The organism is Mycobacterium sp. ENV421, assembly GCF_002887815.1.
Classification (GTDB): domain Bacteria; phylum Actinomycetota; class Actinomycetes; order Mycobacteriales; family Mycobacteriaceae; genus Mycobacterium.
The window spans coordinates 168,051-211,653 of the sequence record NZ_PDHO01000008.1; the positions used below are offsets into that span (position 1 = coordinate 168,051).

The window sequence follows — 43,603 nt, forward strand, 5'->3', positions numbered from 1 at the left end:
GGGCGGACTCGACGGCGGCGTCGATGCGCACCGCACCGGGGCGGGTGGACTCACCGCCGACGTCGATGATGGATGCACCCTGGGCGACCAGGGCCAGTCCGTGTTCGACGGCGCGGGCCGGGTCGAGATAGCATCCGCCGTCGGAGAAGGAGTCGTCGGTGACGTTGACAACTCCCATCACCAGGGTGCGCGGTCCGTGTGATTGCGTCATTTACGCAAGATGAGATCCAGCGCCTCGGATCGCGATGCATGGTCGGACTTGAACTGTCCGCGGACCGCCGATGTCGTCGTACTCGCACCCGGCTTGCGCACCCCGCGCATCGCCATGCACAAATGCTCGGCCTCGATCACGACGATCACCCCGCGCGGCTTGAGCTTGCGCATCACGGCGTCGGCGATCTGGGTGGTCAGCCGTTCCTGCACCTGGGGGCGCTTGGCATACAGATCGACCACCCGGGCCAGCTTCGACAGTCCGGTCACCCGGCCGTCCTCGCCCGGGATGTAGCCGACGTGCGCGACACCGTGGAACGCCACCAGGTGGTGCTCGCAGGTGGAGTACATCGGGATGTCCTTGACGAGCACGAGTTCGTCGTGTTGCTCGTCGAAGGTGGTGTCCAGCACCGCGTCCGGATCGGTGTACAGCCCGGAGAACATCTCCTGGAAGGCCCGCGCGACCCGCGCCGGTGTGTCCTGCAGACCGTGCCGGTCGGGGTCCTCGCCGACCGCCAGCAGCAGTTCACGAACAGCGGCCTCGGCCCGGGTCTGATCGAACACAGGGGTCTCCAACGTGCTCGCGTTGGGCTGCGCCATCGAAGCTCCGTTCGTCATCAGCCGTGGGACTCATGATTCGACCGGCCCCCGTCGTCACCCGAATCGTCCTGCGGCTTCGCATGCTGACCCGTGTGGCTGGGGGAAGGATACGGCTGATAGGGCGGATATTGCTGGCCCTGCTGCGGATGCGGCTGGCCCCAACCGGGCTGCGGCGGATACCAATATCCGCCCTGCTGACCATGCGGCTGGCCTTGCTGGCCCTGCTGCGGGCCACCCTGCGGCGGCCAGCCGGGGGCATGCCAGCCGGCCGGTGCGCCGTAGTCGGGCTGCGTCGAGCCCGGTTGCGGCTGCTGGCCGGCGTGCGCGCCGTTGCCGTTTCCGCCGCGCGGCGCCTGCGCCTGCGCCTGCGCACTGGCCTGCGCGATCGCCTTCTTGAAGGCAGGCTCGGGCATCGGCTTGGGCCACGGCTCGCCACGTTCGATGGCCAGCTCACCCGGGGTCTTGATCGGCGGCTTGTCGGACGGGATGCGTCCGCCGAAGTCGTCGAACACCGTCAGGCGGGGCCGCTTCTTCACGTCACCGAAGATGGCTTCCAGCTCCTTGCGGTGCAGCGTCTCCTTCTCCAGGAGCTCACCGGCCAGGGTGTCGAGCACGTCGCGGTATTCGGTGAGGATCGCCCACGCCTCGGTGTGCGCGGCCTCGATCAGCTTGCGGACCTCGTCGTCGATGTCGCGGGCGACCTCATGGCTGTAGTCCGACTGGGTGCCCATCGTGCGGCCCAGGAACGGATCGCCGTGCTCGGTACCGTACTTGACCGCGCCCAGCTTGGCGCTCATGCCGTACTCGGTGACCATCGCGCGGGCGATCTTGGTGGCCTGATCGATGTCGGACACCGCGCCGGTGGTCGGCTCGCGGAACACCAGCTCCTCGGCCGCGCGACCGCCCATCGCGAACACCAGCCGGGCGATCATCTCCGAGCGGGTCATCAGACCCTTGTCGTCCTCGGGTACCGACACGGCGTGGCCGCCGGTACGGCCGCGGGCCAGGATCGTCACCTTGTAGATCGGCTCGATGTCGGGCATCGCCCAGGCCGCCAGGGTGTGCCCACCCTCGTGGTAGGCGGTGATCTTCTTCTCCAGCTCGCTGATCACGCGACCCTTGCGGCGGGGTCCGCCGATCACCCGGTCGACGGCTTCCTCCAGCGCGGCCGCGGTGATGATGGTGCCGTTCTCGCGGGCGGTGAGCAGGGCGGCCTCGTTGATGACGTTGGCAAGGTCGGCGCCCGACATGCCGACCGTGCGCTTGGCCAGTCCGTCCAGGTCGGCGTCGGGGGACATCGGCTTGCCCTGCGAGTGCACCCGCAGCACAGCCTTGCGGCCGGCGAGGTCGGGGCTGGTGACCGGGATCTGGCGGTCGAAACGGCCCGGGCGCAGCAGCGCGGGGTCGAGAATGTCGGGCCGGTTGGTGGCCGCGATCAGGATGACGCCTTGCCGGTCGCCGAATCCGTCCATCTCGACGAGCAACTGGTTCAGCGTCTGCTCGCGCTCGTCGTGGCCGCCGCCCATACCGGCGCCACGCTGGCGACCCACAGCGTCGATCTCGTCGACGAAGATGATGCACGGGCTGTTCTGTTTGGCCTGCTCGAACATGTCGCGCACCCGGGAGGCGCCGACGCCGACGAACATCTCGACGAAGTCCGAACCCGAAATGGTGAAGAACGGAACTCCGGCCTCGCCGGCGACCGCGCGGGCCAGCAGGGTCTTACCGGTTCCGGGCGGACCGTAGAGCAGCACGCCGCGCGGGATCTTGGCGCCGAGCGCCTGATACCGCGACGGGTTCTGCAGGAAGTCTTTGATCTCGTACAGCTCCTCGACCGCTTCGTCCACGCCGGCGACGTCGGCGAAGGTCGTCTTGGGCATGTCCTTGCCCAGCTGTTTGGCCTTCGACTTGCCGAAGCCGAAGCCCATCCGGCCGCCGGTCTGCATGCGGGAGAACAGCACGAACAGGCCGACCAGCAGGAGCAACGGAAGCATGTAGACCAGCAGCGAACCCAGGATGCTGCCCTGGTTCACGACGGTGTTGGTCTTGATGTTCTTGGCGCTCAGCGCGTTGAACAGGTCCACCCCGTACCCGGTCGGGTACTTGGTGATCACCTTGTTGGAGTTCTCGGTGTCGCCGTTGCCGTTCTTCAGCTCGAGGCGGAGCTGTTGCTCGCGGTCGTCGATCTGCGCGCTCTTGACGTTGTCCCCGGTGATCTGCGACATCGCCACCGACGTGTCGATGGGTTTGTAACCCCGGGTGTCGTCACTGAAATAGAAGAACGACCAGCCGAGCAACAGCACGACGGCAATCACCGTGAGTGTGCGGATCACGTTTTTGCGGTTCATCAAGCATCGGCCGTTACGGCCCGGTCCTTCCGATATGCGCAGCTGGGATAGTTCAGGCTACCGCTAGGACAACGTGGGCAAGTGCCCACAGGGTTTCCGTCAGGCTTTGGTAGCTGTTCGCTGTGCGCCGAACGGACACTTCCGGCCCGCCCGAAGCTGTGCTTGGCTGGCACCGTGCTCGCTCCGACCGAACGGTTAGTCGACGTCGCCGAGGTTCGGTTGCGGGTGCTCGAAGCCGGTGACCCGGGGGCGCCCCTGGTGGTGCTGGCGCACGGCTTCCCCGAGCTGGCGTACTCGTGGCGACACCAGATTCCCGTCCTCGCCGACGCCGGCTACCACGTACTGGCACCCGACCAGCGCGGCTACGGCGGATCGTCGGCACCCGAGGCGATCGAGGCCTACGACATCCACCGCCTCACCGGCGACCTGGTGGCCCTGCTGGACTCCGAAGTTGGCGGCGGCGCGGCGCAGGCCGTGTTCATCGGCCACGACTGGGGCGCAATGGTGGTGTGGCATACCGCGCTGCTGCATCCGGACCGGGTCCGGGCGGTCGCCGGCCTGAGCGTGCCGCCGATCCCGCGGGCGCGGAGCCGGCCCACCGAGCGGTGGCGGGAGAAGTTCGGCGACGACTTCTATATGTTGCGGTTCCAGGAACCCGGCAGGGCCGACGCCGAGATGGCCGCCGATGTGGCCGCCACCATGCGTGGGATGTTCGCCGACCTCTCCCCGTCGGCGCCGCCCGGGTGGATCAGCGACGCCGAGTTCGACCACTACGTCGCCGAGTTCGGCAGGACCGGATTCACCGGCGCGCTGAACTGGTATCGCAACTACGACCGCAACTGGGAGTCGACGCCTCAGCTCGCCGGCGCGCACATCACCGTGCCCGCGCTGTTCGTCGGCGGTACCGCAGACCCGATCGCGCCGACGATGAATCCGGCCCGCGCCCGTGAGGTGGTGGCCGGGCCGTACACCGAGCGGTGGATCGACGGCGCCGGGCACTGGGTGCAGCAGGAGCGCCCCGAGGACGTGAATCGGATCCTGTTGGAGTTCCTACGCGAAGTGGAGTCGTCGTGACGCAAAAGCCGCTGAACTTCGGAGTGTTCATCACGCCGTTTCATCCAGTAGGCCAATCCCCAACCGTCGCACTGGAATACGACCTGGAGCGGACGGTCGCCCTGGATCGGCTCGGGTTCGATGAGGCGTGGTTCGGCGAACACCACTCCGGCGGGTACGAATTGATCGCCTGCCCGGAGGTGTTCATCGCCGCCGCCGCCGAGCGCACCAAGCACATCCGGCTGGGTACCGGCGTGGTGTCGCTGCCCTACCACCACCCGCTGATGGTCGCCGACCGCTGGGTGCTGCTCGACCACCTGACCCGGGGCCGGGTGATCTTCGGCACCGGGCCCGGCGCATTGCCGTCGGACGCGTACATGATGGGCATCGATCCGGTGGAGCAGCGGCGGATGATGCAGGAGTCGCTCGACGCGATCCTGGCGTTGTTCCGCGCCGGGCCCGACGAGCGGGTCGACCGGCACTCAGATTGGTTCACCCTGCGCGACGCGCAGCTGCATATCCGGCCCTACACCTGGCCGTACCCGGAAATCTCCACGGCTGCAATGGTTTCCCCATCGGGTCCGCGACTGGCCGGACAGCTGGGCACCTCGTTGCTGTCGTTGTCGATGTCGGTGCCCGGCGGGTACGCGGCGCTGGAGGACGCCTGGGGTGTAGTGGTCGATCAGGCCGCCAAGGCCGGGCGGCCCGAGCCCGATCGCTCGACGTGGCGGGTGCTGGGGATCATGCACCTGGCCGACACCCGCGAGCAGGCGATCGAGGACTGCACCTACGGACTGCAGGATTTCGCAAACTATTTCGGCGCCGCCGGGTTCGTACCGCTGTCCAATGACGTGGAGGCCGCAGAGCAATCCCCACGGCAGTTCGTCGCCGATTATGCGGCCGGGGGCAACTGCTGTATCGGCACACCCGATGATGCCATCGCCTACATCACCGATCTGCTGGACCGCTCGGGCGGCTTCGGCACGTTCCTGATGCTCGGCCACGACTGGGCCGACCCCCAGGCCACCTATCACTCGTATGAGTTGTTCGCGCGAAAAGTCATGCCGCACTTCAAGGGACAGCTTCAGGCCCCGCGGGCGTCGCACGACTGGGCGCAGCGCAAACGCAACGATCTGTTCGGTCGCGCCGGTGAGGCGATCATGAAGGCGATCGGCGAGCACGCCGGCGAGCAGGCTTAGCTGACGTCCGGGGACATTGACGCCGCACACAGCTGCTCGACGTAACTCAGGTGGCCAAGGTCGGCCAGGATGCGACGGGCGACCGAGCCCTCGGCCCGGCTGACCGCCAGCCACAGATGGTTGAGGCCGGTCATCGGGGATCGGGTGTCGCGAGCAAGATCGGCAGCACCGATGAGTACCGCCTTGGCATGAGAGCTGAAGGTCAGGTGGATATACCGCGGCGACTCCCGGCGCTGCGCGCCGGTGATCTGCTCGAACTGCCGTTGAATCGTCTCGACGATCACCGCGCGTTCGTGAAGTGCCGAACTGACCGCATTCGAGGTGTCGGCCACCAACCCGATCAGTACGTGCGCGGACCCAACCAGGTCGCTCGCGTATCCGTAGGCCTCGCTGTAGGCCCGATTCACCGCGGCGCGACCGTCAGGACTCAGGCCGGAGAGGGCAGCCGCAACCCGGGCCGCGACGAGATCCCCGCCCGGAAATGCGCTCCCAGCAACCATACTTACGTATTGTACAATATTCACATATGGTACTGGACGCGGCCCGCTCCCGCAGCCGGATCGGCATCTCTTGCGACCGGTGCGACCGACTCAGCCTCTGAACTGGCCGTAGCGGAGCAGCGTGTTCACCGACTCTTCCCAGCGACTCAGCTGCTCGGGGGTCCACAGCGGTTCCGGCAGGTGGCGCTCGATATGCCGACGAAGAATGATGGCGCCGAACACCAGTATCGTCGGGTTCAGCGCCGCCCAGACCACATCGAGGTTTTCTCGCGTGGCCCCGATCTCCGCCAACTGCTGCCAGTGGCTCACCACGATCGCCACCGTCGCGTCAAAGAACGCGACGCCCGAGTCGGTGCCGTCTACCAGCAAACGAGCGAGATAGTCGACGACGGCTCGGTGGTCGGACAGGAGCGAGCCCACTCTGCTACCCATCTCCAGCACAGCCTCGGTGGGCGAGTCGGGTAACGGCTGTGTCATCGCGGCGCCGATGACCGCCATCACATGCGCGTCGACGGCCGCGATCAGGCCGTCCTTCGAGCCGAAATGGTGCTGTACCAACCCGACCGACACACCCGCGGAGTCCGCAATCATCTGCAGTGTCGCCTCAGCGGCGCTTTGCTGGGAAAACACCTCCATCGCAGCGTCGAGGATCCGGTCCTGTCTCGACCGGTCTGAGCGACTCCCCGAGTTCACATGTCCCCTTTCACCTTGCCGACCCGACTCATCCGTCAATAACGACCATAGGTCTGCGTGATTCGCGCCGTGGACACGCATCGAGGGCAGAGCAAGACCATCAACGCCCCGTGGTTACCCGCTCAGCTGCGCCGGCAAGCAGGCCTAGACCGCGGTGCGCTCCCCCGGCGTGAGCCAGTGGACGTTCGTCAGATCCGACAGGTTCTGGCGCGCAACAGCTTCCGGCTCACGGAAATGCGTCCAGCCTTCATAGTGCACCGGCACCACCACCCGTGGCCGCATCAGGCGGGTCAACTCGCGGCCCTCGCGGGCGGTCATCGTGAAGCGCACCGGCCCGGTGAACCCGAACCGCACACCGCCGAGATGCAGCAGCGCCACGTCGACCGGTATCCGCTCGGCGACCTGACGCAGACCCTGGTAGAGCACGGTGTCCCCGGACATCCACAGCGCGGCGGTGTCCTGGCGGTCGCGGTGTAGCGCGAAGCCGTTGACCTTCCCTGTGATCGGGCCGCTGAACCTGGGGCCGTGCCGGGCCGGGGTGGCGGTCACCGTCAGCGACGGACGGTCCTCAGCCTGCAGCGTCGTCGACTCCCAGTCCGCCAGGCCACGGACATTCGGCGCGGCCAGCCGGCGCGCGGCGGGCACTGTGGTGACGACGGTGCCGGCCCGGGCGAGCAGGGCACGGCCGGCGTCGTCGAGATTGTCGGCGTGCTGATCGTGGCTGAGCAGCACCACGTCGACGGGTGCCACGACGTCAAGCGGCCGGGCCGGGCCGGCGACCTTGCGCGAGGACGTGCCCCAGCCGAACGTGTACCGGCGGCCGGGTGAGTCGAAGGTCGGGTCGGTCAGGATCCGCCAGCCGTCGACCTCGATCAGCGTGGTGGGGCCGCCGAGGTGAGTGAGCTGCAGCTTGGCCATCCCAAAAACCTAGTGCGCCACGCTACGGTGTCTCCCATGCCCATCGCCGGACGTCGTGTCGTTATTGCGCTGGCCTCGGCGGCTACCGCCGCCGCCGTCCTCACCGGCTGCGACTCGGCGCCCGCGGTGCCCGCCAACCCGCGGCAGGTCACCGTCGTCGGCTCCGGCGATGTGAAGGGCGTGCCCGACACACTGACCGCCGACGTGAGCGTCGAGGCGGCCGCAGCCGACGTCACCACGGCGATGAACCAGGCCAACGACCGCCAGAACGCGGTCCTCAACGCGCTCAACGCCAGCGGCGTCGACACCAAGGACATCAGCACCACCGGCGTCAGCCTGCAGCCCCAGTACGGCGACAACTCGGTGATCACCGGCTACCGGGCGAGCAATTCGATCCAGATCAAGATCCGCAAACTCGACACGGCCTCGCAGGTGTTGGCCAATATCGTCAGCGCCGGCGGTGACGCCACCCGGATCAATTCGGTGAGCTACTCCATCGAGGACGACGCCAAGTTGGTCGGCGACGCCAGGGCCCGGGCGTTCAACGACGCCAAGCAGCGCGCACAGCAGTACGCCGACCTGTCCGGGCTGTCGCTGGGCAAGATCATCTCGATCTCCGAGGCCCCCGGCGGCACACCCCCGACTCCGCCGGTGCCGATGCCCGCACCCCGCGGCGCGATGGCCAGTTCAGTGCCGCTGGCGCCCGGCCAGCAGACCGTGAGCTTCTCGGTGACCGCGGTCTGGGAGCTCGGCTAGCGATTGCCGAGATCGACGAATTGGCGCGCTCCACTGGGACTTTCGCAGCCAAACGTCGGTGTGGGCGGAGCGGAACCGACTAGCCCTGATACACCTTCGGTTCGAGCGTGCCGATGAACGGCAGATCGCGATAACGCTCCGCGTAGTCCAAGCCGTAGCCGACCACGAACTCGTTAGGGATGTCGAAGCCGACGTATTCGATGTCGACGTCGGCGCGTACCGCGTCCGGCTTGCGCAGCAGGGTGCACACCCGCAGCGATTTGGGATGGCGGGTCGCCAGGTTGCGCAGCAGCCAGGACAGCGTCAGCCCGGAGTCCACGATGTCCTCGACGATCAGCACATCGCGGTCGTGGATGTCGCGGTCGAGATCCTTGAGGATCCGGACCACCCCGGACGACGACGTCGACGATCCGTACGAGCTGACCGCCATGAACTCCAACTGCGTGGGCAGCGGGATCGCACGAGCGAGATCCGTGACGAACATCACCGCACCCTTGAGCACGGTGAGCAGCAGCAGATCCTGACCGTTCAGCGAATCGGCGTAGTCGCGGGCGACTGACGCCGCCAGCTCAGCGGTCCGGGTGTGAATCTGCTCTTGGGACAACAGGACCGATTTGATGTCCCCGGGGTACAGCTCGTGCGCCGACACGTCCACACTGTGCCACGAGCAAGGCCCGACAACCAATCTCACACCGGTTGTGTGTACATCATCAGCCTGCCGTCGCGGCGGGCGGCGAACAATCTTTGCTGCCGAAGCCCGGAGCCGACCGCCACTCCGCCCTGCCCGTGCCAGGCGGTGACCAGCGCGTCCACCGCGCGGATCTGCTTGTCGGTGAGGTTGGTCGCGCCGCCGCCGAGCAGCCAGCCCCGGATCACCCGGCGCCGCACCGCGGTGGGCAGCGCGGTCAGCGCGGTGACCGCGACGCTGTCGCCGGTGTCGCCGAGGGCGTCGGCCGCCAAGGCGGCCCAGTCATCCAAAGCGTCGGTGTCCTCCCGCAGCGCGGCCGCGGTGCGGGCCAGCGCCTCGGCAACACCACCGCCGAGCACGTCTTCGAGCAGCGGCAGCACCTCGGTGCGCAGCCGAACCCGGGTGAACCGGGCGTCGTGATTGTGCGGGTCGTCCCACGGGGTGAACCCGAGCTCGGAGCATGCGGCATGGGTGACAGCGCGGCGCACCCCCAGCAGCGGCCGGTGCCAGGGCGGGTCGCAGGCCCGCATGCCGGCGATCGACCGCGCCCCCGAGCCGCGGCCCAGTCCCAGCAACACGGTCTCGGCCTGGTCGTCGAGGGTGTGCGCCAGCAGTACCGGCGCACCGGCGCGTGCGGCGTCCAGTGCGGTGTAGCGCGCGGTGCGTGCGGCGGCCTCCGGACCGCCGTCGGCGCCGACCTGTACCCGCAGCACCCGGGCGTCCACGCAGCCGAGGTCGTGGGCCTGCCTGCGTGCGGTCTCGGCGACCCGCTCGGAGCCGGGCTGCAGACCGTGGTCGACGATCAGGGCGGTGGTCGGCAGGGCCGCGGCGGCCGCCGCTGTCAGCGCCAGGGAGTCCGGTCCACCGGACAGCGCGACGCACCAGGACGTCGCGCCCGGCAGGTGCTCGGTCGCGAAGCCGGCCACGCCGGCCCGCAGCGCGGCTACAGCACCCGGTCGATCCACCGCTGCGGATCTTCGATCTCGTCGGGCAGCGGCAGGGTGTCCGCACTCGTCCACACCGTGTTGAACCGGTCCATCCCGACCCGGTCCACCACGTGGTCGACGAACGCCTTGCCGCGGGTGTACTGGCTGAGCTTGGCGTCCACCCCGAGCAGCGCCCGCAACAGCCGCTGCAGCGGCGGCTGCTTGCGTTGGCGGCGTTGATCGAACCGGTTGCGGATGGTCTGCACCGACGGCACGACGGCCGGGCCGACCGCATCCATGACATGGTCGGCGTGACCTTCGAGCAGCGTGCCGAGCACCAGCAGCTGATCGAGCGCCACCTGCTGCGGCTCGGACTGCACCGCGCGCATGAACCCCAGGATGCCCGCGTCATTGGCACCCAACTCACCCCCGCGCCGCTTCTTGACGAAGTCCGCCAGCCGTCCCACCACCTGCGTCACATCGTCGGCCGTATCGGAGGTCAGCACCCCGAGTGCCTGCGACATATGTTGTGCCAGCCACGGATTGGCGGAGAACTGCACCCGGTGGGTGACCTCGTGCAGGCACACCCACAGCCGGAAGTCGGCCGGCGACACCCGCAGTTGGCGCTCGACGGCGATCACATTCGGGTAGACCAGCAGAAGCAGGCCGTCCTCGGTGCCGGTGTCGGCGAACGGGTCGTACTGGCCGAGAATCCCCGAGGAGATGAACGCCAGCACCGCACCGGTCTGCGCGCCGGTCACCCGTCCGGTGACCGGGTTGCTCGGTGTTTCCGTGCCACCGGTCATCACCCGCATGGAATCCGACGCCGCCCGGATCCAGCCGGGGCGGTCGACGATGCGCGCTTCGGCGACGGGGGCGTCGCCGCCCATCCGGGTGACCTCGCGGACCGGGCCTTCGGCTTTGCGCGCCGCGACAGACAGTTCGTCGACGGCCTGGCTGCGGGTGTAGTCCGTGGCGGCCGGCCCGGGCCGGGCCAGCCAGGCGCCGACATTCCCGGCGAAGGCCCAGTCCACGGCGCGGCCCACCGTCACCTGCGAGCTCATGAGCCGCACCCGCAGGTCCGCAGGACGCTGGCCAGTGCGTCGAGCGCCACCCGGCCCATCGGCCCGGCATCGTTGGAGATGAACGCGAACGTCAACACCCGGCCGTCGGCGTCGGTGACCACCCCGGCCAGGGTGTTGACCGCCGTCAGCGACCCGGTCTTGGCCCGCAGCCAGCCCGCCGACGCCCCCTTGGAGTCACCGCCGAGGAAGCGGTCCGACAGCGTCCCGCTGCCGCCGGCGATCGGCAGCACATCCAGGAGCGGGCGCATGGTCGGCTGATCGGGCCCCGCGGCGGCCTGGATCACCTCGTCGAGCGTTTTTGCCGTGAGTCGATCCAGCACCGACAACCCGCTGGAGTCGAACAGCGTGGCACCGGTCATGTCGACGCCGGCAGAGGAGAGCTTGGTGGTGATCGCGTCGACCGCGCCGGCGAAGCTCATCGGCCGTCCGCCGGCCTTGGCGACTTCCCGGGCGATCGACTCGGCCATCACGTTGTCGGAGGCGTTCATCATCTGCCGCAGCCGCTCCATCAGCGGTGCGCCCTGCACCGCCGCCAGCTGCCTGCCGGTCGGCGGCCTGGCCGCCATCGTGACCTTGGCCGGGTCGACGCCCAGCGCGCTGGCCAGAGCGCGGCCGGCGTCCAGGGCGGGGGTTCGGGACCGCGCCGAATCGACCGTGGTCGGCTGGATGCGACCGGCGTCGATCATCACCGACTGCATCGGGGCGATGTCGCCGCCGTCGATGTCGGCGGGATCCCAGCCGGGCGCGAAATCCGGTCCGCTGTAGAGGGAATCGTCCACCTGAACTGCCGTCGCGGTGACTCCGCTCTTGCGCACCTGATCGGCGAGATCGCTGATCCGGGCGGCGCCGCGATACCAGGTCTCCTGGCCGGCCGGGGCGGCCGACAGGATCGGATCGCCGCCGCCGACAAGCACCACCACGCCGGGCTGGGTGGTCTGATCGGCCGCGACGACGGTCGTGGTGACCCGCTCGTCGCGGTTCAGCGCCAGCAGCGCAGCGCCGGTGGTGAGCGTCTTGTTGGTCGAGGCAGGCAGCAGCGGCACGTCCGCACGATGCTCCCAAAGCTGGGTGCCGGTCCGCGCGTCGGTGACCCGGCCGCTGACGTTGCCGAGATTGGGATCGGCGACGGGCAGGGCCAGCGTGGCGTTCAGACCGGCAGCGGTGGGCACCGGCGCGGCATCGGACACCGGGACCACACCGGGACTGGCGGTCACCAGTGCGTGGCCCGGCGGGGCCTGCGCGCTGCTGGTGTCACCGTGCGTCAGGACGGCGGCCACCGCGACGACGGCCGCAACCAGCGCGATCACCGCCACGGCGAGCACCACGTGAGTGGAGCGCCGCCATTGAGTCGGCCTCATCGCTCTCCTGACTTTCGTTTCGTCTCATTGTGCCGAACCACCGTGCGGTGCAGGCCAGCGCGGGCGTTAGGGTAGGCCGCGTCGCCGGGTTCGGCGGGCAGAGCGAAGCGACCGGGGATAATCCCGGCGGGCAGGTGTCAGCGGAAATAAGGAGTCGCACGGTGGAGTTCGACGTCACCATCGAGATCCCCAAGGGCCAGCGCAACAAGTACGAGGTCGACCACGAAACCGGACGTGTGCGCCTCGACCGCTACCTCTACACGCCGATGGCGTACCCGGCCGATTACGGCTTCATCGAGGACACCCTCGGCGAGGACGGCGACCCGCTGGATGCGCTGGTGCTGCTGCCGCTGTCGGTGTTTCCGGGGGTGTTGATCGAGGTGCGCCCGGTCGGCATGTTCAAGATGGTCGACGAGGCCGGCGGCGACGACAAGGTGCTGTGTGTGCCTGCCGGGGACAACCGCTGGGATCACATCCAGGACATCGGCGACGTGCCCAAGGACGAACTCGATTCGATCCAGCACTTCTTCACCCACTACAAGGACCTCGAGCCGGGCAAGTTCGTCAAGGGCTCCGACTGGGTCGGACGCGCCGAGGCCGAGGCCGAGGTGGAGCGCTCCCGCGAACGGTTCGCCAAAGCGGATCACTGAGGGCTGACCGCCCTGGTGAGAAAGTTTGCCTGGCTGTAACAATCGGTAACGCGGTTGTCCTATGGCTTTTCGATCATGAACTGGTGTTGATGCACCAGGGCATCGGTCTCGAGGCCTTCAACGAGCTGCCGGACAGTAAGGCTGTCCACGCGCTCTACGAGTGCTGCAACAGTGTCACCCTCGCGCGGGACCTGACCAGGGGCCGCCCGTACGCCGACCGGGCCGAGCTGTTCCGCCGGGCCGACGACTTGCTGTTCTCGCTGTCGGAGTCCTCGATCGACGACATCCTCCAGGCCTACCCGCATGTCGGGCGTCGCCCTGGCAGCACCAAGTCGCAGGCCGAGCAGTGCTCGGTGTGGGATTCCTCGCCCGAAGTGATGGCCGAACTCACCGCGGCGGTCACCGAGTACAACGAGCATTTCGGCTTCGGCTTCGTCATGCACATCGGCGGTTTGCCCCGCGAGGTGTGCGCCAAGTCGGTGATCGCGGCGGTCCGCGACCGGATGCACCACGACCCCGAAACCGAACGCAAGGTCGTGTGCAACGAGCTGGCCCGGATCAATCGCAGCCGGCTCGAACGGATGCTCGGCCCCGAGGGCGGCTACGACAACTGGGGCTAGGGTGCAACCGTGGCCCTGCCGATGGATCCCGAAGTACTGACCCTGCTGCAACCGTTGATGGAGGCTGCCGCCGCTCTCGAGCCGCCCGCGATCGGGGATGTGGCGACCCGCCGAGAGCGGGCGGTCCCGTTGTTCCAGACGCTGGGCGCGTCCCGCGATCCGGTCGACGGCGTCGAGGTGTCGCGGCACACGCTGGCGACCGCCGACGGCGCGGAGCTTGATCTGGCGTGGTACTTCCCCACCTCGGGGCTGCCCGGCAGTGCCGTGCTCTACCTGCACGGCGGCGGCATGATCTACAGCCTGGCCGAGACCGCTCCGGCCTATGACACGGCGATGCGCGGCTACGTCGCGGCCACCGGTGCCCCGATGCTGCTGGTGGATTACCGTGTGGCGCCGGAGTTTCCGGATCCGACGCCGGTCGAGGACTGTTATGCCGCGCTGTGCTGGCTGGCCGAGAACGCCGCCGAGCTGGGCGTCGACCCGGCTCGTATCGCGGTGGCCGGTGACAGCGCGGGTGGCGGCCTGGCTGCCGGGGTGAGCCTGCTGGCCCGCGACCGCGGCGGCCCGGCGCTGGCCGCGCAGGTTCTGATCTATCCGATGCTCGACGACCGCACCACCACCCCGGATCCTGAGCTGGCACCGGAATTGCTGACGTGGAACTACGACGACAACATCACCGGGTGGGGCGCGCTCCTCGGCGAGCGCGCCGGCGGCGATGACGTGTCGATCTACGCCGCACCGGCCCGCGCGCAGGTCCTGACCGGACTGCCGCCGACCTACCTCGACGTCGGCGATCTGGACATCTTCCGCGACGAGAACATCGCTTATGCCGCAAGGCTTTCCACCGCCGGCGTGCCCACCGAACTGCACGTGCATCCCGGCTGCCCGCATGCCTGGGAGGCCTTGGCCCCCGCCGCGGCGGTGTCCGAGCGCGCGGTCGCCGACCGGATCCGCCGGCTGCGCGCCGTCTAGCGTCCGACAGTGCTTGTGGCCGTGGCGAACTCGGCGATCAGATCGGCCAGCACATCAGGCGCGTCGAGCATCGAGAACGTCCGCGCACCCTCGATGACCTCCAACCGGGAGTTCGGCAGGGCCTCGGCAAGCCTGCGTCCGTCGGCTTGCGGGAAGAACGCGTCATCGGCCGACCAGGCGATCAATGCCGGCTCGGCGAACCGCGGCAGCTTGGCGGCGGCGTCGAGAGTGGTCTGCCGGGTGAGCGATCCGGTGAACCGGCGCAGGTTTTCGGCGATCGCGCGGTCGCGGACGGCCGAGCGGGTCCATTCGGCGGTCAGCGCGTCGAGGTCCGCGTGCGCCAGCGCCCCGTATGCGCGGCGGCGGACCGTACGAGACCGCATGCCCTGCACTGCGATACGCCACAGCAGCGGAACTTTCGCCGCGGAGATTAACGGCGCCAGGATCGGCGGCGGGAAGTGTTCGAACGCATCGCAACTGGTGAGCACGAGCGCGCCGAGCCGGTCGGGGAACTCGGTGGCGACCACCTGGGCGACGGCTCCCCCGGTGTCGTTTCCGACCAGGACGACGTCGTCGAGCCCGGCCTTGTCGAGGAACTCGGCGACCATCGCGGCGACGCCGCGCATCGTCATATCGGCCGATGGCCGCATCGCCGTCTGGTGTGCGCCCAACGGCCAGGTGGGGATGACGCACCGCAGGCCGTGCCGCGCCAGCCTGGTGCTCAACGGGCGCCACAGCGACCCGCCCATCGCGTACCCGTGGATGAAGACGAGCGGTCTGCCCGTGGCCGGTCCGGCCGTTTCGTAATGGATGGTTCCGCTGCTGAGCTCTACGGTGTGCATGACGATCTCCCTCGATGGCAACTAACAAACAGACAGTCTGCATGTAAGATACCGACAGGATGTACGGAAATACAAGACATGACCACCAGACGCACTCAGGCGCAGCGCTCCGCGGCCACCCGGGACGCGCTGCGCGCGGCCGCGCGCGAGCTCTGGGGTGAACGCGGTTATGCCGACGTCGGGACGCCGGAGATCGCCCAGCGCGCCGGCGTCACCCGGGGGGCGATGTATCACCAGTACGCCGACAAATCGGCGTTGTTCCTCGACGTCGTAGAGGCGGTCGAGGCCGACGTGATGAATCGGTTGGCCGCGGCCGTGTTCGCCAAGCAGCCACCGACTCCCGCCGCCACGCTGCACGCCGCGGTGGACGCCTGGCTCGACATCAGCTCGGAGCGCGAGATTCGTCAGCTGATCCTGCTGGACGCTCCGAATATTCTGGGCTGGAACGGTTTCCGCGATATCGCCGAGCGCTACAGCCTGGGCATGACCGAGCAGTTGCTGCAAGCCGCGATGGACTCCGGTGAACTGGCTTCCGCGCCGGTGCGTCCGCTGGCGCACATCCTGATCGGGGCGCTGGACGCCGCGGCACTGACGATCGCTCATGCCGAGGACCCCCCACGCGCAGGCACCGAGGTGCGCAACGCCCTGCACCGCATCGTCGACGGCATGTTGGCCGGCCGGCCCTGACGTCCTGCCCGGCCGAAATCGGCACGGTCCCTTAGGCTCGTGAAGTGATCGGCGGCCCGCAGAAGTCCTCGCAGACGCATCTCCACTTCACCTCGTTGCCTGATCTGGCGGCACGGCCCGCCGGCGGTGCGGTGGTGTGGGCCAACGACGATCTCTTCGCCGAGCGGGAGAACCTGATCACCGCGAAGCCGGCCGAGTTCCGTCCCGCGACGTTCGGGCACAAAGGGCAGATCTACGACGGCTGGGAAACACGCCGCCGCCGTGATGCGGGGCCCGACGACCACGACAGCGCGATCGTCCGACTCGGGGCGCCTGCCATCATCGCCGGCGTCGTGGTGGACACCGCATGGTTCACCGGCAATTACCCACCACAGATCTCGGTCGAGGCCGCCTTCGTGCAGGGATATCCGAGCGCCGAAGACCTCGCGCACCGGACGCAGTGGACCACGATCGTCGAACGCGCCAACGTCAACGGCGATACCCGCAACCCCTTCGAGGCCAGGTCGTCTCGCCGGTGGACACATGTACGACTGTCCATCTACCCCGACGGCGGAGTGGCCCGGCTGCGGGTCCACGGCCAGGGTCTGCTCGACCCGCGGCTCGTCGACGGTATCCCCCTCGACCTCGCCGCCCTGGACAACGGCGCCCGAGTCACGGCCTGCTCCAACATGTTCTATTCATCCCCGAACAACCTGCTGCTGCCCGGCACCGCGCACACCATGGGCGAGGGGTGGGAGACCTCACGTCGGCGCGACAACGGAAACGACTGGGTGCAGGTGCAGTTGGCGGGTCAGGGCGTGCTCACCGTGGCCGAACTGGACACGTCCTACTTCCTCGGCAACGCCCCCGGCAGCGCCCGCCTGGTGGGCCGCGACGACGGTGGCGACTGGTTCGAGCTGCTGCCCCGTACCGATCTGCAGCCCGACACCCGGCATCGTTTCCTGCTGTCCAGCCAACGCCCTGTCACCGACGCCCGCCTCGAGGTGTTTCCCGACGGCGGTATGGCACGGCTGCGATTGTTCGGCCGGCTCACCGAGACGGGACTGCTTCGGGTCGCCGACAAGTGGGCCGCGGCGGCCTGAGATGAACCATCCGAGGGATATGGTCGGCTACGGCCGCACACCCCCGCACGCACACTGGCCGGGCGACGCCGCCATCGCGGTGCAATTCGTGCTCAATTACGAAGAGGGCGCGGAAAACAGTGTGCTCGACGGAGATCCCACCTCGGAGACCTTCCTGTCCGAGATGACACCGGCCGAGGCCTTCCCCAACCGTCACATGAGTATGGAGTCGCTGTATGAGTACGGCTCACGCGCAGGGCTGTGGCGGCTGCTCCGACTCTTCGAGCGCCGCGGCATCCCGCTGACCGTCTTCGCGGTCGCGATGGCCATGCAGCGAAACACCGAGGCGGTGGCGGCTTTCGGTGAGCTCGGCCACGAGATCGCCTGCCATGGCCTGCGATGGAAGTCCTACCAGTCGATCGATCGGGACACCGAGCGGGCGCACATGGTGCAGGCCGTCGAGATCCTGCGGAACCTCACCGGCTCAGCACCGCTGGGCTGGTACACCGGCCGCGATTCGCCGCACACACGCGAACTCGTCGTCGACCACGGCGGCTTCGTCTACGACTCCGACTCCTACGCCGACGACCTGCCGTACTGGGTGGAGGTTCACGGCCGTCACCATCTGGTCGTCCCCTACACGCTGGACACCAACGACATGCGGTTCGCCTCTGCCGCAGGCTTTTCCAACGGTGAAGAATTCTTCGCGCATCTGCGCGACGCGTTCGATGTGCTCTACGCCGAGGGTCTGGCGGGCGCCCCGAAAATGCTGTCCATCGGACTGCATTGCCGCCTCGCCGGTCGGCCGGCACGTACTGCGGCGCTCGAAAGGTTCTGCGACCACATCCAATCCCACGATCGGGTCTGGATCGCACGCCGTATCGAGATCGCCGAACACTGGCGCAGGGCTCACCCCGCCGGCGATTCAGCGGTCCGGTAACGCTTGTCCGGCGGTGCCGCGTACTCGCCTCGCTTCGACGTGCGCAAACCCATCGTCACCAACGACTGCACCGTCAGCGTTGCGGCGGTGACCCCGTCGATGACGGGCACACCCAATTCGGCGGAGATCTCGGCACACATCTCGGCCATACCGGCGCACCCCAGCACCACGACATCGGACCCGTCGGCCTCCAGAGCGTCACGGCAGGCCTCGGTGACCACCTTGCACGCGTTCGGGTCGGCGTCCAGATCGAGTACCGGAATCTCGCAGGCATGGATACCGCGGCAGAACCGTTGCATGCCATAGCGTTCGGCGAGGCGCGCCGACTGGCCGATGGTTCGCGCCAGCGTGGTGACGATGCTGAACCCACTGCCGAGGTGGCTGGCCGTCTGCATCGCGGCCTCCGCGATACCGATGACCGGTCCGGCCGCCACCTCCCGGGCGGCGTCGAGGCCAGGATCGCCGAAACAGGCGATCACGTAGCCGTCGACACCCTCCCGTTCGCCTCGCCGCACCGCTCGCAGCACGCCCGGAACCGACAGCGCCTCGTCGTAATGGCTCTCGATCGACTCCGGCCCGATCTCGGAGGTTATTCCGGTGATGGCCACGCCGGATCCGGCCACCGACTCGGCGCAGTGGGCGATTGTGTCGGTCATCGCCGCGGTGGTGTTGGGATTGATCACCCAGATCCGGGTCACGGAAGCGGGGCGACCGCGAGTTTGGTGCGCGTCGCGAGCACGTAGTAGATGGCCAGCCCCAACCCGCATCCGATGAACCAGCTGTACTGCGCGGCGGTATGCATGCCCGGCACTCCGACAGCCAGCACCGGGACCACCGCGACCAGAGCCGAGACCGCCGTGGCTATCACCGCCGCTGGGTTGTAACCCTTCTTGTACCAATATGTTCCGTCCTCCGCGAGGGTGAACAGAGCATCGACGTTCACCCTCTGCTTGTGGATCAGGTAATAGTGGCCGATCAACACGCCGAACAGGGGGCCGATGAACGCACCGAGCGTCTCCAGGGTGTAGTGGATGACTTCGGGATTGTTGTAGAGGTTCCATGGCGTGATGAGCACCGAGCCGACGGCGGCGATCATTCCGCCCGCACGCCAGCTGATCCGCTGCGGGCTGACGTTGGAGAAGTCGAAAGCCGGCGAGATGAAGTTCGCGACGATGTTGATACCGATGGTGGCGATGGTGAAAGTCAACGCTCCCAGCACGATTGCGAAGGTGGAGTCGATCTTGGCCACGGTCGCGACCGGGTCGGTGATCAGCTCTCCGAAGACCGGCACCGTGAGCGAGGCGGTGACGACCACCAGGATGGAGAACACCAGAAAGTTCACCGGCAGTCCGAGGAAGTTGCCACGCTTGACGGCCGCGAACGACCTGCCGTAGCGCGCGAAGTCTCCGAAGTTCAGCATCGGGCCCGAGAAGTAGGACACCACCAGGGCGATGGCGCCGAGCATGACCGGCACGGCATCCAGGCCCGTGTACTTGACGTCACCGAGGTTGAGATCGATTGCGCCCCAGCCGGCTTTGTAGATCAGATAGCCGCACAGCATGAACATCACCACGTACACGGCGGGACCACAGAAGTCGATGAACTTGCGGATGGATTCCATCCCACGCCAGAAGACGCAGGCCTGCAGGACCCAGAGCAGCAGGAAGCTGCCCCAGCCGAGGAACGGTAGCCCCAGAAATCCGTGCTGGTTGACGTCGGCGTACGGCGCAAGTCCGGGAAAGAGTTTGAGCAGAACGACATCCAGCGCGGCGGAGGCAAGATAGGTCTGAATGCCATACCAGGCCACCGCGATCAGACCGCGAATGATGGCGGGGATGTTCGCACCGAGCACGCCGAAGACGCTGCGGCAGATCACCGGATACGGCACGCCGGTGGCCTGGCTGGGCTTGGCCACCAGGTTGCAGAAGATGTTGACGATCACGATGCCGACGAGCAGTGCGATCAGGACCTGCCAACTGGCGAGGCCGAGGGCGAACAGGCTGCCTGCCGTGACATATCCCCCGACGCTGTGCACGTCGGACATCCAGAAAGCGAAGATGTTGTAGGAACTCCAGTGCTGCTTGCGCAGCGGGGCCAAATCCTCGTTGGTCAGGCGCGGGTCGTAGCCCGGCTTGATCAGTCCCCCGCCAACCGGGTGACCGGCGGCTTCAACGATGTCGCCGGCGCCGACAACGGCGCCGGGCGGCAGGTCTTTCACGCTCTGCGGTGTGTCGATGTCGGTCATGGCCGGACGCTATCGACGGCGCGTTTCCCCGGTATTTCCGGTGAACTACCCGGCTATTGCGCCGAAGATATATCCGCCGGCAGGAACAGCCCGGTGTCTGTCGGCAATGCGGCGATGACGGAGTTGAGCCGTTGGGCGTGCAACTCGGCGACAGTGAGCAGCTGTTCCACGTCACCGGCCAGGAATGCGAGCACCATCTCGCGGTGGTCGCCGTGCAGTGCGGCCCGGGCCGACGGCGCGACATGAACCATGGACTGCACGGGTTCGGTCATGTTCCATGCCGATTCGAGCATGTGCAGCAGACGGAACATGCGCGACGGCCGGCTCAACGAGAGATGGAACTGCCTGCTCTGCCGGTGATAGGTGAGCGGATCGTCGTCGTCGATGGCCTGCTGCAGGGCGTCGTTCGCCGCGATGATCGCCGCCCGGTCGGCGTCGGTGGCGTGGGCGACTGCCGACGCCAGCGCCGCTGCCTCCAACGTCTCACGCACGATGTACATTTCGCGCAGTTCCTGAACCGTGAGCTGTGCGACGGTGTACCCGGAGTTGGATCGGTGCGCGACCAGCCCCTCTCCGATCAGTGTCTTGAGCGACTCCCGGACCGGGATCTGGCTCACCCCGAACAGATCCGCCACTTCGGCCAACGGGATGGGTGTCCCGGGCGCGACGGCGCCGTCGAGGATCACCCGCCTCAACTCGTCGAGGATGGCCTGTTGCGGGCTGCCGGGGTGGTCGACCACCAGCCGATCGAGCAGCGCCGACCGTCGTCGCAGCATCGGGTCACGGTAGGCCCACTATGTTTCGGCGGTGCTACGGCTACGGCCTAGCCGGCCGCCCACTGCTTGGCCTGCTCGAGCTCGCCGAGGCCGAACACCGCGACGTCACCGGGCATCAGCCAGCCCACCGCGTGAATGGTGTGGATCACCCACTCCTTGTCGCTGACCACCGCGACGCGCTTGAAGGCGCCGTGCCGGGTGAACAGCGTGCCCAAGCCGAGTTTGAGATCCTCGACCAGACCGCCGGGCCCGAACCCCTCGTAGTCGGAGTCGATGACTTCGACGATCCGGATGTCGCCACCCTTCATCAGGTCGTCCATGGCGGGCTTGAACGCCTTGAGGTCTTCGCCGCTCACCCGGCCTGACACCCGAATGCCCGTCACACCCTCGGGCAGGTCGGAAAGGACTTCGATCATCTCTTCAGCGTAGAACCGTGCCCGCTCCGGCGGCCCGGCTTTTTCAGCGTTTGTCGACCACCTGGGTCTTGATCAGGCTGGCGACCATGGTCAGGAACAGCGTCAGGATGATCACCGCCAGACTCAGCAGCGTCGGGATCTCCGGGACGTGCAAGCCCTCACCGCCGTTGATGAACGGCAGCTCGTTCTCATGCAGGGCGTGCAGCACCAGCTTGACGCCGATGAAGAACAGGATGAAGGCCAGGCCCTGCGACAGGTACACCAGGCGGTTGAGCAGATCACCCAGCAGGAAGTAGAGCTGGCGCAGCCCCATCAGCGCGAACAGATTTGCGGTGAACACGATGTAGGGCTCGCGGGTCAGGCCGTAGATCGCCGGGATGGAGTCCAGCGCGAACAGCAGATCGGTGGTGCCCAGGGCGACGATGACCATGAACATCGGCGTCATCAGCCGCTTGCCGCCCTCCTTGACGTACAGCTTCAGCCCGTCCCATTTGTCGGTCGACGGAACATATTTGCGGGCCAGCCGAACCACGGTGTTCTCGGCGTCGTCGTCGTGCTCGGTGTCGCGGGCCAGCCGGATCGCGGTGTACACCAGGAACGCGCCGAAAATATAGAAGATCCACGAAAACTGTTCGATGGCAACGGCGCCCAGCGCGATGAAGATACCGCGGAAGATCAGCGCCAGGACGATGCCGATCAGAAGTGCCTCTTGCTGATAGATCTTGGGCACTTTGAAGCTGGCCATGATGATGATGAAGATGAACAGGTTGTCCACCGACAGGCTGTACTCGGTGAGCCAGCCCGCGTAGAACTCCAGGCCGAACTGGCCGCCGTGGAAGTTCCACACCCACACGCCGAATGCGATGGCCAGGCCGATGTAGAACGACAGATAGATGCCGCACTCACGCATCGTGGGTTCGTGCGGGCGACGCGCGATGAAGATCACGTCGAACAGGAGCACTGCGACCGTCACGCCGATGGTGATGAACCATTCGAGCGGTGTCACATTCATAGAGGACCTCCGGGCGTCACAAAACGTCCGAGGTCTCTTCCGCCGAGCAAAGCTCGGCCCGCGGCACCGGACGACCAACGTTGGCCGCCGTGGTGACGACACCGCGACGAAGGAATACTCCCCTCTGGCAGCAGTGTGTCAGGTCGGCGCACCCAGCAGCAAACCGAACGAGGGATCGCCTCGGCCACCGGCCGCGTCCGGCACCGCGATGTCGACGAGGCGGCCTAGGATCCTCGTCGTGGCGACGCCGGAAATTCCCCCGCAATACCTGTTGTCGGAGCAGGCACCGGCCCCGCGCACCCTTATCGACATCCTCTACGACACCGCCAATCGGTACCCCGAGGCCGCCGCCATCGACGACGGCACGGTGCAGCTGACCTACGCCGAGCTGATCGCCGACATCGAGGAGAGCGTCGACTGGCTGGCCGCCCGCGGCATCGGCCGCGGCGACCGGATCGGCATCCGGATGCCGTCCGGCAGTTACGCCCTCTACGTCGCGATCCTCTCCACGCTGGCCGCCGGTGCGGCCTACGTCCCGGTCGACGCCGATGACCCCGACGAGCGCGCCGAGCTGGTGTTCAATGAGGCCGGCGTGGTCGCCGTCATCACCGAGGCCGGCCTGACCCGCGGGCCGGGTTCGTCGCGCGGATGGCGGGCGACGGCCCCACTGGGTCGCGACGACGCGTGGATCATCTTCACCTCGGGATCCACCGGAACCCCCAAGGGTGTCGCGGTCACCCACCGCAACGCGGCGGCGTTCGTCGACGCCGAGGCGCGAATGTTCCTGCAGAGCAACCCGATCGGACCCGCCGACCGGGTGCTGGCCGGTTTGTCGGTGGCGTTCGACGCCTCGTGCGAAGAGATGTGGCTGGCCTGGCGGTACGGCGCATGTCTGGTGCCTGCGCCTCGCGCCCTGGTGCGCAGCGGCATGGACCTCGGGCCGTGGCTGGTGGCGCGGGACATCACCGTGGTGTCCACGGTGCCGACGCTGGCGTCGCTCTGGCCGGCCGAGGCGCTGGAAGCGGTGCGGCTGCTGATCTTCGGCGGCGAAGCCTGCCCGCCCGAGTTGGCCGAACGGCTCGCGGTCGAAGGCCGCGAGGTGTGGAACACCTACGGCCCGACCGAGGCAACCGTGGTGGCCAGCGCCGCCCGCCTCGACGGCCGCAGCCCGGTCAGCATCGGGCGCCCGCTGCCGGGCTGGGACCTGGCGGTGGTCGACTCCACCGGTGCCCCGGTCGCTCTCGGCGAGGTGGGCGAGCTGGTGATCGGCGGCGTCGGCCTGGCCCGCTACCTGGACCCGGAGAAAGACGCCGAGAAGTACGCGCCGATGCCGTCACTGGAGTGGGCACGGGCCTACCGCAGCGGCGACCTCGTCCGGCTGGAGGCCGACGGACTGTATTTCCAGGGTCGCGCCGACGACCAGGTCAAGGTCGGCGGACGCCGCATCGAACTCGGTGAGGTCGACTCGGCGCTGGTGAACCTGCCCGGCGTCAGCGGCGCAGCGGCAGCGGTGCGGCGCACCGCCAGCGGCACTCCGATGCTCGTCGGCTACATCTCCAGCGCCAACCCCGATTTCGACCTCGCCGCGGCCCGGACCCACCTGGCCGAGGCCCTGCCCGCCGCGCTGGTGCCGCGCCTGGTGCTGCTCGACGAGCTGCCGACCCGGACCTCGGGCAAGGTCGATCGCAACGCGCTGCCGTGGCCGCCGCCGGGCTATCAGGACTCCGAACCCGACCTGGGCGGCACCATGGGCTGGCTGGCCGGGTTGTGGCGGGACGTCCTCGGCGCCGTGGTGGACGGCCCGGAGGCGGACTTCTTCGCGCTCGGCGGCGGCTCGCTGTCGGCGGCTCAGCTGGTGGCCGCGCTGCGTGAGCGCTATCCACAGCTGACCGTCGCCCAGCTCTACGACCACCCCCGGCTGGGGTCGCTGGCCGAATTCCTCGACGAACAGAAGCCGGCGGCCGCGGTCACCCCACGCCACGTCACGCCGACGCCGGTGTCGACGCAGGCGGCCCAGGTGTTGCTGTCGGTGCCGCTTGCCACGCTGACCGGGCTGCAATGGGTGACGTGGCTGGCGCTGATCAACAACGTGGCCGCCGCTGTGCATCCGCTGCCGTGGCTGGCACCGCTCAACTGGTGGCTGGTGGCGGTGGCCTTCGTCCTGTTCATCACCCCGATCGGCCGGATGGGCATCGCTGTGCTGGGCGCGCGGACCCTGCTGTCCGGGCTGGAGCCTGGCACCTATCGGCGGGGCGGATCCGAACACCTGCGGGTGTGGCTGGCCGAACGGCTGGCCGACGCCAGCGGCGCCGAGAACCTCGCGGGTGCGCCCTGGCTGGTGTACTACGCACGAGCGCTGGGTAACAGGATCGGCAAAGGCGTGGATCTGCATTCGGCGCCCCCGGTGACCGGCATGCTCACGCTCGGCCACCGGGTTTCCATCGAACCGGAGGTCGACCTGACCGGGCATTGGATCGACGGCGACCTCTTCCACGTCGGCCCGATCAGCGTCGGCAACGACGCCAGCATCGGGGCACGCACCACGCTGTTCCCGGGTGCCGTCGTCGGAAAAGACGCCGACGTTGCGCCCGGCTCGGGCGTGGTCGGCAAGGTGAAAAACGGGCAGTACTGGAAGGGTTCGCCGGCGGTGAAGTCCGGCAAGGCCCGCCATCCCTGGCCGGAGCACCGGCCGCCGCGTGCCGCCCTGTGGGTGGCCGTCTACGGTGTGACGTCCATGCTCCTCGGCGCGGTGCCGCTGCTGGCGCTGGCGATCGGGTTGGGTGTGCTGGTCTGGCCGGCTCGGCACAGTGCGACGCTGGGTTCGGCCCTGGCCGCGGCGGCGCCGTGGATTCCGGTGGCCGCGCTGGTCGCCCTGGTGGTGTACGCGGCGTCCACGGTCGTGGCGGTGCGGATTCTCGCGATCGGGCTGCGCGAGGGCTATCACCCGGTACGCAGCCGGGTGGGCTGGCAGCTGTGGACCACCGAACGGCTGATGGATGCCGCCCGCAACTACCTGTTCCCCGTCTACGCCAGCCTGCTCACCCCGTGGTGGCTGCGGGCGCTCGGCGCGAAAGTGGGCCGCAACACCGAGATTTCGACCGCGCTGCTGACCCCGAAGTTCACCGTCGTAGAAGACGGCGCATTTCTGGCCGACGACACCATGGTGGCCTCCTACGAACTGGGCGGCGGCTGGATCCACGTCGCCAAGGCCACCGTCGGCAAGCGCGCCTTCCTCGGCAACTCCGGCATCACCCAGCCGGGCCGACGCGTGCCCGACGACGGCCTGGTGGCGGTGCTTTCAGCCGCCCCGCACAAGGCGAAAGCCGGTTCGTCGTGGCTGGGGAGTCCGCCGATCCGGTTGCGCCGCCGCGCCGACGAAGGCGACGCATCACTGACCTTCAGCCCGCCGATGCGATTGAAGGTGATGCGCGCCGCGGTCGAAACCTGCCGACTGTTCCCGGTGATGGTCACCTTCGCGATCGGAGTGGCGGTGCTGGCCGCGCTGCAGGCCTTGGCGCTCGAATTCGGCTACGCCCTCGCCGCGCTGGCCGGCGGCGTCGTGTTGCTGATCGCGGGCGCAGTCGCGGGCGGCACCGCGGTGGCCGCCAAATGGCTTGTGGTGGGCCGTATTCCGGCCGACGAGCAGCCCCTCTGGTCGTCGTTCGTGTGGCGTAACGAGGTGTCAGACACGTTCGTGGAGACGGTGGCGGCGCCGTGGTTCGCCCGCGCCGCCAGCGGCACCCCCGTGATGAACCTCTGGCTGCGGGCGCTGGGCGCCAAGATCGGCCGGGGCGTCTGGTGTGAGACGTACTGGCTTCCGGAAGCCGACCTGGTGACACTGCAGCGCGCCAGCACCGTCAACCGCGGGTGCGTGGTGCAGACGCACCTGTTCCATGATCGGATCATGCGGATGGACACCGTCGTGCTCGACGAGGGTGCCACACTGGGCCCGCACTGCGTGGCGTTGCCCGCCGCCAGGCTCGGCGCAGGCGCCACCGTCGGCCCGGCATCGCTGGTGATGCGCGGCGACGAGGTACCGCCGTCAACCCGCTGGCAGGGCAATCCGATTGCGCCGTGGCTCGTTTCGAGGAAGAAGACCCGCAACGATGCGCGCAAAGCCGAGGACAGCGCCGCGTGAAACAACCCGCCAAGAAGGCCGCCAAGAAAGGCGGCCCACCGGTCATCGATCCGTATCTGCCGAACAACGGCAACTTCGGCTATCGGGTGTCACGCTACGAACTGGACCTGGAGTACAAGGTCGCGATCAACCGGCTGACCGGTACCGCCACCATCACCGCGGCGACGCTGGCGTCCCTGAAGACGTTCACACTGGATCTGTCCGCCGCCCTGTCGGTGTCGAAGGTGACGGTCAACGGCCGTCGACCGTCGAACTTCTCCGCATCCAACGGCAAGCTGCACATCACCCTGTCCACGCCGTTGCCCGCCGGTGCGGCGATGTCGATCAGCGTGCGCTACGGCGGCAACCCCCGACCGATTCGAAGTTATTGGGGTGAAGTCGGTTTCGAGGAGTTGTCCAACGGCGCACTGGTGGCCGGCCAGCCGAACGGCGCAGCGTCGTGGTTCCCGTGCGACGACCATCCCAGCGCCAAGGCCAGCTACCGGATCCAGATCAGCACCGATAGCCCCTACCGTGCGGTGGCCAACGGTGAACTGGTCTCGCGGCGCGTTCGGGCCGCCCACACGGTGTGGACCTACGAACAGCCGGAGCCGACCTCGACCTATCTGATCACCCTGCAGATCGGCATGTACGGCGCCCACAAGCTGCCCAAATCCCAGGTGCCGATGCAGGCGGTGCTGCCCGACCGGCTGCGTCCCGAGTTCGACCAGGACTTCGGCCGTCAGCCGCAGATGATGAAGTTGTTCGTCAAGCTGTTCGGCCCGTACCCGTTGAGCAACGGCTACACCGTTGTGGTGACTGATGACGATCTGGAGATACCGCTTGAAGCACAAGGTATCTCGATCTTCGGCGCCAACCACTGTGACGGCAAGCGCGGCGCCGAACGGCTGATCGCCCACGAGTTGGCCCATCAGTGGTTCGGCAACAGCGTGACCGCGCGGCGCTGGCGCGACATCTGGTTGCACGAGGGATTCGCCTGCTACGCCGAATGGCTGTGGTCGGAGAACTCCGGCGGACGCTCCGCCGATCAGTGGGCCCGCCACTATCACGCCAAGCTGGCGTCCTCGCCGCAGAACCTGTTGCTGGCCGATCCCGGGCCGCGGGATATGTTCGACGACCGGGTCTACAAGCGCGGTGCGCTCACCCTGCACGTGCTGCGCGGCACCCTCGGCGACGAGAAATTCTTTGCGCTGCTGCGTGATTGGACCAGCCGCCACCAGCACAGCACGGTGGTGACCGACGACTTCACCGGTCTTGCCGCCAACTACGCCGATGTCTCGCTGCGTCCGCTGTGGGATGCCTGGCTGTATTCCACCGAGGTGCCGCGGCTGTGACCGACGCGGGTGCCTCGTTCGAGGCGCTTAGCGCCACCGGTGCTGACCAGATCAGCGGCACCGGGGCGATCACCCGCAGCAGTGTGGCCAGAGTCGGCGCGGCCACGGCGATCTCGGCGGTGTGCGGATACGCGGTCCTTTACCTGGCCGCCCGCGCGCTGGACCCGGCCGGCTTCTCGGTGTTCGGGGTGTTCTGGGGTGCGTTCGGTTTGGTCGGCGGCGCGGCGTACGGACTGCTGCAGGAGGCCACCCGGGAGGTCCGCTCCGCAGGTTATGTCGAGATCGCCGAGGGACCCCGAACGCACCCGATGCGGATCGCGACGGCGGTCGGCGTGGTGTCCGCCCTTGTCATGGCCGGCACCTCGTTCCTCTGGGCGCCGCACGTGTTCAGCGTGTCCCGGCCGCTATCGGTGGTGCTGCTGAGCGTTGGTCTGGCCGGATTCTGCATTCACGCAACACTTTTGGGTCTGCTCGCCGGTACCGGCCGGTGGGGTGGTTACGGGGCGCTGATGGTCACCGACGCCATCATGCGGGTGGTGGTCGCGGTGGCGGCCTTCGCGGTGGGCTGGGGGTTGGACGGCTTCTTGTGGGCGACGGTCGCCGGTGCGATCGGATGGCTGCTGCTGCTGTCGGTGTCACCGGGTGCGCGGACCGCGGCCGGGCTGCGCACTCCCGGCAGTACCGCCACCTTCCTGCGCGGGGCCGGACACTCGATCGCCGCCGCGGGCGCCAGCGCCATCCTCGTGATGGGCTTCCCGGTGCTGCTGAAGGCGACCTCCGGCGGCGACCTCGGCGCGGCCGGCGGCGTGGTGATCCTGGCGGTGACGCTGACCCGCGCTCCCCTGCTGGTTCCGCTCACGGCGATGCAGGGCAACCTGATCGCACACTTCGTCGACCACCGCGGCCACCGGCTCAGGTCGCTGATCGCGCCGGCGGCGGTGGTCCTGGTGCTCGGTGCCGTGGGGGTGGTGGCCGCCGGACTGCTCGGGCCGTGGCTGATCCGGGTGGCGTTCGGCGACGAGTACGGCCCGGGCGGACTCCTGCTGGCCTGGCTGACCGCCGGCGCGGTGGCGATCGCACTGCTGACCGTAACCGGGGCCGCGACCGTCGCCGCCGGCCTGCACCGGGCTTACTCGATCGGCTGGGTCGGGGCCACCGTCGTCTCCGCAGCCCTGTTGAGCCTGCCCATGGGCCTGACCGATCGCACCGTGGTGGCCCTGCTGTGCGGACCGCTGGTCGGCATCGTCGTCCACCTGGCCGCGCTGGGCCGCGCCGCACGCTGAAGCCACAGTTCTCGGCGTGTACCTTGTGGACATCGACACGTCCTACCCCGACGCCTGGATCATCGTTCCGGCGTTCAACGAGGCGCAGGTCATCGCCGACGTCATCGCGGACCTGCGCCAAGTCTTCGACCACGTGGTCTGCGTCGACGACGGCAGCAAGGACGGCACCGCCGACATCGCCTGGCGGGCGGGCGCCCACGTGGTCCGCCACCCCGTGAATCTGGGGCAGGGCGCGGCCATCCAGACCGGGGTCGAGTACGCCCGCCGCCAGCCCGGCGCAGCGGTGTTCGTCACCTTCGACGCCGACGGCCAGCACCGCGTCAAGGACGTCCTCGCCATGATCGAGCGGCTGTCCAAGGGCGACGTCGACATCGTGATCGGCACCCGTTTCGCCGGCACCACCGTCAGCCACACACCGCCGCTCAAACGGGTGATCCTGCGCGCGGCGGCCGTGCTGAGCCCCAGCAGCCACCGGCTGCATCTGACCGACTCGCACAACGGGCTGCGCGTGTTCAACAAGACCGTGGCCGACAACCTCAATCTGACGATGAACGGGATGAGCCACGCCGGGGAGTTCATCACCCTGATCGCCGAAAACCATTGGCGGGTAACCGAAGAGCCGGTCGAGATTCTCTACACCGACTACTCGATGTCCAAGGGTCAACCGCTGCTCAACGGGGTGAACATCGTCTTCGACGGGTTTCTGCGCGGAAGGATGCGCCGATGAACTGGATCCAGGTCCTGCTGATCGCGGCGGTGATCGCACTGCTGGTCTACCTGCTGCGGTCCCGCACCAACGCGAAGGCCAAAGCCTGGGTGAAGGTCGGCTACGTGCTGTTCGTGGTGCTGGCGATCTACGCCATCCTTCGCCCGGATGACACCACGGTGCTGGCCAACTTCCTGGGGGTTCGCCGTGGCGCGGACCTGATCACCTATTCGCTGATCATCGCGTTCGTGTTCACCACGTTGAGCACGTATCTGCGGTTCAAGGAACTCGAGCTGAAGTACGCCCGCCTGGCCCGTGCGGTCGCCCTGGAGGGGGCGCGCACCCCGGAGCACTAGCCCCGGAAGTAGTCCACGGTGCGGGCGATGCCTTCTTCGAGGCGCACCCGCGGCTGCCAGCCCAGCACCATCTCCGCTTTGCGGACGTCCAGGCAGGACCGCTTCACATCGCCGAGCCGCGCCGGGGCGAACTCCGGGTCGTCGGCCACTCCGATCACCTTGGCCACCACCGAGTGAAGTTGACGGTCGCTGGTTTCCACGCCGGTGCCGATGTTGAACCGCTGCCCGCACCCGCCGGTTCCTGCGGCCCGGACGAAGGCGTCGACGACGTCGTCGACGAAGACGTAGTCGCGGGTGTTGGAGCCGTCGCCGTAGACCCGGGTGGGCAGGCCGGCCAGCAGCGCGTTGACGAAGATCGCGACGACGCCGGCCTCGCCGTGCGGGTCTTGGCGCGGGCCATAGACATTCGACGGCGCGATGAACGAGCAGTCCACGCCGTAGAGGTGGCGGAAGGCGTTGAGGTAGAGCTCGCCGGCCACCTTGCTTGCCGCGTAGGGCGACGCGGGGTCGACCGGGGCGGTTTCGTTGGTGGGGAAGTTCGTCGGCACGCCGTAGATCGATCCGCCCGAGGAGGCGTGCACGACCTTGCGGACACCGGAGCGCCTGGCCGCCTCGGCCAGCCGCACCGTGCCGACGACGTTGACCTCCGCGTCGAATTGCGGCTCTTCCACCGAGCGGCGCACGTCGATCTGCGCGGCCAGGTGGTGGACGACCTCGGGCTTGTGCCTGTCGAACAGGCCGATCAGGTCCGCGCCGGCGATGTCGGCCTCGATGAACTCGAACCTGCCGCCGGTGCTCGCCGCCGCCAGGTTGGCGCTGCTTCCGCGGCTCAGATCGTCGAGCCCGACGACGGTGTGCCCGTCGGCGAGCAGGCGGTCGACCAGCGTCGAACCGATGAAGCCGGCCGCGCCCGTGACCAGTACCTGCATGTCGGTCACCCTACCGACAGGTGAGTACAGTCGACGCGATGGCAGTTCCGACCCGGGTGGCGCGCATGCCACCGGTGGCTGCCGCGGCCGTCGCCCTGATTGCCGTTCAACTGGTGGTCCGGGCGATCCTGGCGTTCGGCGGTTACTTCTACTGGGATGACCTGATCCTGGTGGGCCGGGCCGGCACTCAGGACCTGTTGTCGACGTCGTATCTGTTCGACGATCACGACGGGCACGTCATGCCGGGAGCGTTTCTGGTGGCCGGGGTGATCACCCGGCTGGCCCCGCTGGTGTGGGCGTGGCCGGCGGCCAGCCTGGTGGTACTGCAGCTGCTGGTGTCGCTGTCGCTGCTGCGTGCGTTGCACGTGATCCTCGGCTGGCGACCGGTGTTGTTGATTCCGTTGACGTTTGCCTTGTTCAGCCCGCTGGGTGTGCCCGGATTCGCGTGGTGGGCGGCCGCGCTGAACTCGCTACCGATGCTCGCCGCGATGGCTTGGGTGTGTGCCGACGCAATCCTGCTGGTGCGCACCGGGAATCGACGGTATGCGATCACCGCGGTCCTGGTGTTCTTGGGCGGCCTGTTGTTCTTCGAGAAGGCGGCCGTGATCCCGTTCGTCGCGTTCGCGGTAGCCGCCCTGCTCTATCACGTCCAGGGCGGCAGCGCAGCGCTGCGCACGGTGTGGCATCGCGGCGTCGCGCTGTGGACGCCCGCGCTGGCGGTGACGGCGGTGTGGGTGGCCGTCTATCTGACCGTCGTCGATCACCGGCGCTGGAGCTCCGATCTGGCGATGACGTGGGATCTGTTGTCCCGCTCGATCACTCATGGGATCGTGCCGGGCCTGGCCGGCGGCCCGTGGCAGTGGCAGCGGTGGGCGCCGGCCTCGCCGTGGGCGGTGCCGCCGGTGTCGGTGATGATCCTGGGCTGGCTGGTGCTGGTCGCGGTCGTGGTCGTCTCGCTGTTGCGTAAGCGGCGAATCGGCGTTGTCTGGTTGGTTGCGGTCGGATACGCGGTGGCCTGTCAGATCCCGATCTATCTGCTGCGCTCGTCGAAGTTCACCGCCCTGGAACTGGCCCAGACCCTGCGGTACTTCCCCGATCTGGTCATTGTGTTGACATTGCTTGCGGCAGTGGCGTTCTGCGCGCCGAACCGTGACACCCGATGGCTGGACGCCTCGCGCGCCCGCACCGCAACGGTGTCGGCGGTCGCGCTGGCATTCGTGGTCAGCAGCGTGTATTCGACGTCGACGTTCCTGACGAGCTGGCGTGACAATCCCGCACAGCCCTACCTGCAGAACGCGGTCCGTGCGCTGGCGCAGGCGCGGGCGTCCTCGTCGGCGGCACTGCTCGACCAGGAGGTCGACCCACTGGTTCTGCAGCGGGTCGCGTACCCGGAGAACCTGGCCAGTCATATGTTCGCGCTCATTCACGACCGGCCCGAATTCGGCGGTTCCACCACACAATTGCGCATGCTCGACAGCAGCGGCCGGCTGGTGGACGCGATCGTCACCTGGACCCGCACGATCGTCGCGGGCCCACAGCCCGGCTGCGGCTATTTCGTCCAGCCCGACGCGCCGGTTCGCATGCCGCTGGACGGGCCGCTGCTGCCGGCGGACTGGACGGCCGAGATCAACTATCTCGCCAATAGCGACGGCTCGATGGTGATGTCGCTGAACGAGGGACCCGACACCAAGGTGCCCGTGCACCCCGGCCTCAACCGGGTCTTCGTCCGGCTGCCCGGCGCCGGCGACGCGATGACCGTGCGGGCGTCGACCGCCGCGCTCTCGCTGTGCCTGGCATCGGGCCCGGTCGGGTATCTGGCACCGCACTGATCCCGGCCGTATGCCAAAGTAGTTTGTATGTCTAACTTGCGCGAGGATGGCCTGCGTGTTTTCCGGGAGATGCTGCCAGGAACACTGCCCGACGGGGACGTCGACTTCGGTGGTGGGTTCGCCCCCGAACTGATGGATATCGGTGTCGAGAGCGTGTTCGGCCGGCTGTGGGCCCGCGAGGGGCTCAGTCGCCGCGACCGGAGCCTGGTGACGCTGGGCATCCTGATCGCGCTGCGGGCCACCGAGGAGATGGACGCCCACTTCCGGATCGCCCGGCAGAACGGACTGTCCGAGGAGGAATTGGCCGAGGTGATCTATCACGCCAGCGGCTACGCCGGGTTCCCGGCGGCGGCCACGGCCCGCAACATCGCCGCCACAGCGCTGTCGAGCGATTAGAGACGTACACGATTGCGCGGACTCATCCGCACAGTCGTGCGGGTAAAGAGTGGAGCCACCTAGGAGAATCGAACTCCTGACCTATTCATTACGAGTGAATTGCTCTACCGACTGAGCTAAGGTGGCACGGCCTCGACCGAGCAGTGAGTCTACAGGTCCGAACGCAGTGCCTGACCCACGGTGGCCACCATCGCATCGACGGCGAACTTGGGCTTGACGTTGATCGCCAGCGCCTCGCGACACTCGAGCACCGCTTCGATGCAGCGCAGCAGCCGCTCCGGGGACGCGTGCGCCGCCAGAGCCGCCACCCGCTCGGCCATGTCGGGGTGATTAGGCGCCACCGAGCCCGCGCCGTTGGCCACCACCAGGGCATCGCGGAAATACGTCGCCAGGTCGATCAGCGCACGGTCGAGGGCGTCGCGCGAGGCGCGGGTCTGCCGGGACTTCTGGCGCCGCTCGAGATCCTTGATCGCACCCGCCGACCCGCGCAGGGTCCCCGCCGTCCCCTTCCCGGTGCCGCCGGCTCCCAGCGCGGTGCGCAGTTCGTCCGCCTCCGCCTCGTCGCGGCCCACATTGAGGGCCTTGGCCTCGGCCTCGGCGGTGGCCACCAACTCCTCGGCGGCCGCATACGCGCGCGACGGCGTGGCGGCGTCGCGGGCCAGGCTCAGCGCGCGGGACCGGCGGTCGCGGGCGTCGGGATCGGTGGCCAGCCGCCGGGCCCGACCGACATGACCGCCACTGATCGACGCCGCCCAGTGCGCTTCCTCGGCGGACAACCCGTCACGGTCGATCAGCACCTGCGCGATCGCCCCGGCCGGCGGCGTCACCAGCGCGACGTGCCGGCACCGTGACCGCAGGGTGATGGCGATGTCCTCCGGGTCCACCGACGGCGCACACAGCAGGAACACCGTCGACGGCGGTGGTTCCTCCACCACCTTGAGCAGCGCGTTGGCCGCACCCTCGGTGAGACGGTCGGCGTCCTCCACGACGACGATCTGCCAGCGGCCGGTGCTGGGCCGCCGGGACGCGATCTGGACGATGGCGCGCATCTCGTGGACCCCGATGGACAGTCCCTCGGGGATGATCCGCCGGACATCGCCGTGGGTTCCGGCCATCGTCGTCGTGCACGCCCGGCACTCCCCGCAGCCGGGGGTGCCCTCGGCGGTGCACTGAAGGGCCGCCGCGAAGCACTGAGCGGCCACCGAGCGCCCCGATCCGGGCGGACCGGTGATCAGCCAGGCGTGTGTCATGGTGCCGGTGGCGGCCACATCGTGAGCGGAATCACCCCGGGCGGCCCGAGCGGCACCGACCAACTCCGCTTCCACGGCGCTTTGGCCCACCAACCGCGTGAAAACTCCGGACATCGCCTCAAACACTAGTGCGCAGCAACGACACAATCGCTGCCCACCGGCTTCTAGAGGTGCTGATCGGTCGGTCTGTACCGATACGGTGGGTTCGTGACCACCGCGCAACTCAGCCCGGGGCGGATCAATGGATTCGTCCGGTGGGTGGCGCGCACACCGTGGCCGGTGTTCACCCTGGGCATGCTGCAGGCCGACATCATCGGCGCTCTGCTGGTGCTGGGCTTCCTGCGGTTCGGGTTGCCGCCGTCGGATCGGGTCATGCTGCAGGACCTGCCGACGTTGAACCTGGTCATCTTTCTGAGCTACCTGTTCATTTCGTTCGCGGTGGGTGCCTTCGTCAGCCTCAAGCTGCTCGTTCCGGTGTTCCGCTGGCAACGCCGCGACGCGCTGCTGGCCGAGGACGACCCGGCCGCGACCGAGACGGCCCGGCTGCGGGCGCTGCGGATGCCCATCTACCGCTCGGTGATCAGCATGACCAACTGGGTGCTGGGCGCAGTGGTGTTCATCGCCGCCAGCTGGCCGGTGGCCAGCCATGCTGCCCCGGTGCTCGCGGTCTCCACGCTGCTGGGCGCCACGGCCACCACGATCATCGGCTACCTGCAATCCGAGCGTGTGCTGCGCCCGGTGGCGGTCGCCGCGCTGCGCGGCGGAGTTCCGGAGAAGTTCCACCGGCCGGGCGTCGTCCAGCGGCTGGTGCTGACCTGGCTGCTGTCCACCGGGGTGCCGCTGCTGGCGATCGTCCTGTCGGTGGTGGCCAGCAAGTTCTCGCTGCTCGCGGCGTCGGCCGACTCCCTGTTCACCCCGATCCTGCTGATGGCCGTCGCCGCGCTGGTGGTCGGGATGGCCGGCAACGTGCTCGCGGCCATGTCGATCGCCGATCCGCTGCGCCAGTTGCGCTGGGCGCTCGGAGAGGTCCAGCGCGGCAACTACAACGCCCACATGCAGATCTATGACGCCAGCGAGCTGGGCCTGCTACAGGCCGGCTTCAACGACATGGTCCGCGATCTGAGCGAACGGCAGCGGCTGCGCGACCTGTTCGGCCGCTACGTCGGTGAGGACGTCGCGCGGCGCGCCCTGGAGCGCGGCACCGAGCTCGGCGGCCAGGAGCGCGACGTCGCGGTGCTGTTCGTCGACCTGGTCGGCTCGACGCAGCTGGCCGCCTCACGTCCACCCAGCGAGGTCGTGAGCATGCTCAACGAGTTCTTCCGGGTGGTCGTCGACACCGTCAAGAAGCATGGCGGCTTCGTCAACAAGTTCCAGGGCGACGCGGCGCTGTGCATCTTCGGCGCGCCCATCGAACACCCCGATGCCTCCGGGGCGGCGCTGGCCGCCTCCCGCGAACTGCATGACGAGCTGGTCGGCGTGCTGGGCCAGACCGAGTTCGGTATCGGGGTCTCGGCCGGGCGAGCGATCGCCGGGCACATCGGCGCGCAGGCCCGGTTCGAGTACACCGTGATCGGCGACCCGGTCAACGAAGCCGCCCGATTGACGGAGCTGGCCAAGTTGGAGAACGGACACGTGCTGGCGTCGGCGATCGCGGTCAGCGGCGCCCTGGACGCCGAGGCGCTGTGCTGGAATGTCGGCGAGATCGTCGAGCTGCGCGGCCGCCGCGCGCCCACGCAGCTGGCCCGGCCGGTGAACCTTTTGCTGCCCAGCGAAACTCGCGGCGAAATGGCCACCGGCTCAGGCGGTTAGGCCTTTTTCGCGGCCTTCTTGGCCGGCGCCTTGCGCGTCGTCTTCTTTGCCGTGCGCTTGACCGGTCCACGAGCCCGGCGGTCGGCGAGCAGCTCGGAGGCCCGCTCGTCGGTGATCGACAGGACGTCGTCACCCTTGCGCAGGCTCGCGTTGGTTTCCCCGTCGGTGACGTACGGACCGAAGCGGCCGTCCTTGATCACCATGGGCTTGCCCGACGCCTGATCGACACCCAGCTCGCGCAGCGGCGGTGCGGCCGCACCTTGACGGCCACGACGTTTGGGCTCGGAGTAGATCTTCAACGCCTCTTCGAGGGTGATCTCGAAGATCTGATCCTCGGTCGCCAGCGAGCGAGAGTCGGTGCCGCGCTTGAGGTATGGGCCGTAGCGGCCGTTCTGCGCGGTGATTTCCTCGCCGTTGGCGGGATCCACGCCGACGACCCGCGGCAGTGAGAGCAGCTTCAGAGCGTCGTCGAGGGTGATGGTCTGCAGATCCATCGAGCGCAGCAGGGAACCGGTGCGCGGCTTGGGGCCGGTCGGCTTCTTGCCCTTCTTGGCGCCCACGCCGGGGTCATCGTCCGGCGGCGGGGGCAGCACCTCGGTGACGTACGGGCCGTATCGGCCGTCTTTGGCCACGATCTCGTGTCCGGACTCCGGGTCCACGCCGAGTGATCGGCCCTCTTGCGGTGTGGCGAAAAGGGTTTCGGCCATCTCGAGGGTCAGCTCGTCGGGGGTGATCTCGTCGTTGAGGTTGGCCCGCTGCGGCTTGAGCTCGCCGTCGGCACTGTCCGGATCGGCGATCATCCGCTCCAGGTACGGGCCGTTCTTGCCCACCCGAACCACGATCGGGCGGCCCTCTTCGTCGTCAAAGAGCTTGATGGAGTTGACTTCTCGGGCGTCGATACCTTCGAGGTTGACGCCCACCAGCTTCTTGAGGCCGCCGGCGCGCGCGATCGAATCCGCCACGCCGTGCTCGCCGCCGAAGTAGAAGTTGGACAGCCAGTTGGTGCGCCGCTCCTGGCCGGTGGCGATCTCGTCGAGTTCGTCCTCCATGGCGGCGGTGAAGTCATAATCCACCAGCCGACCGAAGTGCTGTTCGAGCAGACCGGTCACGGCGAACGCCACCCAGGACGGCACCAGCGCGCTGCCCTTCTTGTGCACATAGCCGCGGTCCTGGATCGTCTTGATGATCGAGGAATACGTTGAGGGACGGCCGATTCCGAGCTCCTCGAGCGCCTTGATCAGCGACGCCTCGGTGTAGCGGGCCGGCGGATTGGTGGTGTGACCGTCGGCCGTGAGCCCGGTGGCGTCCACCCGCTGACCCTGGCGCAGCTGCGGCAAGCGGCTCTCGGCGTCGTCGGCCTCACCGCCGGCCTGCTCGTCGACGGTCTCGACATAGGCCTTGAGGAAGCCGGCGAACGTGATGGTGCGGCCGCTGGCAGCGAACGTGACTTCCCGCCCGTCCGACGATGTTCCGCCGATACGCAGGCTCAACGTGGTGCCGCGGGCATCGGCCATCTGCGAGGCGACCGTGCGTTGCCAGATCAGTTCATAGAGCCGGAACTCGTCGGTGTCGAGTTCGCGATGCAGCGCCCCGGGGGTGGCGAAGACGTCACCGGCGGGACGGATCGCCTCGTGTGCCTCCTGCGCGTTCTTGACCTTGCGGGTGTACTGCCGCGGCGAGGGATGCACGTACTCGTCGCCGTAAAGCTGGCGGGCCTGATTGCGCGCGGCATCAATGGCCGACTGCGACAGTGTCGTCGAGTCGGTACGCATATAGGTGATGTAGCCGTTTTCGTACAGCCGCTGCGCGATGCTCATCGTGCGCTCGGCAGAGAACCGCAGTTTGCGGCCCGCCTCCTGCTGCAACGTCGAGGTCATGAACGGCGGGTACGGCTTACGGGTGTAGGGCTTCTCCTCCACCGACGCCACCGACAGGCCGGCGCCTCGCAAACCGGTGGCCAGCGAACCGGCCGCCGCCTCGTCGAGCACCACCACCTCGTCGGGCTTGCGGATCGCGCCGAGGGAGTCGAAGTCGCGGCCGGTGGCCACCCGCTTGCTGTCGACGTTGACCAGCCGGGCGGTGAACCGCGGCGGCGCGGCGTTCGGGTCCGAGACGCTGGCGTCGAGCTCGGCGATGATGTCCCAGTAGGAGGCGCTGCGGAAGGCCATCCGGTCGCGTTCGCGCTGAACGATGATGCGGGTGGCCACGGACTGCACCCGGCCCGCGGACAGCTTAGGGGCGACCTTCTTCCAGAGCACCGGGCTGACTTCGTAGCCGTAGAGCCGGTCGAGAATACGTCGGGTTTCCTGCGCGTCGACCAGATCGTTGTCGAGGTCGCGGGGGTTTTCGGCGGCCGCGCGGATGGCGGGCTCGGTGATCTCGTGAAAGACCATCCGCTTGACCGGGACGCGAGGCTTCAGCGTCTCCAGCAGGTGCCAGGCGATGGCCTCGCCCTCGCGGTCACCGTCGGTGGCCAGATAGAGCTCGTCGACATCCTTGAGCAGGCCCTTGAGCTCGGTGACCGTGCTCTTCTTCTCGGGGCTGATGATGTAGAGCGGCTCGAAGTTGTCTTCGACGTTGACGCCCAGCCGCGCCCAGGGCTCAGTTTTGTACTTGGCGGGCACGTCGGCGGCGTTGCGCGGCAGGTCGCGGATGTGCCCCCGGGACGACTCCACGATGTAATTGGAGCCCAGGTAACCCGCGATCTTGCGGGCCTTGGTGGGCGACTCGACGATGACGAGCCGCCGAACGGCGCCATTGCCCCGTCCGTCACCGCCGCTTCGGCGGCTTCCCTCGTCAGCCAACTGCCCTTACGCTCCACTTCTGTTTGTCCCTCAGGTACCCCCAAACCCGCGGGCACCTGACAATTTCGCACTCTGGACCGGTCAACGCAAACCGACCCTCGCAGGGGAATCTCTCAGATCCGAGGCCACGATGACAACGCTTCGATCTGATTCGGGGGTTCCCCGACGTTCTCTACCAGGCGCGATAGCCGCCGGCGGCCGCTGATTCTCAGTGCCGGCCGGGCGCCTCGAGTGCCGATCAGCGTGGGTGCGATCCCCACCCGCATCAACGCCGACGCCAGCGGTGAATGAGTGTCGGGCGCGTGCGGGTCGAGTCCGAGCAGGTACCGGTCGGACTCGGGAATGCCGGCTGCCAGCGTCCAGGCGCGCAGCTCCCGGGATCCGGGCAGCCATTGCGGCGGCACCGTCTTGACGGCCCCCCTGGTCCATTCTGCGGCGATTCCGGCCAGCCGTGCGTCCACAGCCGTCCGCACCAGCGGATTGTTCTCGTCGGTGCGGGTTATTTCGGCTGCGAGGCCGGTTTCGGTGATCATCTCCGCCAGCGCGTCGGCCCGCCACATGTCGTCGACCACCACCGACAACCGCGCCCCTCCGCCGACAACCACCACCTGTCCGGTGGTGGCGAGCAGCCCGGTGAGGTCGGCGACCGCGGGGGGCACCGACTCAGCCGAGAAGAAGGACAGCTGACTCACGAGTCGACAGTAAGGCAGTGGGACACGAGCGGGACGCACCCGAGCACTACGACTGGCGGCGGGCGTGGCGGGCCCTGGTTGGGACTCCCACCAACGAAAGCACCCCCGATGCCCGTTACCGGGACTCGGGGGTGTTTCGTGATGTCGCTGTTGATCAGACGGCGCGAACGCCTGTGGCCTGGGGGCCCTTGGGGCTCTGACCGACCTCGAACTCGACCCGTTGGTTCTCCTCAAGGGTGCGGAAGCCCGACCCCTGAATTTCCGTGTAGTGGACGAACACGTCGGCAGAGCCGTCCTCGGGTGCAATGAACCCGAAACCCTTCTCGGCGTTGAACCACTTCACAGTTCCCTGTGGCATCTTTCGTACTTTCCTTCTCTTCCAACCGGGAGCGGCCGACCGAGTTTTCGGCAGACCGGGCCCGTTCCGACCGCCATCCTTCGTGGAGTCGCCGGAACTCACCCGACCTACAACCCTCGCAGGAACCGCGATCGCAACGTCGATCCTGCGAGTGTTGACACACGAACACAGAAGCTGCGACCGCCCTTATCCAATCACGTCCAGAGCTGTTGCGACAGTCTCAGTGCTACTAACTGATGAACAATTCGATACAGGGATGTAGATCGCTTTTAGAAAGGGCTGATTTCAAATGGTGAGTTTCGGCAGCGAGCTGCTTAACGCAGCGGTCGCAGGTGCCGAATCATCGCCGGCTGCGCTGCTTCACGTGGCCGAGCTTCCCGCCCGCCAGGCGAGCGGAGCGGACTGGCCTGCCTGGGTTGATCCAGATGTGCTCCGCGCGTTCCATGATCACGGAATCGACGAGCCGTGGTCGCATCAGGTGCAAGCCGCCGAACTCGCGCACGCCGGCCGCCACGTCGTCATCAGCACGGGTACCGCATCGGGCAAGTCGCTGGCGTTCCAATTACCGATCATGGATGCGCTGGCGCGTGATCCGCGCGCCAGAGCACTTTATTTGTCCCCCACCAAAGCGCTCGGCCATGACCAATTGCGCACCGCCCATTCTTTGACCACCGCAGTGGCCGCGCTGGCCGACGTCGCACCGACTTCCTACGACGGTGACACACCGGTCGAGGTACGGAAATTCGCCCGCGAACGGTCGCGCTGGCTGTTCTCCAATCCCGACATGATCCATCTGTCGTTGCTGCGCAACCATGCCCGATGGGCGGTCTACCTGCGTGGATTGCGGTACATCGTCGTCGACGAATGCCACTACTATCGGGGCATTTTCGGTTCCAACGTGGCCATGGTGTTGCGACGGCTGCTGCGGCTGTGCCAGCGCTACGCCCCGGCGTCGGGCCCGGGGCCGACGGTCATCTTCGCCAGCGCGACCACCGCGGCCCCCGGCGAGACAGCGGCCGAGTTGATCGGGCAGACCGTGACGGCGGTGACCGAGGACGGGTCACCGCACGGCGCGCGCACGGTGGCGCTGTGGGAGCCGGAACTGCGGACCGATCTGACGGGCGAAAACGGTGCGCCGGTGCGCCGTTCGGCGGGTGCCGAGACAGCCCGCATGATGGCCGATCTGGTTGCTGAGGGAGCGCGGACGTTGACCTTCGTCAGGTCGCGGCGCGGGGCGGAGCTGACAGCGCTGGGCGCCCGGGCCCGGTTGGAGGACATCGCCCCGCATCTGCTCGACACCGTGGCGTCCTATCGGGCCGGGTACCTCGCGGAGGACCGCCGGGAACTGGAGCGCGCCCTCGCCGACGGCGAATTACGCGGGCTGGCCACCACGAATGCGCTCGAGCTGGGTATCGATATCGCCGGGCTCGATGCCGTTCTGCTGGCGGGCTTTCCGGGGACGGTGGCGTCGTTCTGGCAGCAGGCCGGCCGGTCGGGACGGCGCGGTCAGAGTGCGCTGGTGGTTCTCGTGGCCCGTGACGACCCGTTGGACACCTACCTGGTGCACCACCCGGAGGCGTTGCTGGACAAGCCGGTTGAGCGGGTGGTCATCGATCCGACGAACCCCTACGTCGTGGGTCCGCAGCTGCTGTGCGCGGCGACGGAGATGCCGTTGGAGGAAGCGGAAGTGCGGCGCTGGGAGGCCGAACCGGTGGCAGCCGAGTTGGTCGACGACGGGTTGCTGCGCCGGCGCGGCGGCAAGTACTTCCCCGCCGCCGGGCTCGATCCCCATCCGGCGGTGGACATCCGCGGTTCGGCCGGGGGCAGCATCGCGCTCGTCGAGGCCGGGACCGGACGCATGCTCGGCAGCGCCGACGCGGGCCAGGCGCCGGCCGCCGTTCACCCCGGTGCGGTGTATCTGCATCAGGGTGAGAGCTACCTGGTCGACTCGCTGAGCTTCTCCGACGGCGTGGCATTCGTACACGCCGAGGACCCCGGCTACACCACATTCGCCAGGGAGGTCACCGACATCGCGGTGACCGGGACAGGCGAACGCGTGCACCACGGCCCGGTGACACTGGGTCTGGTGCCGGTGTCGGTGACCCACCGGGTGATCGGCTACCTTCGCCGCCGGTTGTCCGGCGAGGTGATCGATTTCGTCGAACTGGACATGCCCGAGCACTGCCTGCAGACCACCGCCGTGATGTACACGATCACGCCGGAAGCATTGGCGCACAGCGGGATCGAACAACTGCGAATACCGGGCTCGTTGCATGCCGCCGAGCACGCCGCGATCGGGTTGCTGCCGCTGGTGGCCAGTTGCGACCGCGGCGATATCGGCGGCGTATCCACCGCCGTCGGGGCCGATGGCCTGCCCACGGTGTTCGTCTACGACGGGCATCCGGGAGGGGCCGGTTTCGCCGAGCGCGGCTATCGTCTCGTCAGTACCTGGCTGGGGGCCACCGCGGCCGCGATCGAAGCATGCGAATGCCCGCAGGGCTGCCCGTCATGTGTGCAGTCGCCCAAGTGCGGCAACGGGAATGACCCGTTGGACAAGTCCGGATCGGTCGCCGTCCTGAAGCTCGTTCTCGCACAGCTGGCTGCAGGCGGTGCCTGACCGGTGTGCCGACCGACCCCTCGAACAGTCGACACGCTCGATGCAAGCACGCGCCAGCGTGATGGCGCTGTGCCCCCACTGCTGGAGGCGTTGCGACAGCGTGACATCACTGCCCGCGGCGAACGGCCGGACAACGCGATCCGTTCCCATCCCGACAGGTCGGGTAGGCGAAAAGTACCGAACCGCGATTGCGGCCGCAAGAAAAACGGGATAGCGGCGGTTAGCCAGACCAACTCATTGTTTACCACCAGGGGATTCCGGCGGTCCGTCCCAAGATCGTCCCAAGGTGGCCTCGCTAAACTGCCACCATGACGCCCGACTGGCTGCTGGTGGAAACACTCGGCACCGAACCGGTGGTGGTCGCTCAAGGCCGTCAGATGAAGAATCTGGTACCCCTGGCCATCTATTTGCGACGCAACCCGCACCTGGCCGCAATCCAGACCGCGATCGCCGAGACCGTCGCGACCGGCAACAGCCTGGCCAGCATCACCCCTAAGCCTGAATCCGTGGATGGGCCGGTGATTTGATCGGCGTGTGAACAGCGAAA

At 68.0% G+C, this 43,603-nt stretch carries 39 protein-coding genes, 1 tRNA gene and 1 pseudogene (1 of these 41 running past the window's edge); 19 read left to right on the plus strand and 22 right to left on the minus strand.

Annotated elements, in window-relative coordinates; all coding sequences use genetic code 11:
• The 3 genes in view from folP to ftsH are tightly spaced (at most 17 nt apart) and all read right to left on the minus strand, a layout consistent with a single transcriptional unit that may run on beyond the window.
• Positions 1–211, minus strand: partial view of a dihydropteroate synthase gene (folP, locus tag CRM90_RS12930; protein ID WP_102807346.1) — the beginning only. Its footprint begins 644 nt before the window's first position; 211 of the gene's 855 nt are visible here — the first part of the coding sequence; it begins with the start codon at positions 209–211; its stop codon lies beyond the left edge, outside the window.
• Complete coding sequence (gene folE, locus CRM90_RS12935; RefSeq protein WP_102807395.1) at positions 208–810, minus strand: GTP cyclohydrolase I FolE; 603 nt, start codon at positions 808–810, stop codon at positions 208–210. Before folE ends, folP begins: the two co-directional genes overlap by 4 nt.
• A gap of 17 nt (positions 811–827) precedes the next feature.
• Positions 828–3,158, minus strand: a complete 2,331-nt coding sequence (gene ftsH, locus CRM90_RS12940) for an ATP-dependent zinc metalloprotease FtsH (protein WP_102807347.1) — start codon at positions 3,156–3,158, stop codon at positions 828–830.
• Between the two features lie 174 nt (positions 3,159–3,332).
• Here ftsH and CRM90_RS12945 point away from each other — a divergent pair, with 174 nt between their 5' ends.
• Both CRM90_RS12945 and CRM90_RS12950 read left to right on the plus strand, forming a co-directional pair.
• Positions 3,333–4,232 carry an alpha/beta fold hydrolase gene (locus tag CRM90_RS12945; RefSeq protein ID WP_102807396.1) on the plus strand — a complete coding sequence of 300 codons (900 nt, stop codon included), beginning with the start codon at positions 3,333–3,335 and terminating at the stop codon, positions 4,230–4,232.
• Positions 4,229–5,410, plus strand: coding sequence for an LLM class flavin-dependent oxidoreductase (locus tag CRM90_RS12950; RefSeq protein WP_102807348.1), 1,182 nt, complete (start codon positions 4,229–4,231; stop codon positions 5,408–5,410). Before CRM90_RS12945 ends, CRM90_RS12950 begins: the two co-directional genes overlap by 4 nt.
• Here CRM90_RS12950 and CRM90_RS12955 read toward each other — a convergent pair.
• From CRM90_RS12955 to CRM90_RS12965, 3 genes are all read right to left on the minus strand, one after another.
• Complete coding sequence (locus CRM90_RS12955; RefSeq protein ID WP_102807349.1) at positions 5,407–5,910, minus strand: Clp protease N-terminal domain-containing protein; 504 nt, start codon at positions 5,908–5,910, stop codon at positions 5,407–5,409. The two genes, CRM90_RS12950 and CRM90_RS12955, sit on opposite strands and share 4 nt — an antisense overlap.
• Before the next feature lie 90 nt (positions 5,911–6,000).
• Entirely contained in the window at positions 6,001–6,603 is a 603-nt protein-coding gene (locus CRM90_RS12960) for a TetR/AcrR family transcriptional regulator (protein ID WP_102807350.1), read from the minus strand.
• A 144-nt stretch (positions 6,604–6,747) separates the two neighbouring features.
• Positions 6,748–7,521 carry an MBL fold metallo-hydrolase gene (locus tag CRM90_RS12965; RefSeq protein ID WP_102807351.1) on the minus strand — a complete coding sequence of 258 codons (774 nt, stop codon included), beginning with the start codon at positions 7,519–7,521 and terminating at the stop codon, positions 6,748–6,750.
• Positions 7,522–7,557: 36 nt separating this feature from the next.
• On the opposite strand from CRM90_RS12965, the gene CRM90_RS12970 reads away from it, so the two are divergent.
• Positions 7,558–8,277 (plus strand): SIMPL domain-containing protein, encoded by a 720-nt coding sequence (locus CRM90_RS12970; protein WP_102807352.1) that lies wholly within the window; start codon positions 7,558–7,560, stop codon positions 8,275–8,277.
• A 79-nt stretch (positions 8,278–8,356) separates the two neighbouring features.
• Here CRM90_RS12970 and hpt read toward each other — a convergent pair whose 3' ends face one another.
• From hpt to dacB, 4 genes are read right to left on the minus strand one after another with little or no spacing between them, the layout of a single operon-like run.
• Positions 8,357–8,968: a hypoxanthine phosphoribosyltransferase gene (hpt, locus tag CRM90_RS12975; RefSeq protein ID WP_199189881.1), complete on the minus strand. Its 612-nt coding sequence runs from the start codon at positions 8,966–8,968 to the stop codon at positions 8,357–8,359.
• Complete coding sequence (gene tilS, locus CRM90_RS12980; protein WP_102807354.1) at positions 8,965–9,930, minus strand: tRNA lysidine(34) synthetase TilS; 966 nt, start codon at positions 9,928–9,930, stop codon at positions 8,965–8,967. Before tilS ends, hpt begins: the two co-directional genes overlap by 4 nt.
• Positions 9,909–10,955, minus strand: coding sequence for an Rv3626c family coenzyme F420 biosynthesis-associated protein (locus tag CRM90_RS12985; RefSeq protein ID WP_102807397.1), 1,047 nt, complete (start codon positions 10,953–10,955; stop codon positions 9,909–9,911). Before CRM90_RS12985 ends, tilS begins: the two co-directional genes overlap by 22 nt.
• On the minus strand, positions 10,952–12,334 hold the full coding sequence (dacB, locus tag CRM90_RS12990) for a D-alanyl-D-alanine carboxypeptidase/D-alanyl-D-alanine endopeptidase (RefSeq protein WP_102807355.1): 1,383 nt from the start codon (positions 12,332–12,334) through the stop codon (positions 10,952–10,954). The genes CRM90_RS12985 and dacB overlap by 4 nt, the downstream gene beginning before the upstream one ends.
• A 161-nt stretch (positions 12,335–12,495) precedes the next feature.
• On the opposite strand from dacB, the gene CRM90_RS12995 reads away from it, so the two are divergent.
• The 3 genes from CRM90_RS12995 (at position 12,496) to CRM90_RS13005 (ending at position 14,576) form a co-directional block, all read left to right on the plus strand.
• Positions 12,496–12,984, plus strand: coding sequence for an inorganic diphosphatase (locus CRM90_RS12995; protein ID WP_102807356.1), 489 nt, complete (start codon positions 12,496–12,498; stop codon positions 12,982–12,984).
• An 83-nt stretch (positions 12,985–13,067) separates the two neighbouring features.
• Positions 13,068–13,604, plus strand: a complete 537-nt coding sequence (locus CRM90_RS13000; protein ID WP_102807357.1) for a 2-oxo-4-hydroxy-4-carboxy-5-ureidoimidazoline decarboxylase — start codon at positions 13,068–13,070, stop codon at positions 13,602–13,604.
• 9 nt (positions 13,605–13,613) lie between these two features.
• Positions 13,614–14,576, plus strand: a complete 963-nt coding sequence (locus CRM90_RS13005) for an alpha/beta hydrolase (protein ID WP_233209300.1) — start codon at positions 13,614–13,616, stop codon at positions 14,574–14,576.
• On the opposite strand, the gene CRM90_RS13010 is transcribed toward CRM90_RS13005, so the two are convergent.
• Positions 14,573–15,418, minus strand: a complete 846-nt coding sequence (locus CRM90_RS13010) for an alpha/beta fold hydrolase (protein ID WP_102807359.1) — start codon at positions 15,416–15,418, stop codon at positions 14,573–14,575. The two genes, CRM90_RS13005 and CRM90_RS13010, sit on opposite strands and share 4 nt — an antisense overlap.
• 78 nt (positions 15,419–15,496) lie before the next feature.
• Here CRM90_RS13010 and CRM90_RS13015 point away from each other — a divergent pair, with 78 nt between their 5' ends.
• The 3 genes from CRM90_RS13015 to puuE are packed head-to-tail and all read left to right on the plus strand — an operon-like array spanning position 15,497 to position 18,106.
• Entirely contained in the window at positions 15,497–16,105 is a 609-nt protein-coding gene (locus CRM90_RS13015; RefSeq protein WP_102807360.1) for a TetR/AcrR family transcriptional regulator, read from the plus strand.
• A gap of 44 nt (positions 16,106–16,149) precedes the next feature.
• Positions 16,150–17,187: an allantoicase gene (alc, locus tag CRM90_RS13020; protein ID WP_102807361.1), complete on the plus strand. Its 1,038-nt coding sequence runs from the start codon at positions 16,150–16,152 to the stop codon at positions 17,185–17,187.
• A 1-nt stretch (position 17,188) separates the two neighbouring features.
• Positions 17,189–18,106 carry an allantoinase PuuE gene (gene puuE, locus CRM90_RS13025; protein WP_102807362.1) on the plus strand — a complete coding sequence of 306 codons (918 nt, stop codon included), beginning with the start codon at positions 17,189–17,191 and terminating at the stop codon, positions 18,104–18,106.
• Here the strand turns inward: puuE and CRM90_RS13030 are convergent.
• The 5 genes from CRM90_RS13030 to CRM90_RS13050 are packed head-to-tail and all read right to left on the minus strand — an operon-like array spanning position 18,076 to position 22,555.
• Entirely contained in the window at positions 18,076–18,804 is a 729-nt protein-coding gene (locus CRM90_RS13030; protein WP_102807363.1) for an aspartate/glutamate racemase family protein, read from the minus strand. The genes puuE and CRM90_RS13030 overlap by 31 nt on opposite strands.
• Complete coding sequence (locus tag CRM90_RS13035; RefSeq protein ID WP_102807364.1) at positions 18,801–20,351, minus strand: NCS1 family nucleobase:cation symporter-1; 1,551 nt, start codon at positions 20,349–20,351, stop codon at positions 18,801–18,803. The genes CRM90_RS13030 and CRM90_RS13035 overlap by 4 nt, the downstream gene beginning before the upstream one ends.
• Before the next feature lie 53 nt (positions 20,352–20,404).
• The gene (locus CRM90_RS13040; protein ID WP_102807365.1) at positions 20,405–21,127 is read right to left on the minus strand and encodes a GntR family transcriptional regulator; all 723 of its coding nucleotides are present in this window, start codon (positions 21,125–21,127) and stop codon (positions 20,405–20,407) included.
• 47 nt (positions 21,128–21,174) lie between these two features.
• Positions 21,175–21,543, minus strand: coding sequence for a SpoIIAA family protein (locus tag CRM90_RS13045; protein ID WP_102807366.1), 369 nt, complete (start codon positions 21,541–21,543; stop codon positions 21,175–21,177).
• Between the two features lie 43 nt (positions 21,544–21,586).
• Complete coding sequence (locus CRM90_RS13050) at positions 21,587–22,555, minus strand: TerC family protein (protein WP_102807367.1); 969 nt, start codon at positions 22,553–22,555, stop codon at positions 21,587–21,589.
• Positions 22,556–22,763: 208 nt separating this feature from the next.
• On the opposite strand from CRM90_RS13050, the gene CRM90_RS13055 reads away from it, so the two are divergent.
• From CRM90_RS13055 to CRM90_RS13075, 5 genes are read left to right on the plus strand one after another with little or no spacing between them, the layout of a single operon-like run.
• Positions 22,764–26,693: a Pls/PosA family non-ribosomal peptide synthetase gene (locus CRM90_RS13055; RefSeq protein ID WP_102807398.1), complete on the plus strand. Its 3,930-nt coding sequence runs from the start codon at positions 22,764–22,766 to the stop codon at positions 26,691–26,693.
• Complete coding sequence (locus CRM90_RS13060) at positions 26,690–28,027, plus strand: M1 family metallopeptidase (RefSeq protein WP_102807368.1); 1,338 nt, start codon at positions 26,690–26,692, stop codon at positions 28,025–28,027. Before CRM90_RS13055 ends, CRM90_RS13060 begins: the two co-directional genes overlap by 4 nt.
• A complete protein-coding gene (locus CRM90_RS13065; protein WP_370507841.1) occupies positions 28,024–29,310 on the plus strand; it encodes a polysaccharide biosynthesis protein in 1,287 nt (428 codons plus the stop codon). The genes CRM90_RS13060 and CRM90_RS13065 overlap by 4 nt, the downstream gene beginning before the upstream one ends.
• 25 nt (positions 29,311–29,335) lie before the next feature.
• Positions 29,336–30,037: a polyprenyl-phospho-N-acetylgalactosaminyl synthase PpgS gene (gene ppgS / locus CRM90_RS13070; RefSeq protein ID WP_102807369.1), complete on the plus strand. Its 702-nt coding sequence runs from the start codon at positions 29,336–29,338 to the stop codon at positions 30,035–30,037.
• Positions 30,034–30,372, plus strand: coding sequence for a DUF2304 domain-containing protein (locus CRM90_RS13075; RefSeq protein WP_102807370.1), 339 nt, complete (start codon positions 30,034–30,036; stop codon positions 30,370–30,372). Before ppgS ends, CRM90_RS13075 begins: the two co-directional genes overlap by 4 nt.
• Here the strand turns inward: CRM90_RS13075 and CRM90_RS13080 are convergent.
• Entirely contained in the window at positions 30,369–31,301 is a 933-nt protein-coding gene (locus CRM90_RS13080) for an NAD-dependent epimerase/dehydratase family protein (RefSeq protein WP_102807400.1), read from the minus strand. The genes CRM90_RS13075 and CRM90_RS13080 overlap by 4 nt on opposite strands.
• A gap of 38 nt (positions 31,302–31,339) precedes the next feature.
• On the opposite strand from CRM90_RS13080, the gene CRM90_RS13085 reads away from it, so the two are divergent.
• Complete coding sequence (locus CRM90_RS13085; protein WP_102807371.1) at positions 31,340–33,130, plus strand: hypothetical protein; 1,791 nt, start codon at positions 31,340–31,342, stop codon at positions 33,128–33,130.
• 27 nt (positions 33,131–33,157) lie between these two features.
• Positions 33,158–33,526, plus strand: coding sequence for a carboxymuconolactone decarboxylase family protein (locus tag CRM90_RS13090; RefSeq protein WP_102807372.1), 369 nt, complete (start codon positions 33,158–33,160; stop codon positions 33,524–33,526).
• A gap of 50 nt (positions 33,527–33,576) precedes the next feature.
• Here the strand turns inward: CRM90_RS13090 and CRM90_RS13095 are convergent.
• Both CRM90_RS13095 and CRM90_RS13100 read right to left on the minus strand, forming a co-directional pair.
• A tRNA-Thr gene (locus CRM90_RS13095) sits at positions 33,577–33,652 on the minus strand.
• Positions 33,653–33,675: 23 nt separating this feature from the next.
• Positions 33,676–34,890 (minus strand): DNA polymerase III subunit delta', encoded by a 1,215-nt coding sequence (locus CRM90_RS13100; protein ID WP_102807373.1) that lies wholly within the window; start codon positions 34,888–34,890, stop codon positions 33,676–33,678.
• A gap of 72 nt (positions 34,891–34,962) precedes the next feature.
• On the opposite strand from CRM90_RS13100, the gene CRM90_RS13105 reads away from it, so the two are divergent.
• Positions 34,963–36,585: an adenylate/guanylate cyclase domain-containing protein gene (locus tag CRM90_RS13105; protein ID WP_199189888.1), complete on the plus strand. Its 1,623-nt coding sequence runs from the start codon at positions 34,963–34,965 to the stop codon at positions 36,583–36,585.
• Here CRM90_RS13105 and topA read toward each other — a convergent pair.
• From topA to CRM90_RS13120, 3 genes are all read right to left on the minus strand, one after another.
• Positions 36,582–39,389: a type I DNA topoisomerase gene (gene topA, locus CRM90_RS13110; RefSeq protein WP_102807375.1), complete on the minus strand. Its 2,808-nt coding sequence runs from the start codon at positions 39,387–39,389 to the stop codon at positions 36,582–36,584. The two genes, CRM90_RS13105 and topA, sit on opposite strands and share 4 nt — an antisense overlap.
• 113 nt (positions 39,390–39,502) lie before the next feature.
• Entirely contained in the window at positions 39,503–40,081 is a 579-nt protein-coding gene (locus CRM90_RS13115; RefSeq protein ID WP_102807376.1) for a hypothetical protein, read from the minus strand.
• A gap of 154 nt (positions 40,082–40,235) precedes the next feature.
• Positions 40,236–40,439 carry a cold-shock protein gene (locus CRM90_RS13120; RefSeq protein WP_005138711.1) on the minus strand — a complete coding sequence of 68 codons (204 nt, stop codon included), beginning with the start codon at positions 40,437–40,439 and terminating at the stop codon, positions 40,236–40,238.
• Positions 40,440–40,728: 289 nt separating this feature from the next.
• Here CRM90_RS13120 and CRM90_RS13125 point away from each other — a divergent pair, with 289 nt between their 5' ends.
• Complete coding sequence (locus CRM90_RS13125; protein WP_102807377.1) at positions 40,729–43,056, plus strand: DEAD/DEAH box helicase; 2,328 nt, start codon at positions 40,729–40,731, stop codon at positions 43,054–43,056.
• Positions 43,057–43,364: 308 nt separating this feature from the next.
• Positions 43,365–43,565, plus strand: a pseudogene (locus CRM90_RS13130) (GAF domain-containing protein); the annotation flags it as partial.
• Positions 43,566–43,603: the final 38 nt, after the last annotated feature.

Coding starts and splice junctions, on each gene's coding strand:
- folE (WP_102807395.1), bottom strand. CDS start 810: ATGGCGCAGCCCAACGCGAGCACGTTGGAGACCCCTGTGTTCGATCAG.
- ftsH (WP_102807347.1), bottom strand. CDS start 3,158: ATGAACCGCAAAAACGTGATCCGCACACTCACGGTGATTGCCGTCGTG.
- CRM90_RS12955 (WP_102807349.1), bottom strand. CDS start 5,910: ATGGTTGCTGGGAGCGCATTTCCGGGCGGGGATCTCGTCGCGGCCCGG.
- CRM90_RS12965 (WP_102807351.1), bottom strand. CDS start 7,521: ATGGCCAAGCTGCAGCTCACTCACCTCGGCGGCCCCACCACGCTGATC.
- CRM90_RS12970 (WP_102807352.1), top strand. CDS start 7,558: ATGCCCATCGCCGGACGTCGTGTCGTTATTGCGCTGGCCTCGGCGGCT.
- CRM90_RS12985 (WP_102807397.1), bottom strand. CDS start 10,955: ATGAGCTCGCAGGTGACGGTGGGCCGCGCCGTGGACTGGGCCTTCGCC.
- dacB (WP_102807355.1), bottom strand. CDS start 12,334: ATGAGGCCGACTCAATGGCGGCGCTCCACTCACGTGGTGCTCGCCGTG.
- CRM90_RS13010 (WP_102807359.1), bottom strand. CDS start 15,418: ATGCACACCGTAGAGCTCAGCAGCGGAACCATCCATTACGAAACGGCC.
- CRM90_RS13015 (WP_102807360.1), top strand. CDS start 15,497: ATGACCACCAGACGCACTCAGGCGCAGCGCTCCGCGGCCACCCGGGAC.
- puuE (WP_102807362.1), top strand. CDS start 17,189: ATGAACCATCCGAGGGATATGGTCGGCTACGGCCGCACACCCCCGCAC.
- CRM90_RS13035 (WP_102807364.1), bottom strand. CDS start 20,351: ATGACCGACATCGACACACCGCAGAGCGTGAAAGACCTGCCGCCCGGC.
- CRM90_RS13040 (WP_102807365.1), bottom strand. CDS start 21,127: ATGCTGCGACGACGGTCGGCGCTGCTCGATCGGCTGGTGGTCGACCAC.
- CRM90_RS13045 (WP_102807366.1), bottom strand. CDS start 21,543: ATGATCGAAGTCCTTTCCGACCTGCCCGAGGGTGTGACGGGCATTCGG.
- CRM90_RS13050 (WP_102807367.1), bottom strand. CDS start 22,555: ATGAATGTGACACCGCTCGAATGGTTCATCACCATCGGCGTGACGGTC.
- CRM90_RS13055 (WP_102807398.1), top strand. CDS start 22,764: ATGTCGACGAGGCGGCCTAGGATCCTCGTCGTGGCGACGCCGGAAATT.
- CRM90_RS13075 (WP_102807370.1), top strand. CDS start 30,034: ATGAACTGGATCCAGGTCCTGCTGATCGCGGCGGTGATCGCACTGCTG.
- CRM90_RS13080 (WP_102807400.1), bottom strand. CDS start 31,301: ATGCAGGTACTGGTCACGGGCGCGGCCGGCTTCATCGGTTCGACGCTG.
- CRM90_RS13085 (WP_102807371.1), top strand. CDS start 31,340: ATGGCAGTTCCGACCCGGGTGGCGCGCATGCCACCGGTGGCTGCCGCG.
- CRM90_RS13090 (WP_102807372.1), top strand. CDS start 33,158: ATGTCTAACTTGCGCGAGGATGGCCTGCGTGTTTTCCGGGAGATGCTG.
- CRM90_RS13100 (WP_102807373.1), bottom strand. CDS start 34,890: ATGTCCGGAGTTTTCACGCGGTTGGTGGGCCAAAGCGCCGTGGAAGCG.
- CRM90_RS13120 (WP_005138711.1), bottom strand. CDS start 40,439: ATGCCACAGGGAACTGTGAAGTGGTTCAACGCCGAGAAGGGTTTCGGG.
- CRM90_RS13125 (WP_102807377.1), top strand. CDS start 40,729: ATGGTGAGTTTCGGCAGCGAGCTGCTTAACGCAGCGGTCGCAGGTGCC.